The organism is Pseudomonas sp. ACN8, assembly GCF_002303925.1.
Classification (GTDB): domain Bacteria; phylum Pseudomonadota; class Gammaproteobacteria; order Pseudomonadales; family Pseudomonadaceae; genus Aquipseudomonas.
In genome coordinates this window covers 57,211-99,955 of record NZ_MRCS01000022.1, presented here as the reverse complement: position 1 = coordinate 99,955, position 42,745 = coordinate 57,211, and the positions used below count along the sequence as shown (strand labels likewise).

Below are 42,745 nucleotides of genomic sequence, written 5' to 3'. Positions count from 1 at the left end.
AGGTTACACCTTGAGCGCTATTTTTTTGCCCGAATTTTCACGAGGCGCCATGAGCGAGTTTTTTCAATCGAATGCCGACGTTATCCAGCGTCGCTGGCCTCTGGTGGCTGCCCGCCTGTTGGCGGAAGATCCGTCATCGCTGCAGGCAGATCTGGTGGAAGGGCTGGGTTCGACGTTGAGCATCAACGGCATTCAACTGACCAGCCGCCATGACCGGACGCGCGAGGCGCAAATCCAGGCGGCGAGCCTGGCGCAGAACAGTCGGGTGCTGCACGTCTATGGCACCGGGCTGGGCGATCTGCAACTGGAACTGTTGCAGCGTCCGCAGCTCAAGCAATTGCACGTGCATCTGCTCAACGGTGCGGTGTTTGCGTTGGTTCTGCAGTTGCTCGATCAACAGCCGTGGCTCAACGATCCGCGCATCGAATTGCATTACGCCGGCGATCTTGCGGAAATCTGCCTGCCGTTTTTCGCGTTGCCCTCGGAGTTGGTATTGGCCGACAACTACAACGCCAAGATCCGTGATCGGCTGATCAGCGAAACCCACCTGAGCTTCAACAATCGCGAGTTCGACCCGCAATCACCGGAATGCGTCGAGCGTCTGCAAGCCAGCAAGACGCTGCTGCAGGGTGATGGCGATGTAGCTGAGCTGTTTGGCTCGCAGACTGGACGCGATGTTTTCGTGATTGCCACGGGGCCGAGCCTGGAGCTGCACTTCGAGCGCCTGCGAGCCATTCGCGAGCAAGCCGAGCGGCCGTTGTTCATTTGTGTCGATACGGCGTATCGCCCGTTGCTGGAACACGGCATTCGTCCAGACTTTGTGGTCACCATCGATCAGCGCATTTCGGCCCGGCATCTGCCGCCGACGGATACTGCTTCAATAGCGCTGATCTATATGCCCATGGTTGATCCGCAGGTGCTCGAGGACTGGCAAGGCGTGCGCTACGCCGCTTACTCGGCCAGTCCGATCTATCAAGCGATTCGCCAGCAACTGCCTCGCGGCGAACTGTATGTCGGTGGCAGTGTGATTCATCCGGCGGTGGATCTGGCGGTGAAAATGGGTGCGGCGCAGATCACTCTGTTCGGCGCCGACTTTGCTTTTCCTGGCGACAAGACCCATGCCGGTTGGGGCGACGGTGATCTGGGGCCGCAACTGGTCGCAGCCAAACACTGGGTGCTCGATGGTCATGGACAGCGAATCAAGACCCAGCTCAACTTTCGCAGTTATCTGTGCGAACTGGAGCGCTACATCGCCAGGCATCCGCAGGTGCGTTTCCATAACACCAGCCGGGCAGGAGCGATGATTGCCGGAACGGCGTTTGATCCGGAGTGGGCGGTATGAGCATGAGCGATTCGTTTGTTGTCAGGGCGCGCGAGTGCGCCGTCCTGTTTCGCCTGGGGCGGGACGTGGAGGCCGAGGGCGTGATGATCGATCTTGTGACTGATATACAGCCGTCATTCGACAAGGCATCGCAGCAAAGTCAGCAGCAGTGGTTGCAGGTGCTTGCTCAGATGCTGCAATGCCAGGAAACCCAGAATTGGTTGGCGTTGGCCGACTATCTGGAATACGAGCTGGTACAGGTGGTGACTGACAATCTGTCCATTTGAACAATTTTGCTCTGTCGCGGCTGTCAGGAGGGCATTGTTCTGAGTGAGTGGCGAATTCCTGACGCCATTTATTCGCTGTCGAGCGGTCGCCAAGACCTTGATTTACGGGGGGGTGGCCACCTGATGGCAAAAATTTTCGAAATTCTGCTAAAGCAACCTGCGTTGGCGACGATAACTATTACGAAGGTTCTCTAGGCCATACCGGGCGGTTGCCAGGGCCGGAAGCCGTAGTACCCAACCAACGAGGAATTCGTCATGGCTTTAACAGTAAACACCAACACTACTTCCCTGGGTGTTCAGAAGAACCTGAACCGTGCGTCCGACGCACTGTCGACCTCGATGTCCCGTCTGTCCTCCGGCCTGAAAATCAACAGCGCTAAAGACGACGCCGCTGGCCTGCAGATCGCTACCCGCATGACTTCGCAAATCCGTGGTCAGACCATGGCTATCAAAAACGCCAACGACGGTGTTTCGATCGCTCAGACCGCTGAAGGCGCTCTGCAAGAGTCGAGCAACATTCTGCAACGTATGCGTGAAATCTCGCTGCAATCGCGAAACGACTCGAACGGTACTGCTGACCGTACCGCTCTGGACAAAGAATTCCAACAGTCCGTTGCTGAATTGACCCGTATCGCTCAATCGACCAACCTGAACGGTAAGGCTCTGATCGACGGTACTGCTGGTGCGATGGAGTTCCAGGTAGGTTCGAACACAACTTCCGACAACCAGATCACTCTGACCCTGTCGACCAGCTTCGACGCCAGCGCCCTGGGCATGACCGGTCTGGTCATCTCTGGTGTGGACAACGCTACCAACCACACCAACGTTGATGCTTCGATCTCGGCAATCGATGCTGCCCTGGCAAACATCAACGCCACTCGCGCTGACCTGGGTGCTGCTCAGAACCGTTTCTCGACCACCATCTCCAACCTGCAGAACATCAACGAAAACGCCAGCGCTGCACTGAGCCGCGTACAAGATACCGACTTCGCTGCTGAAACTGCACAGCTGACCAAGCAGCAGACTCTGCAACAAGCTTCCACCGCAGTTCTGGCCCAGGCCAACCAACTGCCATCCGCTGTACTGAAACTGCTTCAGTAATAGCCGATGAGTTTTGGCGGGGGAGTGCGCTTGCGTGCTCTCTCGCTTTTTCACTTTGAGAGGTGATGGACATGGATATGAGCGTCAAGCTGAACTTGTCTTATCCTGCGGCACAGCAGGCGACGACTGTTGCCGACAAGCCTGCGCAGAAGCCTCGAGCGGAAACTGCGCAAGTGGTAGCCGTCAAGGAAGAAAGTAAAAGCGCAAAAACCGAACAGGAAAAACTGAAGATGGCCGTTGAGGAAATCGAAAAGTTCGTACAATCGGTCAAGCGTAACCTGGAGTTTTCGATTGATGAGCCTTCAGGCAAAGTAGTGGTCAAGGTAATTGCCGGCGACTCCGGTGAGGTGGTCCGCCAGATCCCCAACGAAGAAGTCCTGAAACTGGCAAACAGTTTGAATGATGCAAGCAGCCTGTTGTTCAGCGCAAAAGTCTGACAGCTGGCACGAATTTTGTTGCTATGTTCTTTTGGGCGTTGTAGTGGTCAAAAGGCCGGCGACACACTGAAGGGAGCTCAACATGGCAAGTCCAATTCTACCGGGTCTGGGTTTAGGCTCTGGCCTCGATACCACCGCCATCGTCAAAGCATTGGTGGATGCCGATAAGGCCGCCAAACAGAATCAGATCACTCGTCAGACGGCTACCAACACTTCGCAGATCTCCGCGATTGGTAGCCTCAAAAGTGTCCTGGCGAACTTTCAGGCGGCGATCAAGAATCTGGGCGATACCAAAAATCCGCAATTCCTGGGTTTCACTGCGACGTCCGCCGATCCAAAAGTGCTGACAGCGGTAGCCAGCAATACGGCCGTCAACGGTACGTATTCGATCAAGGTCACCAACCTTGCGACCTCCTCCAAAGTGGCGACTGCCGCTTTTGTTGGTGGCGTCACCAGCTCTATTCCTGAAGGTACGCTGAATATCACGCAAAATGGCGTCAGCCGTCCCGTGACCATTCCGGCGGGCGCAACGTTGCAATCGGTGCGTGATGCGATCAACACCCAGCAGGGCGCCAACGGCTTCAGCGCCAACATCGTGACCGACCAGTACGGTTCGCGTCTGGTGATGGGTTCGACGACGACCGGTGCCGGTTCCGATATCACCCTCAGTGGTATTGCAGGCCTGGAAATCACCGCTGGCCAGAAAATGGACACGCCGCCGACGGCGACCTCGGCCGGTGCCATCGGTGAGTTCGCGATGGATGCGAGCTTCAGCGTGGATGGCCTCGCGCTGACCAGCAAGAGCAACACGGTCGATAAGGCGATCTCCGGCTTGACCCTTAATCTGGTCGCCGGTGGTAATGCAACCACAACGGTAACAGTGGGCCCGAACAGCGATGGCTTGAAAAAATCCATTCAGACGTTCGTGGATGCTTACAACCAGGTCGTGACCAGCGTGAATGCCTTGACCAAGCCAACTCTGGATGACGACGGCAAACCGACCGTTGCGGCAGCGTTGACCGGTGACCCTCTGGCGCGCGGTATTCTGGCGTCGATTCGTGAGCCTCTGGCCACGACGGGTGCGGGTGACAAACTCACGGTTCTGTCGCAGTTGGGTATTACCACCAACCAGAAGACCGGTGCGCTGGATTTTGACAGTGCCAAGTTTACAACCGCCATGGGTGCGCAGCAGCTCGGTGGTGAGGTTCAGAAGCTGTTCCTGGGCGACCCGGCAGCAACCGGTGCCGCCTCCAAAGGCTTGCTGGATCGTATGAACGATGCCATCACGCCTTATACCGTCACCGGCAAGGACGGCATCCTGGATGCGCGCTCGACCAACCTGGCCAAGGCCAAGACCAATCTGTCCAACCAACAGGTCGCGCTGGATCGTCGGGTTGAAACGCTAACTGCCGTGTTGACCAAAAAGTACAACGACATGGACACCCTGGTCGGAAAGCTGAAGGCCACTGCCAGCAACATTACTTCGATGTTCGAAGCGATCTCGGCGCAGCAGAAGAACAGCTGATAACGCGGTAAACGCCAAAAGCCCGGCGACGTTTTCGGCGTTCCGGGCTTTTTGCATTTGCATCTAAAGTTTTTTGACGCGTCGTCGATATGCTGGTTATACGAACCAAAGAATTCAGATGAGGTACAACATGAATCCAATGTTAGCCCTTCGCCAATATCAGAAGATTGGCGCTCAGGCCCAGACTTCCGAAGCCAGCCCTCATCGTCTGGTGCAAATGCTGATGGAGGGAGGCCTGGATCGAATTGCCCAGGCCAAAGGTGCGATCGAACGCAAAGACATCCCGAACAAGGGTGTGTTCATCAGCAAGGCCATCGGCATTATCGGTGGTCTGCGTGAAGGTCTGGATCTGGATAACAAGGCTGAGTCGGTGGGCGAGCTGGACAGTCTCTACGCTTACATGATGAAACGTCTGGCGCAAGCCAACGTCAATACCGATTCAAAGATCCTCGACGAAGTCGCTGACCTGCTGAACACGGTCAAGGACGGCTGGGATGCCATCGGCACGCCAGGTCCTCAGTTTTAAGGAGATCACCATGAGTCTTGTATTGCAGCGAATCGAACAAACCCGGGAAGGTCTTGTAGGCGCTCTGGCCGAGCGTAACTGGGAAGCTATCGGGGAGTTGGACCAGGCTTGCCGTTCCTGCATGGAAGACGTCTTGAGTGAACCTTCGGTGGACGAGGCGGCGTTGCGCGATAATCTTGAGGAGTTGCTGGGGGTCTACAAGCAGCTACTTGAGGCGGCAACGGGAGCGAGGCAGGCGATAGTCGATGAGATGTCGCAGATCCACCAAGCACAAAACGCGGCAAAGGTTTACCATCTGTTTGGTTAATTAAACCCAGGTTAATCCAGACATGTGCGCCATAAATTTGACTGTGCACGGTTTTTTGACTTAACTAGTGGCTGGTTCCAGATTTCAGTCGTCTTCAGGCATATCAGGCCTGCAAGCGTTTAGCTTGCCCCAGCATTTTGGGCATTGAGTTGACTAGGGAAGTTGCTATTGCATGTGGCGTGAAACCAAAATTCTGCTGATCGATGACGATAGCGTCCGCCGCCGCGACCTGGCGGTGATTTTAAATTTTCTCGGCGAAGAAAATTTACCCTGCGGTAGCCATGACTGGCAGCAGGCTGTCGGCTCTTTGTCGTCAAGTCGTGAAGTGATCTGCGTCCTCATCGGGACGGTCAACGCTCCTGGTGCACTTCTGGGTTTGCTTAAGACACTCTCGACATGGGATGAGTTCCTTCCGGTTTTGTTAATGGGCGATAATTCTTCCATTGACCTGCCCGAAGACCAGCGTCGGCGAGTGCTTTCGACCCTCGAAATGCCGCCCAGCTACAGCAAATTGCTCGATTCGCTGCACCGTGCCCAGGTCTATCGCGAGATGTACGACCAGGCCCGCGAGCGCGGTCGCCATCGCGAACCCAATCTTTTCCGCAGCCTTGTCGGTACCAGCCGGGCGATTCAACACGTCCGCCAGATGATGCAGCAAGTCGCCGACACCGATGCCAGTGTGCTGATCCTCGGTGAGTCCGGCACCGGCAAGGAAGTGGTTGCGCGCAACCTGCATTACCATTCCAAGCGCCGCGAAGCGCCGTTCGTGCCGGTCAACTGCGGTGCGATCCCGGCCGAGTTGCTGGAAAGCGAATTGTTCGGCCATGAGAAGGGCGCCTTCACCGGGGCGATCACCAGCCGCGCCGGTCGATTCGAACTGGCCAACGGCGGCACCCTGTTCCTCGATGAAATCGGCGACATGCCGCTGCCGATGCAGGTCAAGTTGCTGCGCGTGTTGCAGGAGCGCACCTTCGAGCGCGTGGGCAGCAACAAGACCCAGAGCGTCGACGTGCGCATCATTGCGGCGACCCACAAGAATCTCGAAAGCATGATCGAGATCGGCACCTTCCGCGAAGACCTGTACTACCGCCTGAATGTGTTCCCGATCGAGATGGCGCCGCTGCGTGAGCGCGTCGAAGACATTCCGCTGCTGATGAACGAACTGATCTCGCGCATGGAGCACGAGAAGCGCGGTTCGATCCGTTTCAACTCGGCGGCGATCATGTCGCTGTGCCGCCATGCCTGGCCGGGCAACGTCCGCGAACTGGCCAACCTGGTGGAGCGCATGGCGATCATGCACCCATACGGCGTGATCGGCGTGGTCGAGTTGCCGAAGAAATTCCGCTACGTCGACGATGAAGACGAGCAAATGGTCGACAGCCTGCGCAGCGATCTGGAAGAGCGCGTGGCCATCAACGGCCATACCCAGGACTTCACCGCCAATGCCATGCTGCCGCCGGAAGGCCTGGACCTGAAGGACTACCTCGGTGGTCTGGAGCAGGGGCTGATCCAGCAGGCGCTGGATGATGCCAACGGCATTGTGGCCCGCGCTGCCGAGCGCCTGCGCATCCGTCGTACCACGCTGGTGGAAAAGATGCGCAAGTACGGCATGAGCCGTCGTGATGGAGACGAACAGGCGGATGATTGACGCCTGTTTTCCAATCCATTCATTTATAAGCAGTTTTTTTTAGGCACGGGTATTGCTAAGTCCCTCGCAACGTTCCGTTTAACTGACGGTCAGCCAAGCGAGAGAGCACGATGCCCCAAGCCGCCCAGATGTCTCCTGTCCCTGATGCTTCGCGGCAACCGTCGTCCGTAGAGCAGGCGAGCCGGCTTGGCCTTGAGCAGGCATTCGCGCTGTTCAATCAGATGTCCAGTCAGTTGACCGATTCCTACAGCATGCTTGAAGCCCGGGTCACCGAGCTCAAGGGTGAATTGGCGGTGGTCAGCGCCCAGCGCATGCAGGAACTGGCGGAAAAAGAACGCCTGGCCAACCGCCTGCAAAACCTCCTCGATCTGTTACCCGGCGGTGTCATCGTCATTGACGCCCAGGGCATCGTGCGCGAAGCCAATCCGGCGGCGTGCGAGTTGCTGGGACTGCCGCTGGAAGGTGAATTGTGGCGCCACGTCATTGCCCGCTGTTTTGCGCCGCGCGAAGACGATGGCCATGAAGTCTCCCTCAAGGATGGTCGGCGCCTGTCGATCGCCACGCGCTCGCTGGACGCCGAGCCAGGCCAGTTGGTGTTGCTCAACGACCTGACCGAAACCCGCCACCTGCAGGATCAACTGGCTCGTCATGAGCGGCTGTCGTCACTGGGGCGCATGGTTGCTTCGTTGGCTCATCAGATACGCACGCCGTTGTCCGCCGCGTTGCTGTATGCCAGTCATTTGACCGAGCAAGAGCTGCCGGTCGCCACCCAGCAGCGCTTTGCCGGGCGCCTCAAGGAGCGCCTGCACGAACTGGAACATCAGGTGCGCGACATGTTGGTCTTCGCCCGTGGTGAGTTGCCGCTGACCGATCGCGTAACCCCCGGTCAATTGATGCAATCGTTGCAAGCGGCGGCGCTGACCCATGTACAGGATCTGCCGATCCGCTGGCAGTGCGATAGTCACTCGGGTGCGTTGCTGTGCAATCGCGACACCCTGGTCGGCGCGATCCTCAATCTGATCGAGAACGCCATTCAGGCCAGTGCCGGTCAATTGCGTCTCAAGATTCACCTCTATACCCGCGGCAGCAACCTGCGCCTGTGCGTGAGCGACAGTGGCTGCGGTATCGATGCCGCCGTTCTGGCGCGATTGGGTGAGCCATTTTTTACCACCAAGACTACCGGAACAGGTCTTGGCCTGACCGTGGTCAAGGCAGTGGCTCGTGCTCATCAGGGAGAATTGCAGTTGCGTTCGCGGCTTGGTCGCGGCACCTGCGCGCAGGTGATCCTGCCGTTGTTCAGCAGCGCTCAAGGAGCGGAGTGACACAGATGGGTATCAAGGTTCTGTTGGTCGAGGACGACCGCGCGCTGCGCGAGGCATTGGCCGATACGCTGTTGCTCGCGGGGCACGATTACAAGGCGGTGGGTTCGGCAGAGGAGGCGTTGCTTGCCGTCGGCGAAGAGGCCTTCAACCTGGTAATCAGCGACGTCAACATGCCGGGCATGGACGGCCACCAGTTGCTGGGCCTGCTGCGAGCGCGGCAGCCGCAGTTGCCGGTGTTGCTGATGACCGCCCACGGTGCGGTCGAGCGTGCGGTCGATGCGATGCGCCAGGGGGCGGCGGACTATCTGGTCAAGCCATTCGAGCCCAAGGCATTGCTCGATCTGGTGGGGCGTCATGCCCTGGGCAATCTCGGCCTGGCCGAGGGCGAAGGGCCGATAGCATTCGAGCCGGCGAGCGCGCAGCTGCTCGAATTGGCAGCGCGGGTCGCGCGCAGCGATTCCACGGTGTTGATCTCGGGTGAGTCGGGCACGGGCAAGGAAGTGCTGGCGCGCTACATCCACCAGCATTCTCATCGCGCCAATCAGCCGTTCATTGCGATCAACTGCGCGGCGATTCCGGACAACATGCTCGAAGCGACCTTGTTCGGGCACGAGAAGGGTTCCTTCACCGGCGCCATTGCCGCGCAAGCCGGCAAGTTCGAGCAGGCCGACGGCGGCACCATTCTGCTCGACGAAATTTCCGAAATGCCCCTGGGGCTCCAGGCCAAATTGCTGCGCGTGCTGCAAGAGCGCGAGGTCGAAAGGGTTGGGGCGCGCAAACCGATCACATTGGACATTCGTGTGGTCGCCACCACCAATCGCGACCTCGCGGGTGAAGTGGCGGCGGGGCGCTTCCGCGAGGATCTTTACTATCGTCTGTCGGTGTTTCCCCTGGCCTGGCGCCCGTTGCGCGAGCGCACCGCCGACATCCTGCCGCTGGCCGAGCGCCTGCTGGCCAGGCACGTCAATAAAATGAAGCATGCGGCTGCCAGATTGTCCCCCGAGGCCCAAGCGTGCCTGATCGGTTATCCGTGGCCCGGCAACGTGCGTGAACTGGACAACGCGATTCAGCGTGCGCTGATCCTGCAGCAGGGTGGCTTGATCCAGCCGCAGGATTTCTGCCTGACCGGGCCGGTGGCTTGCGCACCACTGCCGACGTTGGCGCGTCCCGTGGAAGTCGAGTCCGAGTCGGCCGGTGCGCTGGGCGATGATCTGCGTCGCCGTGAATTTCAGATGATCATCGATACCCTGCGCGCCGAGCGCGGTCGTCGCAAAGAGGCGGCCGAGCGCCTGGGCATCAGCCCGCGAACCCTGCGTTACAAGCTGGCGCAGATGCGCGATGCCGGCATGGATGTGGAAGCCTTTTTGTTCGCCACCTGATGCCTTCCCCCCTGTAGGAGCGAGCCTGCTCGCGATGGTCGCCAACGATAACGCTGGGAACCTGACACCCCGCGGTGTTCTCGGGTTCATCGCGAGCAGGCTCGCTCCTACAGGAGGGGGGCGTAAGGAAGGGCTTTTGTGAAACAAGCCATGGAGCTGGCACCCTTGTTGCTAACACCTCACTACCCGTCGAGTGAGTGTCAAAAAAATGCGGGTCGTCAAAGAGAGAGACCATGAGCCAAGGTATTGAATTCAATCGGTTGATGCTGGATATGCGCGCCATGCAAATGGATGCCATGTCTGCGCCGAAATCCACTGCCGTCCCTGAAATGACGGGCAGCAGCTTTTCCGACATGTTCGGTCAGGCCATCAATAAAGTGAACGACACCCAGCAGGCTTCCACGCAGTTGGCCAGTGCGTTCGAAATCGGCAAAAGCGGCGTCGATCTCACGGACGTGATGATTTCCTCGCAGAAGGCCAGCGTGTCGTTCCAGGCGTTGACCCAGGTGCGCAACAAAGTGGTTCAGGCCTACCAAGACATCATGCAGATGCCGGTTTAAAGGACGAGATTGAGTCATGGCAGATGCAGTCGCCGATAACGTTCCGGCCAAGGCCACTTCAATAGACGGCAAACCGCCGCTGTTCGGGTTGTCCTTCCTGGAAAACCTCTCCGAGATGACCATGTTGCGTCAGGTGGGCCTGTTGGTCGGCCTGGCAGCGAGCGTGGCGATTGGTTTTGCCGTGGTGTTGTGGTCCCAGCAACCGGACTACCGGCCTCTGTACGGCAGCCTTGCCGGCATGGACGCCAAGCAGGTCATGGATACCCTGGCCTCCGCCGATATCCCGTACACCGTCGAACCCAATTCAGGTGCCTTGCTGGTCAAGGCCGATGACCTGTCCCGTGCCCGGCTCAAGCTCGCGGGCGCTGGTGTCACTCCCAGCGACGGCAACATCGGCTTTGAAATCCTCGATAAGGAACAGGGGTTGGGCACCAGCCAGTTCATGGAGGCGACCCGTTATCGTCGCGGCCTCGAAGGCGAACTGGCACGCACCATTTCCAGCCTGAACAACGTCAAGGGTGCCCGCGTGCACCTGGCAATCCCGAAAAGCTCGGTGTTCGTGCGCGACGAGCGCAAGCCGAGCGCTTCGGTTCTGGTTGAGCTCTATTCCGGTCGTTCCCTGGAACCCGGCCAGGTCGTGGCCATCATCAACCTGGTGGCGACCAGCGTTCCCGAACTCAGCAAGTCGCAGATCACCGTGGTCGACCAGAAGGGCAACCTGCTCTCCGATCAGGCGGAAAACTCCGAGCTGACCATGGCCGGCAAGCAGTTCGACTACAGCCGCCGGATGGAAAGCATGCTCACCCAGCGCGTGCACAACATCTTGCAGCCGGTGTTGGGCAACGACCGTTACAAGGCCGAAGTCTCGGCCGACGTGGATTTCAGTGCGGTCGAATCGACTTCCGAGCAATTCAACCCGGATCAACCGGCGTTGCGCAGCGAACAGTCGGTCAACGAACAGCGTACCGCCAGCAATGGCCCGCAAGGCGTACCGGGTGCCCTGAGCAACCAGCCGCCAGCACCGGCCTCCGCGCCGCAAACCACCGGCGGCACTCCGGGGGCAGCCGGCATGGTGCAGCCGGGTCAGCCACTGGTTGATGCCAACGGCCAGCAAATCATGGACCCGGCCACCGGTCAGCCGATGCTCGCACCGTACCCGGCGGACAAGCGTCAACAATCGACCAAGAACTTCGAACTCGACCGCTCCATCAGCCACACCAGGCAGCAACAGGGCCGGTTGAATCGCCTGTCGGTGTCGGTGGTGGTCGATGATCAGGTCAAGATCAACCCGGCCAACGGTGAAACCAGCCGTGCGCCGTGGACCGCCGATGAATTGGCGCGCTTCACGCGTCTGGTGCAGGACGCAGTCGGCTTCGATGCCAGCCGTGGCGACAGTGTCAGCGTGATCAACATGCCGTTCTCCGCCGAGCGCGGTGAAGCGATTGCCGAAATTCCGTTCTACTCCCAGCCCTGGTTCTGGGACATCGTCAAGCAAGTGCTGGGCGTGCTGTTCATCCTGGTGCTGGTGTTCGGTGTACTGCGTCCGGTGCTCAACAACATCACCGGCGGTGGCAAGGGCAAGCAGCTTGTTGGCTTGGGTAGCGATGTCGAGTTGGGTGGCATGGGCGGTCTGGACGGCGAACTGGCCAACGACCGTGTCAGCCTCGGTGGCCCGACCAGCATCCTGTTGCCGAGCCCGAGCGAAGGCTATGACGCTCAGTTGAACGCAATCAAGAGTCTGGTGGCAGAAGATCCGGGTCGTGTGGCCCAGGTCGTGAAAGAGTGGATTAACGCAGATGAGTGATAACCGAGCCGTTGCCGCCAAACTGTCCAAGGTCGACAAAGCCGCAATCCTGTTGCTGTCCCTGGGTTCCACCGATGCTGCCCAGGTGCTGCGCCACATGGGCCCCAAAGAGGTTCAGCGCGTGGGCGTGGCCATGGCCCAGATGGGTAATGTGCACCGCGAGCAGGTCGAGCAGGTGATGAGCGAGTTCGTCGATATCGTCGGCGACCAGACCAGCCTGGGCGTCGGCTCCGACGACTATGTGCGCAAGATGCTCACCCAGGCCCTGGGCGAAGACAAGGCCAACGGCCTGATCGACCGCATCCTGCTCGGTGGCAACACCAGTGGCCTCGACAGCCTGAAGTGGATGGAGCCGCGCGCCGTCGCCGACGTGATCCGTTACGAGCACCCGCAGATCCAGGCGATCGTGGTGGCGTATCTCGATCCGGACCAGGCCGGTGAAGTGCTCGGCAACTTCGACCACAAGGTGCGGCTCGACATCATCCTGCGGGTGTCCTCGCTGAACACCGTGCAGCCCGCGGCCTTGAAAGAGCTCAATCAGATTCTCGAGAAGCAGTTCTCGGGCAACTCCAATGCCTCGCGCACCACTCTGGGTGGCATCAAGCGCGCGGCGGACATCATGAACTTCCTCGACAGCTCGATCGAAGGCCAGCTCATGGACTCGATCCGCGAAGTCGACGAAGACCTGTCGGGTCAGATCGAAGACCTCATGTTCGTGTTCAACAACCTGGCCGATGTCGACGACCGCGGGATCCAGGCGCTGTTGCGCGAAGTCTCCTCCGATGTGCTGGTACTGGCCCTCAAGGGGTCGGACGAAGGCGTCAAGGAGAAGATTTTCAAGAACATGTCCAAGCGTGCGGCCGAACTGTTGCGCGACGACCTGGAAGCCAAGGGCCCGGTGCGCGTCAGCGATGTGGAAACCGCGCAGAAGGAAATCCTCACCATCGCCCGCCGTATGGCCGAAGCCGGAGAAATCGTTCTCGGCGGCAAAGGCGGCGAGGAAATGATCTAACACCATGGTCAAGAATGATGATGCACCCACTGACCTGATCCGGGCCAGGGATGTCGGTGGCTTCGAGTCCTGGGCACTGCCCAGCTTCGACCCGCCGGAACCCGAGCCGGAACCAACACCGGAACCCGAGCCGCCGGAAATGGAGGACGTGCCGCTGGAGGAAGTCCAGCCACTGACCCTCGAAGAACTCGAAAGCATTCGCCAGGAAGCTTACAACGAAGGTTTCGCGGTGGGTGAGAAGGAAGGTTTCCACAGCACCACGCTCAAGGTCCGTCAGGAAGCCGAACAGGCACTGACGCCGAAGCTTGCCGGGTTGGAGCAGTTGATGGCGCACCTGTTCGAGCCCATCGCCGAGCAGGACACCCAGATTGAAAAGTCCCTGGTCGACCTCGTGCAGCACATCACCAGACAAGTGATTCAGCGTGAACTGGCCATCGACTCGACGCAGATCGAACACGTCATGCGCGAAGCCCTCAAGCTCTTGCCGTTGGGCGTGGGCAATGTGCGGCTGTATATCAATCCGCAGGACTTCGCACAGGTCAAAGCCCTGCGCGAACGCCATGAGGAAACGTGGCGCATCGTCGAGGACGAATCGTTGTTGCCTGGCGGTTGCCGGGTCGAGACAGAACACAGCCGCATCGACGCCACGGTCGAAACCCGTATCGCGCGGGTAATGGACAAGCTGTTCGATCAGTTGCACGAGCAGGCCTTGCACCCGGCCGCGCCGGACCTGAGCCTGGAACTGCCGATCCACAGCCAACCTGCGGCCGCGCCAGAGCCGGATGCACCTGATGCGCCTTGAGCGCACCAGCTTCGCCAAGCGCCTGGGCAGTTACGCCGAGGCGACTACGCTTGCCGGTGCGCCGATCCTTGAGGGCCGCCTGCTGCGCATGGTCGGCCTGACCCTCGAAGCCGAAGGCCTGCGCGCCGCCATGGGCAGCCGCTGCATGGTTATCAACGACGACAGTTATCACCCGGTGCAGGTCGAAGCCGAAGTGATGGGCTTCTCCGGCAGCAAGGTCTTTCTGATGCCGGTTGGCAGCGTCGCTGGTATTGCCCCTGGCGCCCGCGTTGTTCCCTTGTCCGATACCGGGCGTTTGCCGATGGGCATGAGCATGCTCGGGCGGGTGCTCGATGGCGCCGGTCGCGCGCTGGACGGCAAGGGCGGGATGAAGGCCGAAGACTGGGTGCCGATGGATGGCCCGACCATCAACCCGCTCAAGCGCGAACCGATCAGCGAACCGCTGGACGTGGGCATCCGGTGCATTAACGGCATGTTGACGGTCGGGCGCGGTCAGCGGCTTGGGCTGTTCGCCGGTACCGGTGTCGGTAAATCCGTGCTGTTGGGCATGATGACCCGCTTCACCGAGGCCGACATCATCGTCGTCGGGTTGATCGGTGAGCGGGGTCGCGAAGTTAAAGAATTCATCGAGCACATCCTCGGTGAAGAAGGGCTCAAGCGTTCAGTGGTGGTGGCGTCCCCGGCGGACGATGCGCCGCTGATGCGCCTGCGCGCGGCGATGTATTGCACGCGCATCGCCGAATATTTCCGCGACAAGGGCAAGAACGTTCTGTTGCTCATGGATTCGCTGACCCGTTTCGCCCAGGCCCAGCGGGAAATCGCCCTGGCCATCGGCGAGCCGCCGGCGACCAAGGGTTATCCGCCGTCGGTGTTCGCCAAGCTGCCGAAACTGGTGGAGCGGGCCGGCAACGCGGAGAAGGGCGGTGGTTCGATCACCGCGTTCTACACCGTGCTGTCCGAAGGCGATGACCAGCAGGATCCGATTGCCGACTCGGCGCGGGGCGTGCTCGACGGGCACATCGTGCTGTCCCGGCGCCTGGCCGAGGAAGGGCATTACCCGGCCATTGATATCGAGGCGTCCATCAGCCGGGTAATGCCGGCGGTGGTGTCGCCGGAACACATGACCCGTGCGCAGTATTTCAAGCAACTGTGGTCACGCTATCAGCAGAGCCGCGACCTGATCAGTGTCGGCGCCTATGTCGCCGGAGGAGATCGCGAGACCGATCTGGCGATTTCCCTGCAACCGCAATTGGTCAAATACCTGCGCCAGGGCCTCAACGACAGCATCAGCCTGGGCGAAAGCGAGGCGTATCTGGCCTCGATCTTCGCGCCCGCGGCAGGCGGTTAAGCGGTCATGGCCCTGAGTCGGGCAGGAAGGCTGGCGCCGGTGGTGGAAATGGCCGAAAAGGCCGAGAAAACCGCGGTCCAGCGTCTGGGGCACTTTCAAGGGCAGGTTCGCCTGGCACAAAGCAAACTCGCCGACCTCGAAGCCTTCCGTCTCGACTATCAGGAACAATGGATCGTACGCGGCAGCAGCGGTGTCTCGGGCCAGTGGTTGCTGGGCTATCAGGGCTTTCTCGCGCAACTGGGCACGGCCATCGACCAGCAGCGGCAAAGCCTGGCCTGGCATCAGAACAACTTGAACAAGGCCCGGGAAACCTGGCAGCAGGCGTTTGCCCGGGTTGAAGGCTTGCGCAAGCTGGTTCAGCGCTACGCCGATGAAGCGCGGGCGCTTGAAGACCGGCGCGAACAGAAGCTGCTGGATGAATTGTCCCAGCGCTTGCCGCGCGAGAACCCCTATTGAGCGTGCTTTCAAAAAACGCGCAGGCTTGCCCCTATCGACACCTGATGCTAAACCTTCTAAACGTTTTATAAAGACAAGGAAGCCATGAAATGTCGGTGATTACAGAAGTGTCCGAGGATGGACAAAGACTGACGATCTCGATCAGGGGACGATTCGATTTCGCCAAGCATCAGGAATTTCGTAAGTCCTACGAAGATAGAGAGCTATCAGCGGTCGTGGTCGACCTGAAAGACGCCACTTACCTCGACAGTTCGGCCCTGGGGATGCTGCTGCTGTTGCGCGATCACGCCGGTGGCGACGACTCCGATGTGCGCGTCGTCAACAGCAGCACCGATGTGCGCAAAATCCTCGCCATCTCCAACTTCGACAAACTGTTCGACATCAGTTGATTGCCATGCAGCCACTGGAGCCGCTGACGATCCTGATTGCCGAGGACAGCGCCGCTGATCGCCTGCTGTTGTCGAGTATCCTGCGCCGCCAGGGGCACGAGGTACTGACAGCGGCCAACGGCGTCGAAGCGGTCGAGGTGTTTGGCCAGCAACACCCGCACCTGGTGTTGATGGATGCGATGATGCCGGTCATGGACGGCTTCGAGGCGGCCCGGCAAATCAAGGCCATGGCCGGTGAAACCCTGGTGCCGATCATCTTCCTCACGTCGTTGTCCGAAAACGAAGCCTTGGCCCGCTGCCTGGAAGTCGGCGGTGACGACTTTCTGGCAAAGCCCTACAACCAAGTGATTCTCGCCGCCAAGATCAAGGCGATGGATCGCTTGCGGCGCTTGCAGGACACCGTGCTGCAACAGCGTGACCAGATCGCCCGGCACCACGACTATTTGCTCAACGAGCAGCGCGTGGCCAAGGCCGTTTTCGACAAGGTGGCGCACTCCGGCTGTCTGAATGGCGCACCGAATATCCGTTATCTGCAATCGCCCTATGCGCTGTTCAACGGCGACCTGTTGCTGGCCGCGTTCACTCCGGCCGGAGACATGCACGTGCTGCTGGGCGACTTCACCGGCCACGGTTTGCCAGCGGCGGTAGGCGCCATGCCCCTGGCCGAAGTTTTCTACGGCATGACCGCCAAGGGCTATGGCCTGGCGGAAACCCTGCGCGAGATGAATGCCAAGCTCAAGCGCATCCTGCCGGTGGACATGTTCTGCTGTGCCACGTTGCTGTGCCTGAGTTTTCAGCGCCGTTCGGTGGAGGTCTGGAACGGCGGCATGCCCGACGGTTACCTGCATCGCATTGCCAGTGGCGAGCGCACGCCTCTGCCGGCGCGGCACCTGCCTTTAGGGGTGCTGAGCCCGGAATCCTTCGATGAGCGTACCGACATGTATCCCATGGCCCTCGGGGATCGGGTGTTTCTCCTGTCCGATGGGGTGATCGATACCTGCGACGCCAATGATCAGTTGTTTGGCGTACAGCGATTGCAGCAGGTATTTGCCACCAATCGACATCCGGATGCGCTGTTCGAAGAGATCGAGCAGGCGTTGCGTCATTTCGGCGGAGAAACGCGTGACGATGTCAGCATGGTCGAAGTCAGCCTGCTGGAGTCGGCGCAGATCAGCCCGCCGGCGTTGGTCTACTCCGACAGCGGCCAGTCCTGCCCGCTGGACTGGTCGGTAAGTTTCGAGTTTCGCGCCGCCACGCTCAAGCGCTTCAACCCGTTGCCCTACCTGTTGCAGTTGTTGCTTGAGGTCCATGGTCTTCGGGCTCAGAGCGGTGCGCTCTACAGTGTGCTGGCGGAGCTCTATTCCAATGCGCTGGAGCATGGCGTGCTGGGGCTGGATTCGGGCCTCAAGCGCGATGCCTCGGGGTTTGCGCGGTATTATCAGGAGCGCAATACCCGGCTGGACGAGCTGCGCGAAGGCTATGTACGGTTAAGTTTGCAGGTGACGCCAACGGACGATGGCGGTTGCCTGACCATTCACGTTGAAGACAGTGGCAAGGGTTTCGATGTCGAGCGGGTGATGGCAAGACCTTTGGAAGACATCCGCCTGTCGGGACGCGGGGTCAGTCTGATCCGCCAGTTGGGGCGTAATGCCCGCTGGACCGACGATGGTCGAAGTGCACGCGTGGAGTTTATCTGGGAGGCTCTGGCATAATCCGCGCATTCTTGATCAAGGAGTGAGCAAGTGGACGACACACATGTGGATCGCGACGTGCTGAGTGCATTGCAGGAAGTGATGGAGGAGGGCTATCCGGATCTGCTGGATATCTTTCTTGCTGACTCCGAAGAGCGCCTGAAAGTCTTGAGAGCGGCAGACAGCGCCGCATTGCTCGTTGCAACCGCCCATAGCTTCAAGGGCAGCAGCAGCAATATGGGCGCCCTCAGGCTGACCGAGCTATGCCACCAGCTTGAGCAGCAGGCCAGAAGCTTGCCACGCCCCGCCGTTCAGGAACTGGTCGGCGAAATCGATCGCGAGTTCGCCGGTATCCGGCCTCTGTACGAAGCTGAACGACAGCGTTGCCCGGCGAAAATCTGAGCACACGCTGCATTTGGTCTTCTTCGAGTGAAACTGGCTCGACCTTTGCAGTCAACTTATCTAACTGTACTTACGAGCCCCGTGCAGCGGAGACCGTTTCATGCCCGTTACCCCCGATATTCTGCTTCAGGCCTTCAGGCAGGCCAAGACTCAGGCCGGCTCCGCCAGTCCTGTGGCACTGACCGCTGAGCCCGGGGGCAAGGCCGCAAGCTTCGCTCATGTCTACGCCAGCGAGGCCCAGAGCAAGTCCAAGGCGTTGGCGGATGCCTCGGTCAGGCCGGGTAGCGACAAAGCCCGCGATGTTTCCGGAAAAAAAGATGCTGGTGACGACAAGTCTGCCGCCGAGGAACCGGTGGTTGCCGATGGCGGCAAATCCTTGCCTGCCGACCCTTCAGTGCAGGTTGACGACAAGGCCGCCGACGATGAAGCGTCAGATGCCGGCCAGGTTCAGGTCGTCGATGCCCTGCCGCTCGATCCGGCGCTTGATCCTTCAACGCAGCAAGTCCTTCAGCCAGTCGATCCGACACCGGCACCGGTAGCGCCCGTCGTGGCCGACACCGTGCAACCTGCCGTTGAAGTGTCGGTTGGCGCCGCAGTTACCGCTACGGCTGCAATCGCTCCGGCGCCGGCCACTGCCGACGGCGATTTCGATCCCTCGACCGATCCGCTCGACGCATTGCCGGCGGTACGCCTGGCGATGGAGCAGGGCGGTCACGTATCGGCTTCCAGCCAGGCGCAGCCCAAGGCTGCACCGGCACAGGCGCAAGCCCAGGCTGACGGGGAGCTGACGTCGGCGCAAAACTTTGCCGCGGGCATGGCAACCATGCTGGATGTTCAGGGCGACAAGAACGGCACCAGCCAGGGCGACGCCAAGGCTTTCAGCGGCCTGATCGATGACGGCCTGAAGGATCTCAAGTCCGCCAGCAGCGACACCCGTGTCGATGATTTCGCCAACCGTCTGGCAGCGCTGACCCAGGCGGCCACACCGAAGACCGCCAATGCCTTGCCGGTGAACCAACCGATCGCCATGCATCAGAGCGGCTGGACCGAAGAGGTGGTGAACCGGGTCATGTACCTGTCGAGCGCCAATCTCAAGGCGGCGGACATCCAGTTGCAGCCCGCTGAACTCGGGCGTCTGGATATTCGGGTGAACATGGTTCCCGATCAACAGACCCAAGTCACGTTCATGAGTGCGCATCCGGGTGTCCGAGAGGCGCTGGATGGGCAGGTCCATCGCTTGCGCGACATGTTCGCGCAGCAGGGCATGGGGCAGGTCGATGTCAATGTTTCGGACCAGTCCCGTGGTTCGCAGCAAGGGCAGGAACAAGCCGGGCAAAGCCACAGCGGTCGGGCCAGTACCAGCGGCGGTCGCCTTGATTCAATGGATGACGACATGACCCCGGGCATCGCTGAAGCGGCGGCCAATACCACCCGCGTGATCGGCTCCAGCGCGGTCGATTACTACGCCTGATCAAACGCCCCCCTCTGTAGGAGCGAGCTTGCTCGCGATGATCATTAACGATAACGCGTGCTTGCTGGCTAAACGCGCCGTTCTTGAATTCTTCGCGAGCAGGCTCGCTCCTACATGGCATAACACTTGCTCTTGCCTTGCCGTGCGACTGTGAAAACCCGATTAGTGACGGATTATTGGCATGGCGAAGAGCGACGCAGCAGTAAAAGACCCCGCAACCAAAGGCAAACTCAAGCTGATTATCTTGATCGTGGTGGCCCTGCTGCTGGCGATCGGTGTGTCCGTGGGCGCGACCTGGTACTTCATGCACAGCGCTCAGAGCAAACCTGCCGCCGCCGTGGCTGAAACCGCTCCGATCGGCAAGCAGCCAGCGATTTTCGAGTCGATGGCGCCGGCTTTCGTGGCCAACTTCAACCAGAACGGTCGCCAGCGCTACATGCAAGTGAGCATCACCATGCTCGCGCGCAATCAGGCGGATCTGGAGGCGCTCAAGGTCCACATGCCGGTGATCCGCAATAACCTGGTCATGCTGTTCTCCGGGCAGGATTTTGCGACCCTCGCCTCGCCGGTCGGCCAGGAAATGCTGCGGCAGAAAGCCACCGCCAGCGTCCAGGAAGTGGCGCAGAAAGAGCTCGGCAAAGTGGTGATCGAACAGTTGCTTTTCACTAATTTCGTACTGCAGTAGGAACACGACATGGCCGTGCAGGACCTGCTGTCCCAGGATGAGATCGACGCGCTGTTGCATGGCGTCGACGATGGTCTGGTACAGACCGAGAACGCTGCCGAACCCGGCGCCGTCAAAAGCTATGACCTGACCAGCCAGGATCGCATCGTCCGTGGACGCATGCCGACCCTGGAAATGATCAACGAGCGTTTCGCCCGCTATACCCGCATCAGCATGTTCAACATGCTGCGTCGCTCGGCGGACGTGGCGGTTGGTGGTGTGCAGGTGATGAAGTTCGGCGAATACGTGCACTCGCTGTACGTGCCGACCAGCCTCAACCTGGTCAAGATCAAACCCCTGCGTGGCACCGCGCTGTTCATCCTCGACGCCAAACTGGTGTTCAAGCTGGTGGACAACTTCTTCGGTGGCGACGGCCGGCACGCCAAGATCGAAGGGCGTGAATTCACCCCCACTGAACTGCGTGTGGTGCGCATGGTGCTGGAGCAGGCCTTCGTCGACTTGAAGGAAGCCTGGCAGGCGATCATGGAAGTCAATTTCGAGTACATCAACTCGGAAGTGAACCCGGCCATGGCCAACATCGTCGGCCCGAGCGAAGCCATCGTGGTGTCGACCTTCCACATCGAACTCGATGGCGGTGGCGGTGACCTGCACGTGACCATGCCGTACTCGATGATCGAGCCGGTGCGCGAAATGCTCGACGCCGGCTTCCAGTCGGACCTCGACGACCAGGACGAGCGCTGGGTCAATGCCCTGCGCCAGGACGTGCTGGACGTCGACGTGCCGATCGGTGCGACGGTGGCTCGTCGTCAGTTGCGCCTGCGCGACATCCTGCACATGCAGCCGGGGGATGTGATCCCGGTCGACATGCCGGAAGAAATGATCATGCGCGCCAATGGCGTGCCGGCCTTCAAGGTCAAGATGGGTTCGCACAAGGGCAACCTGGCGTTGCAAGTGATCGAGCCGATCGAGCGCCGTTGAACGGCGCTCGTACCCATTCGCGATTAACCGAATTCTGAATTTTTGCTCGCCGAGGACACTGACACTATGAGTACGCAAGACGATCAGGCTCTGGCCGATGAGTGGGCAGCAGCCCTGGAAGAAACCGGTGATGCCGGGCAGGCCGATATCGACGCCTTGCTGGCCGCCGATTCCGGCAACTCCGCGTCCAACCGCCTGCCGATGGAAGAGTTCGGCAGCGTGCCGAAAAACAACGATCCGGTGAGCCTGGAAGGCCCGAACCTGGACGTGATCCTCGATATCCCGGTGTCGATCTCCATGGAAGTGGGTAGCACCGACATCAACATTCGCAACCTGCTGCAACTGAACCAGGGTTCGGTGATCGAGCTCGATCGCCTGGCCGGCGAACCGCTGGACGTGCTGGTCAACGGCACGCTCATCGCCCATGGCGAAGTGGTGGTGGTCAACGAGAAGTTCGGCATCCGCCTGACGGACGTGATCAGCCCAAGCGAACGCATCAAGAAGCTGCGCTGAGTGAAAAGTGTTCTCGGATTTGTGTTGGCGATGCCGTTCAGCGTGCTGGCGGCCGAGCCTGTCGCAACGGCCACCACGGCCGCTGCGCCTGCGGTGAGCAGCGGTGTGGCGGGCCAGTTGACGCAGTTGGTGTTCGGCTTGCTGTTGGTGCTGGGGTTGATCTTCTTCCTCGCCTGGTTGCTGCGTCGGGTCCAGCAGGCCGGTCCGGCGGGCAAAGGGCAGGTGATCGAGATTGTCGGCTCCCGCGCGCTGGGGCCTCGCGATCGCCTGATGCTGGTGCAGGTCGGCAACGAGCAGATTCTGTTGGGCCTGAGCCCCGGCAACATCACTGCACTGCACGTCCTCAAGGAGCCGGTGCAAGTGCCGAGTACCGAGAAACCCACGCCGGAATTTGCCCAGCGCCTGTTGGAGATGCTGGGTAAAGATCAGAAGGATAAGAAGTAATGGGTGCGCTGCGCATCGTCTTGACGCTGACCCTGATGCTGGCCGCGCCGCTGGCATTCGCCGCCGATCCGCTGTCGATTCCGGCCATCACCCTGGGCACCAATGCGCAGGGTGCGCAGGAATACTCGGTCAGCCTGCAAATCCTGCTGATCATGACCGCGCTGAGCTTTATCCCGGCGTTTGTCATGCTGATGACCAGTTTCACCCGGATCATCATCGTCTTCTCGATCCTGCGCCAGGCCCTGGGCCTGCAGCAGACGCCGTCGAACCAGATCCTCACCGGCATGGCGCTGTTCCTGACCCTGTTCATCATGGCGCCGGTGTTCGACCGGGTGAACCAGGACGCCTTGCAGCCGTATCTGGCGGAAAAGATGACGGCCCAGGATGCGGTCGCCAAGGCTCAGGTGCCGATCAAGAACTTCATGCTCGCCCAGACCCGCACCAGCGATCTGGAGCTGTTCATGCGCCTGTCCAAGCGCACTGACATCGCGACGCCGGATCAGGCGCCGCTGACCATCCTGGTGCCGGCCTTCGTGACCTCCGAGCTGAAAACCGCCTTCCAGATCGGCTTCATGATCTTCATTCCGTTCCTGATCATCGATCTGGTCGTGGCCAGTGTGTTGATGGCCATGGGTATGATGATGCTCTCGCCGCTGATCATTTCCCTGCCGTTCAAGATCATGTTGTTCGTGCTGGTCGATGGCTGGGCGCTGATCATCGGCACGCTGGCCAGCAGCTTTGGTGGTGTCTCGCCATGACCCCGGAAGTTGCGGTCGATATTTTCCGCGAAGCGCTGTGGCTGACCACCATGATGGTGGCGGTGCTGGTGATTCCGAGTCTGCTGGTCGGCCTGCTGGTGGCGATGTTCCAGGCTGCGACGCAAATCAACGAACAGACCCTGAGCTTTCTGCCGCGCCTGCTGGTGATGCTGGTAACCCTGATCGTTGCCGGCCCGTGGCTGGTGCAGACCTTCATGGAATACATCCTGCAGTTGTACGGCAGTATTCCTCAGGTCATCGGCTAGACCATGTCACTGCTAGCGCTGACCGATACCCAGATCAGCACCTGGGTGGCGACGTTCATGTTGCCGCTGTTTCGCGTCGGCGCCTTGCTGATGGTCATGCCGGTGTTTGGCACGACCCTGCTGCCCCGGCGCATCCGCCTGTATTTCGCGTTGGCCATTACCGTGGTCATCGTGCCGGGCCTGCCGCCGATGCCGCCGGTCAATCCCCTGGATTTGAGCGGGCTGTTGCTGATTGCCGAGCAGATTCTCATCGGTGCGGTGATGGGTTTTTCCTTGCAACTGTTCTTCCAGGCCTTTGTGGTGGCCGGGCAAATCGTCGCCATCCAGATGGGCATGGGCTTCGCCTCCATGGTCGACCCGACCAACGGTGTGTCGACGGCGGTGATCGGGCAGTTTTTCACCATGCTGGTGACGCTGCTGTTCCTGTCCATGAACGGTCATCTGGTGGTGTTCGAGATCCTCACCGAGAGTTTCACCACGTTGCCGGTGGGGGGCGGCCTGATGGTCAATCACTACTGGGAACTGGCCGGCAAGCTCGGCTGGGTGCTAGGTTCGGCGTTGTTGCTGGTACTGCCGGCGATCACCGCATTGCTGGTGGTCAACATCGCCTTTGGCGTCATGACCCGGGCAGCGCCGCAACTGAACATTTTTTCCATCGGCTTCCCGCTGACCCTGGTGCTTGGGCTGTTCATCATCTGGGTCGGATTGGCGGACATTCTCAACCAGTATCAACCGCTGGCCACCGAGGCCTTGCAGTTGTTACGCGAAATGGCACGGGCGAGCTGAGCCATGGCCGAGAGCGAAAGCGGTCAGGACAAAACAGAAGACCCCACGGAGAAGCGCAAGCGGGACTCCCGTGAAAAGGGTGAGATCGCGCGTTCCAAGGAACTCAACACCCTGGCGATCATGCTGGTCGGTGCCTCGGCGTTGCTGATTTTTGGCGGCGCCATGGCGCAGGACATGATGGAGCTGATGCGCATCAACTTCTCGCTGCCGCGGGAAGTGATCCTGGATCAGCACTCCATGGCCGCCTACCTGATGCGCTCGGGGCAAATTGCCCTGTGGTCGATCCAGCCGGTGATGATTGCGCTGGTGCTGGCCGCCATCATCGGCCCGATTTCCCTGGGCGGCTGGCTGTTCGCGGCGGGTTCCATGGCGCCCAAGTTCAGCCGCTTGAACCCCGGTCTCGGCCTCAAACGCATGTTCTCCACCAAGTCGCTGGTCGAACTGCTCAAGGCCCTGGCCAAGTTCATCATCATCCTGTTCGTGGCGCTGGCGGTATTGTCGTCGGACATCGATGACCTGCTGCGCATCGCCCATGAGCCCCTGGACATGGCGATCATTCACAGCCTGCAAGTGGTGGGCTGGAGCACCTTGTGGATGGCGTGCGGGCTGATCATCATCGCCGCGGTGGATGTGCCGATACAGATTTGGGAAAGCGTTAAAAAGCTGAAGATGACCAAGCAGGAAGTGCGCGACGAGCATAAGGACCAGGAGGGGCGACCTGAGGTCAAGCAGCGCATTCGTCAACTGCAGCGCGAGATGTCCCAGCGGCGGATGATGGCCGCCATTCCCGAGGCCGACGTGGTCATCACCAACCCGACGCACTACGCCGTGGCACTCAAATACGACCCGGAAAAGGGTAATGCGCCGGTATTGCTGGCCAAGGGCAGCGACTTCCTGGCCCTGAAGATCCGCGAGATCGCGGCGGCCAACGAGATTTTGCTGCTGGAGTCGCCGGCGTTGGCGCGGTCGATCTACTACTCCACCGAGCTTGAACAGGAAATTCCCGGCGGACTCTACCTGGCGGTTGCGCAGGTGCTGGCTTACGTCTACCAGATTCGACAGTATCGGGCGGGCAAGGGCAAGCGTCCGGATCCGCTCAAGGATGATTTGCCGATCCCGCCGGATTTGCGGCGCGATCGCTGATCCAACCGTTGATCTGAAAGTTTCGCAGACCTGTCAGTTATGACAGTAGACCCCGAGTGCTGTCTTGATATTCCATGGCCCTCGACAGGTTGCTGTCAGGCGCAGGGCCTGCCAGCTGTTACCTGTCTTACTGATGATGGGTAGGGAGAAGGTCATGACGGTGGTTTATCGGCGGCTCGAAGGGATGGCGTTGACGTTTGTTTCCGGCACCCTTGAGCAGAATGACGAGCGAATGCTCAGTTATGCGGTTACTTTCAGAATGTCGCTGGACTTCGTGCATTTCTTGCACATGAGCAATCAGTTTCTTTCGGGGTACCTGGATGATCCGGTCAATGCGATCAGGCCGGAATTGGGTGGGCTGGCTTATCACTACTCCTACAATTACTTCTTCTCTGCCGCTGGTGATATCAGCAGTAGCGCAGATCTGTTCAAGGTCTTCGCCAGTCCCTATTACTACATGGATGCTTGGTCGACCGGAGGGCTGGAGCGCCGATACGGCAAGCCAGCTTTTCGGCATGTCGGTGAACAGTTGGAAGTGACTGTTCGTCGGGATTTTCGTTGGGAGGACGGTGCGCCGATTTACGTGAAGGATTTGCCGCTCATTACATTTGATTGGTCGCTCAATGTAATGCAGGGGCATTCATCTCAGAAACCGAAGCCGAAGCTGAAGCCGAAGCTTGCTCCTGGTTCGATCGTCATTTTTGGCTATACGGAAGCTGAAACAGTGGAGATCGGTGGAGTGCCGGTGCGCAAGCGCATGCGTTACATGGTGGGCAGTGAGTTGCAACTCGGCGCCATTCTCCCTGAGCAGATTCTGACCGCCGAGTGATTGTTTTCCGCCCCGGATTCCTGCATTCCGTTCCTTGGCAAAAAGTTGGAAAGCTTCTTGCAGTAGCCGCTCTGCGTCTGCTTCAGGCGTCAAAAGTTTGCTTTAAAGGAACGGGGAAAACCGGTGGATCGCTCTCAGTTAATCAACAGTGCCCGCACAAACGTTGCCGACCTCAGTCGAGGCAATCTGGGCGTGCCGCTGTTGCTGCTGGTCATGCTGGCGATGATGATGTTGCCGGTGCCGCCGTTCCTGCTGGACGTGTTCTTCACCTTCAACATCGCGCTGTCCATCGTCGTGCTGCTGGTGTGCGTCTACGCTTTGCGGCCGCTGGATTTCGCGGTGTTTCCGACCATCCTGCTGGTGGCGACGCTGTTGCGCCTGGCGTTGAACGTGGCCTCCACGCGGGTGGTGATGCTCCACGGTCAGGACGGCCATGCGGCGGCCGGCAAGGTGATCCAGGCCTTTGGTGAGGTGGTGATCGGCGGTAACTACGTGGTTGGTATCGTGGTGTTCGCGATCTTGATGATCATCAACTTCGTCGTGGTGACCAAGGGCGCCGGGCGGATTTCCGAGGTGAGCGCGCGTTTCACCCTTGATGCGATGCCCGGCAAGCAAATGGCGATCGACGCCGACCTCAACGCCGGCCTGATCGATCAGGCCCAGGCCAAGGCCCGTCGCTCGGAGGTGGCCCAGGAAGCCGAGTTCTACGGTTCCATGGACGGTGCCAGCAAATTCGTTCGCGGTGACGCCATCGCCGGCCTGTTGATCCTGTTCATCAACCTGATCGGCGGCATGGCGGTCGGTATCTTCCAGCACGGCATGACCTTCGGCGACGCCGGCAAGGTGTATGCGCTGCTGACCATCGGTGACGGTTTGGTGGCGCAATTGCCATCACTGTTGTTATCGACAGCAGCGGCAATCATGGTGACCCGTGCGTCCGGTTCGGAAGACATGGGCAAGCAAATCAATCGCCAGATGTTCGCCTCGCCCAAGGCGCTGGCGGTAGCAGCCGGTTTGATGGCGGTCATGGGCCTGGTGCCCGGCATGCCGCACTTCTCGTTCCTGAGCATGGCGGCCCTGGCGGCCGGTGGTGCTTATCTGTTCTGGAAAAAGCAGAACGTCGCCAAGGTGCAGGCCCTGCAAGAGGTCAAGCGCCAGCAGGAGTTGCTGCCGTCGCCGGCCCGTGCCCAGGAAACCAAGGAGCTTGGCTGGGATGACGTGACGCCGATCGACATGATCGGCCTGGAAGTGGGTTATCGCCTGATTCCATTGGTGGACCGCAACCAGGGCGGCCAGTTGCTGGCGCGGATCAAGGGCGTTCGCAAGAAGCTGTCCCAGGATCTGGGCTTCCTGATGCCCACGGTGCATATCCGCGACAACCTCGACCTGGCGCCAAGTGCCTATCGCCTGACCCTCATGGGGGTGATCCTGGCCGAGGCGGAGATCTACCCGGATCGCGAGCTGGCGATCAACCCGGGGCAGGTCTACGGCACGCTCAATGGTATTACCGCCAAAGATCCGGCTTTCGGCCTGGAGGCGGTCTGGATCGAAATCAGCCAGCGCGCCCAGGCGCAATCCCTCGGCTATACCGTGGTCGATGCCAGTACAGTAGTGGCTACCCACTTGAACCAGATACTCTACAAGCATTCCAGTGAACTGATCGGTCACGAAGAAGTGCAGCAACTCATGCAATTGCTGGCCAAAAGCTCGCCGAAACTGGCCGAGGAGCTGGTGCCGGGCGTGGTTTCGCTGTCGCAGTTGCTCAAGGTGCTGCAAGCGCTGCTGGCCGAACAAGTACCTGTACGCGATATCCGCAGCATTGCCGAGGCGATCGCCAACAATGCCGCCAAGAGTCAAGATACCGCCGCGCTGGTGGCTGCCGTGCGGGTTGGCGTATCCCGTGCAATCGTCCAAAGCATTGTAGGCACTGAGTCGCAGCTGCCAGTCATCACGCTGGAGCCAAGGTTGGAACAGATATTGCTCAATAGTCTGCAGAAGGCAGGACAAGGCTCGGAAGAGGGTGTTCTGCTGGAGCCAAGCATGGCTGAGAAGCTGCAACGTTCGTTGATCGACGCGGCGCAGCGTCAGGAGATGCAAGGTCAGCCGGTGATTCTGCTGGTGGCCGGTCCGGTTCGCGCGATGCTCTCGCGATTCGGCCGGCTCGCAGTCCCGGGTTTGCACGTGTTGGCTTACCAGGAAATCCCTGACAACAAGCAAGTGACCATCGTTGCGACAGTAGGGCCCAACGGCTGAGGTAGTGGTTTATGCAAGTTAAGCGTTTTTTCGCCGCCGATATGCGTCAGGCCATGAAGCTGGTTCGCGATGAGCTGGGCGCTGATGCCGCCATCATTGGCAACCGCCGGATCGCCGGGGGTGTCGAATTGACGGCTGCGCTGGATTACAAGCTGTCGGCCCTGGCGCCGCGGGTCCCGAACATGGAGCTCGAAGACGAGCTGCGCAAGACTCAGTCGCGGATCGTCACTGCCCAGGCCGAATTGAGCCTGCGTGGCGATGGCGAGAGCGACAACGCAACCAATCGCCAGTTGTTCGCCGGCTTGCCGTTGACCGCCGCCGAGCCGCTGATGGAACCGACCTACGCCGAACCTCGTCGCCCCGCGCCGGCCGCTGCGCCAGCGTCCGGTGGCGTGGATCCGCGGGCGTTTGACTCGATGCGTTTCGAGCTCAACAGCCTGCGCGAACTCATGGAAGTCCAACTCGGCTCCCTGGCCTGGAATCAGCTGCAAGGCAGCCGTCCGGACCAGGCCAACCTCTGGCGTCGCCTGCAACGCATTGGCCTGTCCGGCCCGCTGTCGCGCGACCTGCTGGCGATGATCAGCGAAATCGAAGAGCCTCGTCAGGCCTGGCGCATGTTGCTGGCGCACCTGGCGCGCATGATCGTTACCCCGGAAGTCGAGCCGCTGGAAGAGGGCGGTGTGATTGCCATGGTCGGCCCTGCCGGCATGGGCAAGACCACCACCCTGGCCAAGCTGGCCGCCCGCTACGTGCTCAAGTACGGCGCGCAGAACATCGCGCTGGTGAGCATGGACAGCTTCCGCATCGGTGCCCAGGAGCAGCTCAAGACCCTGGGGCGCATTCTCAATGTGTCGGTGACCCACGTCGATCCGGGCCAGTCCCTGGTGCAGGCCCTGGAACCACTGTTGCGCAAGCGCGTGGTGCTGATCGATACCGCCGGCCTGCAGGCCAGCGATCCGGCCCTGCGCATGCAGCTCGAAAGCCTGGCCGGTCGTGGCATCCGCTCGAAAAATTATCTGGTCCTGGCAACCACCAGCCAGAAACAGGTTCTAACGGCCGCTTATCACAGTTACAAGCGTTGCGGGCTCGCCGGCTGCATCCTGACTAAACTGGATGAAACGGCAAGTCTGGGCGAGGTGTTGAGCCTGGCCATCAGTCATGAACTGCCAGTGGCCTACCTGACCGATGGCCCGCGGATCCCGGATGATTTGCATCTGCCGCGTCGTCATCAGTTGGTCAGCCGCGCCGTGAGCGTGCAAATGCAGGAAGAACCCAGCGAAGAAGCCATGGCTGACATGTTCGCTGACATCTACCACAGCCCGACCAAGCAGGTTGGCTGAGGTATTAATGAACAGTTTTTGTACCTACATCGATGGTCTGCCATGCATTGTTCCGTTTGTGAACGCGCAGCCAGTAATGTGGCCTCCGTCTATGCAAGACAAGGTAAAGAAATAACATGGGCAGCATGCATCCCGTACAGGTGATCGCGGTGACCGGCGGCAAAGGTGGCGTCGGGAAAACTAATGTGTCAGTGAACTTGTCCCTGGCTTTGGCCGAGCTTGGCCGGCGCGTCATGCTGTTGGACGCGGACCTTGGACTGGCGAACGTCGACGTTCTGCTGGGCCTGACACCCAAACGTACCCTGGCCGACGTGATCGAAGGCCGCTGCGAACTGCGCGATGTATTGCTGCAGGGACCCGGCGGCATCCGTATCGTTCCGGCCGCATCCGGCACTCAGAGCATGGTGCATCTGAGCCCCGCGCAACACGCCGGCCTGATCCAGGCCTTCAGTGATATCGGCGACAACCTCGACGTACTGGTGATCGACACCGCTGCGGGCATTGGGGACTCGGTAGTCAGTTTCGTTCGCGCCGCCCAGGAAGTGCTGCTGGTGGTGTGCGACGAGCCGACTTCGATTACCGATGCCTATGCCTTGATCAAGTTGCTGAACCGCGACTACGGCATGAACCGCTTCCGCGTCCTGGCCAACATGGCCCAGAGCCCGCAGGAAGGACGCAACCTGTTCGCCAAGTTGACCAAGGTCACGGATCGCTTCCTCGATGTCGCCTTACAATACGTCGGCGCGGTGCCCTACGACGAAAGCGTGCGCAAGGCCGTGCAGAAGCAGCGCGCCGTCTACGAGGCCTTCCCGCGTTCCAAGTGCTCGCTGGCGTTCAAGGCCATCGCGCAGAAGGTCGATACCTGGCCGCTGCCTGCCAACCCGCGCGGGCACCTGGAGTTTTTCGTCGAGCGGCTTGTGCAGCAGACAGCAGGACCTGTTCTATGACAGCCAGCGGCTACAACCTCTACAAAAAGTCGGCACGCGATGCGCAGTACGAGCTGATCGAGCGTTACGCGCCGCTGGTTAAACGCATTGCCTACCACTTGCTGGCGCGATTGCCGGCCAGTGTCCAGGTTGAAGACCTGATCCAGGCCGGGATGATCGGCCTGCTTGAAGTATCGACCAAATATGACGCCAGCAAAGGCGCCAGTTTCGAAACGTACGCGGGCATACGAATCCGCGGCGCCATGCTCGATGAGGTGCGCAAGGGGGACTGGGCACCACGTTCGGTTCATCGCAACACGCGGATGGTCAGCGATGCCATTCGCTCGATTGAAGCTAAAACCGGCCGAGACGCTAAAGATCACGAAGTTGCGGCCGAACTCCAATTGAGTCTCGATGATTACTACGGGATTTTGAACGACACCCTGGGCAGCCGGCTGTTCAGTTTCGACGACCTTTTGCAGGACGGCGAACACGAGGGGCTGCACGAGGATGGCGCGAGTGCTCATCTCGAGCCGTCACGCGACCTGGAGGATGAACGCTTCCAGGCTGCGCTGGCGGATGCGATTGCCAATTTGCCGGAGCGTGAGCGGCTGGTGTTGGCGCTGTACTACGACGAAGAGTTGAACCTCAAGGAAATCGGTGAGGTCCTGGGGGTCAGCGAATCGCGGGTCAGCCAGTTACACAGCCAGTGCGCGGCCCGTTTGCGGGGGCGTTTGGGGGAGTGGCGAGCGCGCTGAAGGCAGTGTGGGGACACTGCGAACGAGGCTGGTGTGGTGTTGAACTGCGCCGGTCGCGATCTGTTGTGCTCCAGACAGTCATTGAGTGCTTTGCCGGATTGATTGAAATGGCGCGTCCAGGTGCTGGGCGCGTTTAAGACTGCTTGGAGGTCGAATTGGACAAGAACATGAAAATCCTCATCGTTGATGACTTCTCAACGATGCGGCGGATCATCAAGAACCTGCTGCGTGACCTTGGGTTCACCAACACCGTCGAGGCCGACGATGGCACTACCGCCATTCCGGTGCTCAACAGCGGAAGCATCGACTTTCTGGTAACGGACTGGAACATGCCTGGCATGACCGGTATCGATCTGCTGCGCCACGTGCGTGCCGATGAAAAGCTCAAGCACCTGCCGGTGCTGATGGTGACCGCTGAAGCCAAGCGCGAGCAGATCATCGAAGCCGCCCAGGCCGGTGTTAACGGCTATGTGGTCAAACCCTTCACGGCCCAGGCGTTGAAAGAAAAAATCGAGAAGATTTTCGAACGCATCGGTTGATGAATGCGCCACGGGGGAGCTATGGGCAATAACGAAACTTCATTGGGCGACTTTGAATCGACCCTGAAAAAACACGCCGTCGAATTGGTCGAGAGCCTTGAAAAAGGCAAGTTCGGCGACGCGGTGCAATTGATCCATGAGCTCAACCAGACCCGTGACCGTGGCCTGTATCAGGAAGTGGGCAAGCTCACCCGCGAACTGCATAGCGCGATCGTCAATTTCCAGATTGACCCGCACATGCCGCAAGCCGAAGAAGTGTCGCAGATCACCGACGCCACCGAGCGCCTGGGGTACGTGGTCAAGCTGACCGAGGCCGCGGCCAATCGCACCATGGATCTGGTGGAAAGTGCCACGCCGCTGGTCAATGGCCTGGCCGATGAAGCCAAGGTGTTGAGCGCGGACTGGGGGCGCTTCATGCGTCGCGAAGTCGGCGCCGAAGAGTTTCGTGAACTGGCCCGGCGGGTCGACGGGTTCCTGACGCGCAGCGGCACGGACAATCGCGCGGTGTCGGGCAACCTCAACGACATCCTGCTCGCCCAGGATTACCAGGACCTCACAGGCCAGGTGATCAAGCGTGTGACCCAGTTGGTCACCGAAGTTGAAAGCAACCTGCTCAAGCTCGTGCTGATGGCCAGTCAGGTGGACCGCTTTGCGGGCATCGAACATGACCGTGAAGCGATGCTTGCTGAAAAAGATCCACAAAAACATCTCTCTCAGGGTGAAGGTCCGCAGATTCATGCCGATAAAAGAGAAGACGTTGTGTCCGGTCAGGACGATGTGGACGATTTGTTATCCAGCCTGGGATTTTAGAGTTTTAGAATTTTAGGTTTTTTGGGTTTTTAGACCTGTAGGAGCACCCCCTTAATGAGCTTCGGCGCCGATGAAGAGATCCTTCAGGATTTCCTGGTTGAGGCCGGCGAGATTCTAGAGCAACTGTCCGAGCAACTGGTCGAGCTGGAAAGCCGTCCGGATGATGCGGATCTGCTCAATGCAATTTTTCGCGGTTTTCACACTGTAAAAGGGGGCGCCGGCTTCCTCCAGCTCAACGAACTGGTGGAGTGCTGCCACATCGCCGAGAACGTGTTCGACATCCTGCGCAAGGGTGAACGTCGCGTCGACTCGGAACTGATGGACGTGGTTCTCGAAGCGCTGGACGCGGTGAACGGCATGTTCAGCGAAGTCCGCGAACGCGGCCCGATCACGGCCGCGACACCGGAACTGCTCGCGGCGCTGGCCCGTCTGGCCGAGCCGCAATCGGCTGACGAGGTGGCTGCCGCGCCTGTCGCCGCCGTGGTCGAAGCACCTGTGGCTGAAGCCGAGTCGGGCGATATCACCGACAATGAATTCGAACAACTGCTGGACTCGCTGAATGCCGTCAAGGCCCAGGCCGAGGCCCCGAAGGCTGCTCCAGCGCCTGCCGGCAATGCCGCCGGCAGCGATGAAATCACCGATGCCGAGTTCGAGTCGTTGCTCGATCAGCTGCACGGTAAAGGCCAGTTCGCCGTTGACGCGGTGGTCCCGGCGACCGCTGTGCCAGAAGCGCCGAAAGCGGCCGGCGACAGTTCCGATATTACTGACGACGAATTCGAAGCACTGCTCGACCAACTGCACGGCAAGGGTAACTTTGCTGTCGAGGCGCTGGAGTCGGCCATTGCTTCTGTGCCCGCGCCCGCGGCACCCAGCGCGGTGGCGGCCGGCAGCGATCTGATTTCCGATCACGAGTTCGAAGCGCTGCTCGACGAGTTGCACGGCAAAGGCAAGTTCACTGAAGTGGGCGCAACGGCTGGAACGGCAACCGGCGCCAACGCCTCGGTTGCGGCACCTGCCGCCAAGGCAGCCGCGCCGAAACCCGTGGCCAAGGCTCCCGAGCCAATAGCCGAAACACGGGCCCCTGTGGCCGCTGCTGCACCGGCTGCTGCCCGTGCCCCGGCCGTGCCACCGGCGGAAAAGCCGGCGAGTGAAGCCGAGACCACCGTGCGCGTCGATACCGCGCGTCTCGACGAGATCATGAACATGGTCGGCGAGTTGGTGCTGGTGCGTAACCGCCTGGTCCGCCTGGGCCTCAACAGCGGCGACGAAGCCATGTCCAAGGCCGTGTCGAACCTCGACGTGGTCACCGCCGACCTGCAGACCGCGGTCATGAAGACCCGGATGCAGCCGATCAAGAAAGTCTTCGGGCGCTTCCCGCGCCTGGTTCGCGACCTGGCCCGCCAGCTCAAGAAAGAGATCAACCTGGAACTGGTCGGCGAAGAAACCGACCTCGACAAGAACCTCGTCGAGGCTCTGGCCGACCCGCTGGTCCACTTGGTGCGCAACGCGGTCGACCATGGCATCGAATCGCCGGAAGAACGCGAAGCTTCGGGCAAGGCCCGGGGTGGCAAAGTGATCCTGGCGGCCGAGCAGGAGGGCGACCACATCCTGCTGTCGATCTCCGACGACGGCAAAGGCATGGACCCGAACGTCCTGCGTTCCATCGCGGTTAAACGCGGCGTGATGGACAAGGATGCCGCCGATCGTCTGAGCGACACCGAATGCTACAACCTGATCTTCGCCCCGGGTTTCTCGACCAAGACCGAGATCTCCGACGTATCGGGTCGCGGCGTGGGCATGGACGTGGTGAAAACCAAGATTTCCCAGCTCAACGGTTCGATCAACATCTACTCGGCCAAGGGCCAGGGTTCGAAGATCGTCATCAAGGTGCCGCTGACCCTGGCGATCATGCCGACGCTGATGGTCATGCTCGGCAACCAGGCGTTCGCGTTCCCGCTGGTGAACGTCAACGAGATCTTCCACCTCGACCTGTCGACCACCAACGTCGTGGACGGCCAGGAAGTGGTGATCGTGCGGGACAAGGCGCTGCCATTGTTCTATCTCAAACGCTGGCTGGTCAGCTCCGCCGCTCACGAAGAGCAGCGCGAGGGCCATGTGGTGATCCTTTCGGTGGGCACCCAGCGGATCGGCTTTGTCGTCGATCAACTGGTGGGCCAGGAAGAAGTGGTCATCAAGCCATTGGGCAAAATGCTCCAGGGAACTCCGGGCATGTCCGGCGCCACCATCACCGGTGACGGCCGCATCGCGCTGATTCTCGATGTTCCGAGCATGCTCAAGCGTTACGCCACACGGCGTATTTGATTCTGGTGGAGCGGGGCGCCTGGCCTCGCTCCATCTAATGGAGTGTTTATGGCAGTCAAAGTCCTGGTGGTGGACGATTCGGGGTTTTTCCGCCGCCGCGTCTCGGAAATTCTTTCAGCGGATTCCAATATCCAGGTCGTCGGCACGGCGACCAATGGCAAAGAGGCGATCGATCAGGCGCTGGCCCTCAAGCCCGACGTGATCACCATGGACTACGAGATGCCGATGATGGACGGCATCACCGCCGTGCGGCACATCATGCAACGCTGCCCGACCCCGGTCCTGATGTTCTCCTCGCTGACCCACGAAGGCGCCCGGGTCACCCTCGATGCGCTGGATGCCGGCGCGGTGGACTTCCTGCCGAAGAACTTCGAAGACATCTCGCGCAACCCCGAGAAGGTCAAGCAACTGCTGTGCGAAAAGATCCTGAGCATTTCGCGCAGCAATCGTCGCGTCAGCACTTACAGCGCTCCGGCCCCTGTGGCCGCACCTGCGCCAACACCTGCGCCTTCCAGTATCGGAAGTTACGGCAGCAGCGCGCCCGTGCGTCCGGCACCGGCACCGATTCCTGTGCGTACACATGGGGCCTGCGCGTCGTCGCCCGCGCCGAAACGCAAAGCCTACAAACTGGTGGCCATCGGTACGTCCACCGGTGGCCCGGTCGCCCTGCAGCGGGTCTTGACCCAATTGCCGGCCAACTTCCCGGCCCCGATCGTGCTGGTCCAGCACATGCCGGCCGCCTTCACAAAGGCCTTTGCCGAGCGCCTGGACAAGCTCTGCCGCATCAGCGTCAAGGAAGCCGAGGATGGCGACATCCTGCGTCCGGGCCTGGCGCTGCTGGCGCCGGGTGGCAAGCAGATGATGATCGACGGTCGCGGCGCGGTGAAAATCCTCCCGGGTGACGAACGTCTCAACTACAAACCGTGCGTGGACATCACCTTCGGTTCGGCGGCCAAGACCTACGGTGACAAAGTTCTGGCGGTGGTCCTGACCGGCATGGGCGCCGACGGCCGCGAAGGCGCGCGCCTGCTCAAGCAGGGTGGCAGTTCGATCTGGGCACAGGACGAAGCCAGTTGCGTGATCTACGGCATGCCGATGGCCATCGTCAAAGCCGAACTCGCCGACGCGGTGTACAGCCTCGACGACATTGGCAAGCACTTGGTCGAGGCCTGTATCTGATGGATGTTCTCAGCCTGATTGGCATCATCATGGCCTTTGTCGCGATCATCGGCGGCAACTACCTTGAAGGCGGTCATCTCGGCGCCCTGGCCAACGGCCCGGCAGCACTGATCGTACTCGGCGGCACCATTGGCGCCGCGCTGCTGCAATCGCCGATGAGTGCCTTCAAGCGCGCCATGCAGATCCTCGCCTGGATCCTGTTCCCGCCCCGTGTCGACCTGGCCGGTGGCATCGACCGCGTGGTGAACTGGAGCCTGACCGCCCGCAAGGAAGGCCTGCTGGGCCTTGAAGGCATCGCCGACGCCGAGCCCGACAACTACGCGCGCAAAGGTCTGCAACTGCTGGTTGACGGCGCCGAGCCGGAAGCGATCCGCAGCATTCTGGAAGTGGATTTCTACACCCAGGAAAGCCGCGACATCGAAGCGGCCAAGGTCTTCGAAAGCATGGGCGGTTACGCGCCGACCATCGGCATCATCGGTGCGGTCATGGGCCTGATTCATGTCATGGGCAACCTCGCTGATCCATCGCAACTGGGCAGCGGTATTGCCGTGGCGTTCGTCGCCACCATCTACGGCGTGGCCAGTGCCAACCTGGTGCTGCTGCCGATCGCCGCCAAACTCAAATCCATTGCGTTGCGCCAGTCGCGTTATCGCGAAATGCTACTTGAAGGGCTCCTGTCGATCGCCGAAGGTGAAAACCCACGCTCCATTGAGTTGAAGCTTCAGGGCTTCATGGATTGATGGGGGGTAATGGACTATGGCTCGTCGTCGACATCAGGAAGAACATGTAAACCATGAACGTTGGCTGGTTTCCTACGCCGACTTCATCACCTTACTGTTCGCCTTTTTCGTGGTGATGTACTCCATCTCGTCGATCAACGAAGGCAAGTACAAGGTCATTTCCGAGGCGCTGATCGGGGTCTTTACCGATTCCGATCGTTCGCTCAAGCCAATCCCCATCGGTGACGAGCGGCCGAAGACCGTGACCCCGGCCAAGCCGCTGGTCCATGACAGTGATCAGGTCGATGCCGGTGTCTCCGGCGCCAGCGATCCGCTCAAAAGCATCGCCGACGACATCAGTGCGGCGTTCGGTGACTTGATCAGCTCCAACCAGATGACCGTGCGCGGCAATGAGTTGTGGGTTGAGATCGAACTCAATTCCAGCCTGTTGTTCGGCAGTGGCGACGCCATGCCCAGCGACATCGCGTTCAACATCATCGACAAGGTCGCGGCGATCCTGAAGCCGTTCGACAACCCGATCCATGTCGAAGGTTTCACCGACGATCAGCCGATCCGCACCGCGCAGTACCCGACCAACTGGGAGCTGTCCTCGGCCCGCTCGGCCAGCATCGTGCGCATGCTGGCGATGCAGGGGGTGAACCCCGGTCGCCTGGCTTCGGTGGGCTACGGCGAGTTTCAGCCGGTGGCCAACAACGCCACCGCCGAAGGCCGCGCCCGCAACCGTCGCGTGGTGCTGGTGGTGTCGCGCAACCTCGATGTTCGCCGCAGTCTGACCGGCACCGGAACCGCCCATGCGCAACCGGATGCCGCATTGAAGCGTGCTGGCACACAAACTGCACCGACCCCGGTCAAGTCGCCGGTACGAGAGAGCGCCGTCAATTCTCCGTCACCGGCATTAACACGTTGAGCTATTTCTCGGTCGATCCGTTCGGCCGGGAGGAACAATCCGAATGAGAGTCTGGGCAGTCGCCAATCAAAAGGGTGGTGTCGGTAAAACCACTTCCTCCATCGCTTTAGCCGGTTTACTGGCGGAGGCGGGCAAGCGCGTGGTCGTGGTCGATCTCGACCCCCACGGCTCGATGACCAGCTACTTCGGCTACGATCCAGACACCCTGGAACACAGCAACTACGACCTGTTCCTGAACAAGGGCAACGTGCCCCAAGGCCTGCCAGGTCAATTGCTGCTGTCGACCAGCGACGAACGCATTTCCCTGTTGCCCTCCAGCACCGCACTGGCCACCCTTGAGCGCCAGTCGCCGGGACAGAGCGGTTTGGGCCTGGTGATTGCCAAGAGCCTGGCGCAACTGTGGCAGGACTTCGATTACGCCGTGATCGACAGCCCGCCCTTGCTCGGCGTGCTGATGGTCAATGCCTTGGCGGCGAGCCAGCAACTGGTGATCCCGGTGCAGACCGAACACCTGGCGGTCAAAGGCCTGGAGCGCATGGTCAACACCCTGGCGATGATCAACCGCTCGCGCAAACAGGCGTTGCCCTTCACCATCGTGCCGACCCTGTTTGACCGACGCACCCAGGCGTCCCTTGGAACCTTGCGCGTGCTGCGCGACAAATTCCCCGAGGAAATCTGGCAAGGCTACATCCCGGTGGACACCCGCCTGCGCGATGCCAGCCGCGCCGGTCTGACGCCTTCGCAATTCGACGGCAAGAGCCGTGGCGTTCTCGCTTACCGCGCGTTGCTCAAGCATCTGTTGGCGGCACAACTCGTTCCGCAGGTGGCCTGACATGAGCCCGATCCCTGTAGGAGCGAGCGTGCTCGCGATGGTCGTCAACGCTGACGCGGAAAACCTGACATGATCCCGATCCCTGTAGGAGCGAGCCTGCTCGCGATGGTCGTCAACGATGACGCGGGAAACCTGACACCCCGTGGCGCGCTCAGGTTCATCGCGAGCAGGCTCGCTCCTACAGGTGTGCGCGCATGAACCGCCCATTGAAGACCACCTCGCGCCCACAACTGGCCTTGCAGTCGTATCTGGACAGCCTGCTGCAGGACGTGACAGAGCAGCTGACACCGCCAGTAGAGGCGGTGGCCGAGGAGATCGCGGCCGAAGCCGTGCTGGACGAATTTCAGGCAGCGGTGCTCGAAGAACAGGCCCGGGATGCACAGAAAACCGCGCCTGTGGTCGCGCCAGTAGCTCCGGCGGCCAAGGCGCCGGTTGCTGTGGTCGAAGCGCCGGAGCCCGTTCTGGCACCGGTATCGACCCTTGCGCCGCTGTTGCAAACCCTGAACGCTCCGGTGATCGAGGAACCTCAGGCACGGGTTCCGCCCGTCGTCGAAGTGCACCTGCCGCCAAGCAATACGCCGCCACCGGTGGAAACCGATGGTCGTCCGTCCTGGGCTGCCGAACCCTTCGAATGCCTGCTGTTCGATGTCGCCGGCTTGACCCTGGCGGTGCCGCTGGTATGCCTGGGGTCGATTTATTCCCTGGCCGGTCACGAGTTGACGCCGTTGTTCGGTCAGCCGGAGTGGTTCCTGGGCATTCTGCCGAGCCAGGCCGGCAACCTGAAGGTGCTCGATACCGCGCGTTGGGTCATGCCCGACCGTTATCGCGACGATTTCAAGCAGGGCCTGCAATATGTGATTTCGGTGCAAGGCTACGAGTGGGGCCTGGCGGTGCATCAAGTCAGCCGTTCGTTGCGCCTGGACCCGAACGAAATCAAATGGAGAAGTCACCGAGGTCAGCGGCCATGGCTCGCCGGCACGGTGATTGAACACATGTGCGCCTTGCTCGATGTCGCCTCGTTGGCCGAGTTGATCGCCAGCGGCGGAGCCCGGCACATGTCCGGCAGCAAGCCGGGCCACAAACCGACATCAGTCAAATAAACAAAACAGGCGACGTCACTCTGATGATGTTGCACGGAACACACACCGCCAGGGCGGTTTCTTGAGGGGTCAGGGTATGAATGACAAGGCAACGGCGGCAAAGGGTTCCGAAGATCCGATCCTGCAATGGGTCACCTTCAAGCTGGACAACGAGACCTACGGCATCAACGTGATGCGCGTCCAGGAAGTCCTGCGTTACACCGAAATCGCCCCGGTCCCGGGTGCCCCGAGCTACGTGCTGGGCATCATCAACCTGCGCGGCAACGTCGTCACCGTGATCGACACCCGCCAGCGCTTCGGCCTGATGAATGCCGAGATCAGCGACAACACCCGTATCGTCATCATCGAAGCCGACAAGCAGGTGGTCGGGATCATGGTCGACAGCGTGGCCGAAGTGGTTTACCTGCGTCAGTCGGAAATCGAAACCGCGCCGAACGTGGGTAACGAAGAGTCCGCCAAGTTCATTCAAGGCGTGTGCAACAAGAACAACGAATTGCTCATCCTGGTCGAGCTCGACAAGATGATGAGCGAAGAAGAATGGTCGGAACTGGAGAGTATCTGATTGATTCTCGAGGTGGCGGTCATTGTCCTGTTCCTGTTCTGGGCAGGTACGCTGGCAATGTTCCTGGCGTACATACGCGCTCAAAAGCAGATCGCCGCGCAACAGGCCAAGGGTGATGCGCTGCGCGATCAGCGCATCAAGGACCTGGCCAGGCACGTCGACGACTACCAGAACGGCAATGTGCGCATGGGCGAAGACCTGCATGAACTGCGGGCGATCGTCGCGCCCCTGCCGGACAAGCTCGCTCAGCTGGAACAACGGGACCCCTCAAGTCTGTCATTCGCCCAGGCGGCGCGACTGGTCGGGATGGGCGCCAGCGTCAACGAACTGACTCAGTCCTGCGGCTTGACCCAGGCGGAGGCGGAGTTGATGAGCAAGCTGCACAAGAACTGACAGCCTGTAGGAGCGAGCCTGCTCGCGATGGACGTTAACGATGACGCGGGCCTCCCGGAGAAACGCGGCGCTCATACGTGCATCGCGAGCAGGCTCGCTCCTACAATGGTTCTATGTCGGACACAGAACAAGTGTTCACCGCATATCAACTGTGGGAACGAGCTCGCTCGCGATGGCGTCTTCGAGTGCGCAGCAATCTTCCCCGCGATCCGACGCATTCCTCTCTATCCTCAGACCGGGATGACGCTTTCGTAGTCTCCTGCCTATAGCACTCTCAGATTCCACCGTCTTGTGATCGCAACCAGCGATCAGTAGTTTGACCTGCCCAAACATACACAGTGCCAGGAAGGCCTATGCTCGATATCTTGCGCGGTACACCGCTGTGGGTTTATGCGGTGTTTTTTATTCTGAGTTACTACGGCGTCAGCGCCTGTTTCAGAAGCCACGTATCGAAAAGGTCATTGCAGATATCACCTGTGATATTCGTGGCTTTGTCCCTCGCATCGCTCAATCCCTCCCAGGAAATTGCAATCCAGCTTTCAGCCTATTCGTTGGGATTACTGGCGGGGTGGTGGGTGGCACTGCGTTTTTTCTCCTACAGCAATGTGCAGCGCGAAGGGAACCATCTGGTACTGCCGGGCACGATCAAGGTGCTGATTGTGTATTGGGGCTTTTTTGCCTGGCGCTACTACGGCGGTTACCAGGCGGCCATGTACCCGGAGCTGGCCAATGAAATGTCGGCGGTCGCAGGGGCGGCACTGGGGGCTGGCCTTATCAACGGTTTGATTGTCGGTCGCAGTCTCAGGCTTTTGCGGTTTTTCAGGTTTGAAGGCGACATGCAGGCGAGGAATGACGGATGACCACCATTGGAGTATTCGCAGCGATCTTTAACGAGCAGCACGAGATCTTGTGTGTGCAGCGTAACTACCCGCCCTACGGCTGGACGACTCCCGGCGGACGCCTTGAAAATGGGGAGTCACCGGAGGCGGCCGTCGTTCGTGAAGTGCTTGAGGAAACCGGTTACCACGTCACGGTTGAAAAATTGATCGGCCTGTACTCGGCGCCATTCAAAGATGATCTGGTCATTTCCTTCGCATGCTGCATTACCGGCCGTGAGCAGTGGCTGCCTGGTGAAGAGATCTCTGCGATGGGTTTTTTTCCTTGAGTGATCTTCCCGGACCTATGAAAAACAATACCCGCATTCGTGTGCTGGACGCCTTTGAAGGCAAGTCAGGTACCTGGAGAAGCTTTACCGCGGCGGAACATGCATGAACATGTTGTGACGCAGGCTCGCTTGGCCTGCTGTCGGCAATGTTCTGCTCAGCCGGGACCCTCTACGCAATACCTCCAAGGCGAATGGAGATGGGTGCCAGGTCATCACCCCCACGTTCAGTGACATCCTCCTCCGCGATCCAATATCCACGCACACCCCCGTCTGCAACCTCAATGCATCCACTTTCATGAACAGGCGCTTCGTGATCGCGGGCAGGTTCGCACTCGGGATACGGCCTACGTGGTCCTGGGAATCGGACTACTTGATTTGAGGAATGCGCCGACTTGAGACGGCCGGCTTCGGTCAGTACCGTGCAGTTCCTTTATTTGCTCTCGTTTTTGGACTGATGTCCTGCCCATGTTCAAACACGGAAGTTCACCATGCGCCCCATCATCGTAATCGACGACCCGACCTCTGATGGAGGGTGGGTGTGTGAAGGATCGCCCTGGACGGATATCAACGGTCTCGCGGTTGCGAGAGTCGGAGATCGAGTCTTGTGCCCGCATGGGGAATGCATGATCGAAAGTGGTGATGAAACACTGCTGGTCGATGACAGGGCGGTTGCTCGTGACGGGGATCTGACTTCCTGCGGTGCAAGGCTGATAGCTACGCAAAAGGACA

General features: G+C 60.2%; 46 protein-coding genes and 1 pseudogene (1 of these 47 cut by a window edge). All 47 read left to right on the top strand.

Annotation, left to right across the window (positions count from 1 at the left end):
* Nucleotides 1-49 precede the first annotated feature (49 nt).
* Entirely contained in the window at nt 50-1,342 is a 1,293-nt protein-coding gene (locus tag BSF44_RS14625) for a motility associated factor glycosyltransferase family protein (protein WP_095944087.1), read from the top strand.
* Nucleotides 1,339-1,608: a hypothetical protein gene (locus BSF44_RS14620; RefSeq protein WP_095944086.1), complete on the top strand. Its 270-nt coding sequence runs from the start codon at nt 1,339-1,341 to the stop codon at nt 1,606-1,608. The genes BSF44_RS14625 and BSF44_RS14620 overlap by 4 nt, the downstream gene beginning before the upstream one ends.
* A 255-nt stretch (nt 1,609-1,863) precedes the next feature.
* Nucleotides 1,864-2,709 carry a flagellin domain-containing protein gene (locus BSF44_RS14615; RefSeq protein WP_008052859.1) on the top strand — a complete coding sequence of 282 codons (846 nt, stop codon included), beginning with the start codon at nt 1,864-1,866 and terminating at the stop codon, nt 2,707-2,709.
* Between the two features lie 71 nt (nt 2,710-2,780).
* Complete coding sequence (locus BSF44_RS14610) at nt 2,781-3,146, top strand: flagellar protein FlaG (protein WP_095944091.1); 366 nt, start codon at nt 2,781-2,783, stop codon at nt 3,144-3,146.
* A gap of 82 nt (nt 3,147-3,228) precedes the next feature.
* Nucleotides 3,229-4,671, top strand: coding sequence for a flagellar filament capping protein FliD (gene fliD, locus BSF44_RS14605; protein ID WP_095944085.1), 1,443 nt, complete (start codon nt 3,229-3,231; stop codon nt 4,669-4,671).
* A gap of 130 nt (nt 4,672-4,801) precedes the next feature.
* Nucleotides 4,802-5,197: a flagellar export chaperone FliS gene (gene fliS, locus BSF44_RS14600; protein WP_095944084.1), complete on the top strand. Its 396-nt coding sequence runs from the start codon at nt 4,802-4,804 to the stop codon at nt 5,195-5,197.
* Between the two features lie 10 nt (nt 5,198-5,207).
* Nucleotides 5,208-5,504: a flagellar protein FliT gene (gene fliT / locus BSF44_RS14595; protein ID WP_095944083.1), complete on the top strand. Its 297-nt coding sequence runs from the start codon at nt 5,208-5,210 to the stop codon at nt 5,502-5,504.
* Nucleotides 5,505-5,676: 172 nt separating this feature from the next.
* The gene (locus BSF44_RS14590) at nt 5,677-7,152 is read left to right on the top strand and encodes a sigma-54 dependent transcriptional regulator (protein WP_095944082.1); all 1,476 of its coding nucleotides are present in this window, start codon (nt 5,677-5,679) and stop codon (nt 7,150-7,152) included.
* Nucleotides 7,153-7,280: 128 nt separating this feature from the next.
* Nucleotides 7,281-8,474, top strand: a complete 1,194-nt coding sequence (locus tag BSF44_RS14585; protein ID WP_172435352.1) for a PAS domain-containing sensor histidine kinase — start codon at nt 7,281-7,283, stop codon at nt 8,472-8,474.
* A gap of 5 nt (nt 8,475-8,479) precedes the next feature.
* Nucleotides 8,480-9,853, top strand: coding sequence for a sigma-54 dependent transcriptional regulator (locus tag BSF44_RS14580; RefSeq protein WP_095944080.1), 1,374 nt, complete (start codon nt 8,480-8,482; stop codon nt 9,851-9,853).
* Between the two features lie 233 nt (nt 9,854-10,086).
* Entirely contained in the window at nt 10,087-10,413 is a 327-nt protein-coding gene (fliE, locus tag BSF44_RS14575; protein WP_008052868.1) for a flagellar hook-basal body complex protein FliE, read from the top strand.
* Nucleotides 10,414-10,429: 16 nt separating this feature from the next.
* Entirely contained in the window at nt 10,430-12,217 is a 1,788-nt protein-coding gene (gene fliF, locus BSF44_RS14570; protein ID WP_095944079.1) for a flagellar basal-body MS-ring/collar protein FliF, read from the top strand.
* Complete coding sequence (fliG, locus tag BSF44_RS14565) at nt 12,210-13,229, top strand: flagellar motor switch protein FliG (RefSeq protein ID WP_007983391.1); 1,020 nt, start codon at nt 12,210-12,212, stop codon at nt 13,227-13,229. Before fliF ends, fliG begins: the two co-directional genes overlap by 8 nt.
* Before the next feature lie 4 nt (nt 13,230-13,233).
* Nucleotides 13,234-14,031, top strand: a complete 798-nt coding sequence (gene fliH / locus BSF44_RS14560; protein ID WP_095944078.1) for a flagellar assembly protein FliH — start codon at nt 13,234-13,236, stop codon at nt 14,029-14,031.
* On the top strand, nt 14,021-15,379 hold the full coding sequence (fliI, locus tag BSF44_RS14555; RefSeq protein ID WP_095944090.1) for a flagellar protein export ATPase FliI: 1,359 nt from the start codon (nt 14,021-14,023) through the stop codon (nt 15,377-15,379). Before fliH ends, fliI begins: the two co-directional genes overlap by 11 nt.
* Before the next feature lie 6 nt (nt 15,380-15,385).
* A complete protein-coding gene (gene fliJ, locus BSF44_RS14550; RefSeq protein WP_095944077.1) occupies nt 15,386-15,835 on the top strand; it encodes a flagellar export protein FliJ in 450 nt (149 codons plus the stop codon).
* 89 nt (nt 15,836-15,924) lie between these two features.
* Nucleotides 15,925-16,224 carry an STAS domain-containing protein gene (locus tag BSF44_RS14545; protein ID WP_095944076.1) on the top strand — a complete coding sequence of 100 codons (300 nt, stop codon included), beginning with the start codon at nt 15,925-15,927 and terminating at the stop codon, nt 16,222-16,224.
* 5 nt (nt 16,225-16,229) lie between these two features.
* Nucleotides 16,230-17,936 carry a fused response regulator/phosphatase gene (locus tag BSF44_RS14540; protein WP_095944075.1) on the top strand — a complete coding sequence of 569 codons (1,707 nt, stop codon included), beginning with the start codon at nt 16,230-16,232 and terminating at the stop codon, nt 17,934-17,936.
* A 30-nt stretch (nt 17,937-17,966) separates the two neighbouring features.
* Nucleotides 17,967-18,317 (top strand): Hpt domain-containing protein, encoded by a 351-nt coding sequence (locus BSF44_RS14535; RefSeq protein WP_095944074.1) that lies wholly within the window; start codon nt 17,967-17,969, stop codon nt 18,315-18,317.
* A gap of 100 nt (nt 18,318-18,417) precedes the next feature.
* Nucleotides 18,418-19,788: a flagellar hook-length control protein FliK gene (locus BSF44_RS14530; RefSeq protein ID WP_095944073.1), complete on the top strand. Its 1,371-nt coding sequence runs from the start codon at nt 18,418-18,420 to the stop codon at nt 19,786-19,788.
* Between the two features lie 181 nt (nt 19,789-19,969).
* Complete coding sequence (gene fliL, locus BSF44_RS14525; RefSeq protein ID WP_095944072.1) at nt 19,970-20,473, top strand: flagellar basal body-associated protein FliL; 504 nt, start codon at nt 19,970-19,972, stop codon at nt 20,471-20,473.
* A 9-nt stretch (nt 20,474-20,482) separates the two neighbouring features.
* Complete coding sequence (gene fliM, locus BSF44_RS14520) at nt 20,483-21,451, top strand: flagellar motor switch protein FliM (protein ID WP_008052878.1); 969 nt, start codon at nt 20,483-20,485, stop codon at nt 21,449-21,451.
* A gap of 66 nt (nt 21,452-21,517) precedes the next feature.
* Nucleotides 21,518-21,964: a flagellar motor switch protein FliN gene (gene fliN, locus BSF44_RS14515; RefSeq protein WP_095944071.1), complete on the top strand. Its 447-nt coding sequence runs from the start codon at nt 21,518-21,520 to the stop codon at nt 21,962-21,964.
* A gap of 30 nt (nt 21,965-21,994) precedes the next feature.
* Nucleotides 21,995-22,408 (top strand): flagellar biosynthetic protein FliO, encoded by a 414-nt coding sequence (gene fliO, locus BSF44_RS14510; RefSeq protein WP_095944089.1) that lies wholly within the window; start codon nt 21,995-21,997, stop codon nt 22,406-22,408.
* On the top strand, nt 22,408-23,166 hold the full coding sequence (fliP, locus tag BSF44_RS14505) for a flagellar type III secretion system pore protein FliP (RefSeq protein ID WP_095944070.1): 759 nt from the start codon (nt 22,408-22,410) through the stop codon (nt 23,164-23,166). Before fliO ends, fliP begins: the two co-directional genes overlap by 1 nt.
* On the top strand, nt 23,163-23,432 hold the full coding sequence (gene fliQ, locus BSF44_RS14500) for a flagellar biosynthesis protein FliQ (protein ID WP_007948918.1): 270 nt from the start codon (nt 23,163-23,165) through the stop codon (nt 23,430-23,432). Before fliP ends, fliQ begins: the two co-directional genes overlap by 4 nt.
* A gap of 3 nt (nt 23,433-23,435) precedes the next feature.
* On the top strand, nt 23,436-24,218 hold the full coding sequence (gene fliR, locus BSF44_RS14495; protein ID WP_095944069.1) for a flagellar biosynthetic protein FliR: 783 nt from the start codon (nt 23,436-23,438) through the stop codon (nt 24,216-24,218).
* 3 nt (nt 24,219-24,221) lie between these two features.
* Nucleotides 24,222-25,361 (top strand): flagellar biosynthesis protein FlhB, encoded by a 1,140-nt coding sequence (gene flhB, locus BSF44_RS14490; protein WP_095944068.1) that lies wholly within the window; start codon nt 24,222-24,224, stop codon nt 25,359-25,361.
* 154 nt (nt 25,362-25,515) lie between these two features.
* On the top strand, nt 25,516-26,190 hold the full coding sequence (locus BSF44_RS14485; RefSeq protein WP_095944088.1) for a hypothetical protein: 675 nt from the start codon (nt 25,516-25,518) through the stop codon (nt 26,188-26,190).
* Between the two features lie 123 nt (nt 26,191-26,313).
* Nucleotides 26,314-28,443, top strand: a complete 2,130-nt coding sequence (gene flhA, locus BSF44_RS14480) for a flagellar biosynthesis protein FlhA (RefSeq protein WP_095944067.1) — start codon at nt 26,314-26,316, stop codon at nt 28,441-28,443.
* 11 nt (nt 28,444-28,454) lie between these two features.
* Nucleotides 28,455-29,783, top strand: a complete 1,329-nt coding sequence (gene flhF, locus BSF44_RS14475) for a flagellar biosynthesis protein FlhF (RefSeq protein WP_095944066.1) — start codon at nt 28,455-28,457, stop codon at nt 29,781-29,783.
* A gap of 116 nt (nt 29,784-29,899) precedes the next feature.
* Nucleotides 29,900-30,730, top strand: a complete 831-nt coding sequence (gene fleN, locus BSF44_RS14470) for a flagellar synthesis regulator FleN (RefSeq protein WP_008001746.1) — start codon at nt 29,900-29,902, stop codon at nt 30,728-30,730.
* Nucleotides 30,727-31,467 (top strand): RNA polymerase sigma factor FliA, encoded by a 741-nt coding sequence (fliA, locus tag BSF44_RS14465; RefSeq protein ID WP_007894214.1) that lies wholly within the window; start codon nt 30,727-30,729, stop codon nt 31,465-31,467. The genes fleN and fliA overlap by 4 nt, the downstream gene beginning before the upstream one ends.
* 167 nt (nt 31,468-31,634) lie before the next feature.
* Nucleotides 31,635-32,006 (top strand): chemotaxis response regulator CheY, encoded by a 372-nt coding sequence (locus BSF44_RS14460; RefSeq protein ID WP_003183998.1) that lies wholly within the window; start codon nt 31,635-31,637, stop codon nt 32,004-32,006.
* Between the two features lie 21 nt (nt 32,007-32,027).
* Nucleotides 32,028-32,816 carry a protein phosphatase CheZ gene (locus BSF44_RS14455; RefSeq protein ID WP_008052267.1) on the top strand — a complete coding sequence of 263 codons (789 nt, stop codon included), beginning with the start codon at nt 32,028-32,030 and terminating at the stop codon, nt 32,814-32,816.
* Nucleotides 32,817-32,870: 54 nt separating this feature from the next.
* Complete coding sequence (locus BSF44_RS14450; RefSeq protein ID WP_095944065.1) at nt 32,871-35,138, top strand: chemotaxis protein CheA; 2,268 nt, start codon at nt 32,871-32,873, stop codon at nt 35,136-35,138.
* Nucleotides 35,139-35,186: 48 nt separating this feature from the next.
* Nucleotides 35,187-36,317: a chemotaxis response regulator protein-glutamate methylesterase gene (locus BSF44_RS14445; RefSeq protein WP_095944064.1), complete on the top strand. Its 1,131-nt coding sequence runs from the start codon at nt 35,187-35,189 to the stop codon at nt 36,315-36,317.
* A complete protein-coding gene (locus tag BSF44_RS14440; protein ID WP_057715870.1) occupies nt 36,317-37,057 on the top strand; it encodes a flagellar motor protein in 741 nt (246 codons plus the stop codon). The genes BSF44_RS14445 and BSF44_RS14440 overlap by 1 nt, the downstream gene beginning before the upstream one ends.
* 16 nt (nt 37,058-37,073) lie before the next feature.
* Nucleotides 37,074-37,964 (top strand): flagellar motor protein MotD, encoded by an 891-nt coding sequence (gene motD, locus BSF44_RS14435; protein ID WP_095944063.1) that lies wholly within the window; start codon nt 37,074-37,076, stop codon nt 37,962-37,964.
* A 43-nt stretch (nt 37,965-38,007) separates the two neighbouring features.
* Nucleotides 38,008-38,796 carry a ParA family protein gene (locus tag BSF44_RS14430; protein WP_095944062.1) on the top strand — a complete coding sequence of 263 codons (789 nt, stop codon included), beginning with the start codon at nt 38,008-38,010 and terminating at the stop codon, nt 38,794-38,796.
* Nucleotides 38,797-38,865: 69 nt separating this feature from the next.
* A pseudogene (locus BSF44_RS31115) lies at nt 38,866-38,979 on the top strand (outer membrane lipoprotein carrier protein LolA); the annotation flags it as partial.
* 11 nt (nt 38,980-38,990) lie between these two features.
* Entirely contained in the window at nt 38,991-39,896 is a 906-nt protein-coding gene (locus BSF44_RS14425) for a CheW domain-containing protein (RefSeq protein WP_095944061.1), read from the top strand.
* A 76-nt stretch (nt 39,897-39,972) separates the two neighbouring features.
* Nucleotides 39,973-40,458: a chemotaxis protein CheW gene (locus tag BSF44_RS14420; protein ID WP_007980742.1), complete on the top strand. Its 486-nt coding sequence runs from the start codon at nt 39,973-39,975 to the stop codon at nt 40,456-40,458.
* Nucleotides 40,459-40,851 (top strand): DUF2802 domain-containing protein, encoded by a 393-nt coding sequence (locus tag BSF44_RS14415; RefSeq protein ID WP_095944060.1) that lies wholly within the window; start codon nt 40,459-40,461, stop codon nt 40,849-40,851.
* A gap of 353 nt (nt 40,852-41,204) precedes the next feature.
* On the top strand, nt 41,205-41,711 hold the full coding sequence (locus BSF44_RS14410; RefSeq protein ID WP_095944059.1) for a hypothetical protein: 507 nt from the start codon (nt 41,205-41,207) through the stop codon (nt 41,709-41,711).
* Entirely contained in the window at nt 41,708-42,016 is a 309-nt protein-coding gene (locus tag BSF44_RS14405) for an NUDIX hydrolase (protein WP_095944058.1), read from the top strand. The genes BSF44_RS14410 and BSF44_RS14405 overlap by 4 nt, the downstream gene beginning before the upstream one ends.
* Nucleotides 42,017-42,504: 488 nt before the next feature.
* On the top strand, nt 42,505-42,745 hold the 5' portion of the coding sequence (locus BSF44_RS14400; protein WP_095944057.1) for a PAAR domain-containing protein. It continues 14 nt past the right edge of the window; only the first 241 of its 255 coding nucleotides appear in the window; it begins with the start codon at nt 42,505-42,507; its stop codon lies off the right edge, out of view.

Excerpts from the sequence above, each read along its gene's own strand:
- BSF44_RS14460 (WP_003183998.1), top strand. The coding sequence starts at position 31,635 with ATGAAAATCCTCATCGTTGATGACTTCTCAACGATGCGGCGGATCATC.
- BSF44_RS14590 (WP_095944082.1), top strand. The coding sequence starts at position 5,677 with ATGTGGCGTGAAACCAAAATTCTGCTGATCGATGACGATAGCGTCCGC.
- BSF44_RS14580 (WP_095944080.1), top strand. The coding sequence starts at position 8,480 with ATGGGTATCAAGGTTCTGTTGGTCGAGGACGACCGCGCGCTGCGCGAG.
- fleN (WP_008001746.1), top strand. The coding sequence starts at position 29,900 with ATGGGCAGCATGCATCCCGTACAGGTGATCGCGGTGACCGGCGGCAAA.
- BSF44_RS14405 (WP_095944058.1), top strand. The coding sequence starts at position 41,708 with ATGACCACCATTGGAGTATTCGCAGCGATCTTTAACGAGCAGCACGAG.
- BSF44_RS14450 (WP_095944065.1), top strand. The coding sequence starts at position 32,871 with ATGAGCTTCGGCGCCGATGAAGAGATCCTTCAGGATTTCCTGGTTGAG.
- fliD (WP_095944085.1), top strand. The coding sequence starts at position 3,229 with ATGGCAAGTCCAATTCTACCGGGTCTGGGTTTAGGCTCTGGCCTCGAT.
- fliS (WP_095944084.1), top strand. The coding sequence starts at position 4,802 with ATGAATCCAATGTTAGCCCTTCGCCAATATCAGAAGATTGGCGCTCAG.
- BSF44_RS14445 (WP_095944064.1), top strand. The coding sequence starts at position 35,187 with ATGGCAGTCAAAGTCCTGGTGGTGGACGATTCGGGGTTTTTCCGCCGC.
- BSF44_RS14585 (WP_172435352.1), top strand. The coding sequence starts at position 7,281 with ATGTCTCCTGTCCCTGATGCTTCGCGGCAACCGTCGTCCGTAGAGCAG.
- BSF44_RS14425 (WP_095944061.1), top strand. The coding sequence starts at position 38,991 with ATGAACCGCCCATTGAAGACCACCTCGCGCCCACAACTGGCCTTGCAG.
- fliL (WP_095944072.1), top strand. The coding sequence starts at position 19,970 with ATGGCGAAGAGCGACGCAGCAGTAAAAGACCCCGCAACCAAAGGCAAA.
- BSF44_RS14440 (WP_057715870.1), top strand. The coding sequence starts at position 36,317 with ATGGATGTTCTCAGCCTGATTGGCATCATCATGGCCTTTGTCGCGATC.
- fliH (WP_095944078.1), top strand. The coding sequence starts at position 13,234 with ATGGTCAAGAATGATGATGCACCCACTGACCTGATCCGGGCCAGGGAT.
- flhB (WP_095944068.1), top strand. The coding sequence starts at position 24,222 with ATGGCCGAGAGCGAAAGCGGTCAGGACAAAACAGAAGACCCCACGGAG.
- BSF44_RS14540 (WP_095944075.1), top strand. The coding sequence starts at position 16,230 with ATGCAGCCACTGGAGCCGCTGACGATCCTGATTGCCGAGGACAGCGCC.
- BSF44_RS14410 (WP_095944059.1), top strand. The coding sequence starts at position 41,205 with ATGCTCGATATCTTGCGCGGTACACCGCTGTGGGTTTATGCGGTGTTT.
- BSF44_RS14625 (WP_095944087.1), top strand. The coding sequence starts at position 50 with ATGAGCGAGTTTTTTCAATCGAATGCCGACGTTATCCAGCGTCGCTGG.
- fliT (WP_095944083.1), top strand. The coding sequence starts at position 5,208 with ATGAGTCTTGTATTGCAGCGAATCGAACAAACCCGGGAAGGTCTTGTA.
- BSF44_RS14485 (WP_095944088.1), top strand. The coding sequence starts at position 25,516 with ATGACGGTGGTTTATCGGCGGCTCGAAGGGATGGCGTTGACGTTTGTT.
- fliA (WP_007894214.1), top strand. The coding sequence starts at position 30,727 with ATGACAGCCAGCGGCTACAACCTCTACAAAAAGTCGGCACGCGATGCG.
- BSF44_RS14430 (WP_095944062.1), top strand. The coding sequence starts at position 38,008 with ATGAGAGTCTGGGCAGTCGCCAATCAAAAGGGTGGTGTCGGTAAAACC.
- BSF44_RS14545 (WP_095944076.1), top strand. The coding sequence starts at position 15,925 with ATGTCGGTGATTACAGAAGTGTCCGAGGATGGACAAAGACTGACGATC.
- fliJ (WP_095944077.1), top strand. The coding sequence starts at position 15,386 with ATGGCCCTGAGTCGGGCAGGAAGGCTGGCGCCGGTGGTGGAAATGGCC.
- fliE (WP_008052868.1), top strand. The coding sequence starts at position 10,087 with ATGAGCCAAGGTATTGAATTCAATCGGTTGATGCTGGATATGCGCGCC.
- fliF (WP_095944079.1), top strand. The coding sequence starts at position 10,430 with ATGGCAGATGCAGTCGCCGATAACGTTCCGGCCAAGGCCACTTCAATA.
- fliM (WP_008052878.1), top strand. The coding sequence starts at position 20,483 with ATGGCCGTGCAGGACCTGCTGTCCCAGGATGAGATCGACGCGCTGTTG.
- fliO (WP_095944089.1), top strand. The coding sequence starts at position 21,995 with ATGCCGTTCAGCGTGCTGGCGGCCGAGCCTGTCGCAACGGCCACCACG.
- fliI (WP_095944090.1), top strand. The coding sequence starts at position 14,021 with ATGCGCCTTGAGCGCACCAGCTTCGCCAAGCGCCTGGGCAGTTACGCC.
- BSF44_RS14615 (WP_008052859.1), top strand. The coding sequence starts at position 1,864 with ATGGCTTTAACAGTAAACACCAACACTACTTCCCTGGGTGTTCAGAAG.
- fliQ (WP_007948918.1), top strand. The coding sequence starts at position 23,163 with ATGACCCCGGAAGTTGCGGTCGATATTTTCCGCGAAGCGCTGTGGCTG.
- fliR (WP_095944069.1), top strand. The coding sequence starts at position 23,436 with ATGTCACTGCTAGCGCTGACCGATACCCAGATCAGCACCTGGGTGGCG.
- motD (WP_095944063.1), top strand. The coding sequence starts at position 37,074 with ATGGCTCGTCGTCGACATCAGGAAGAACATGTAAACCATGAACGTTGG.
- BSF44_RS14420 (WP_007980742.1), top strand. The coding sequence starts at position 39,973 with ATGAATGACAAGGCAACGGCGGCAAAGGGTTCCGAAGATCCGATCCTG.
- BSF44_RS14620 (WP_095944086.1), top strand. The coding sequence starts at position 1,339 with ATGAGCATGAGCGATTCGTTTGTTGTCAGGGCGCGCGAGTGCGCCGTC.
- fliG (WP_007983391.1), top strand. The coding sequence starts at position 12,210 with ATGAGTGATAACCGAGCCGTTGCCGCCAAACTGTCCAAGGTCGACAAA.
- BSF44_RS14455 (WP_008052267.1), top strand. The coding sequence starts at position 32,028 with ATGGGCAATAACGAAACTTCATTGGGCGACTTTGAATCGACCCTGAAA.
- flhF (WP_095944066.1), top strand. The coding sequence starts at position 28,455 with ATGCAAGTTAAGCGTTTTTTCGCCGCCGATATGCGTCAGGCCATGAAG.
- fliP (WP_095944070.1), top strand. The coding sequence starts at position 22,408 with ATGGGTGCGCTGCGCATCGTCTTGACGCTGACCCTGATGCTGGCCGCG.
- BSF44_RS14610 (WP_095944091.1), top strand. The coding sequence starts at position 2,781 with ATGGATATGAGCGTCAAGCTGAACTTGTCTTATCCTGCGGCACAGCAG.
- fliN (WP_095944071.1), top strand. The coding sequence starts at position 21,518 with ATGAGTACGCAAGACGATCAGGCTCTGGCCGATGAGTGGGCAGCAGCC.
- BSF44_RS14530 (WP_095944073.1), top strand. The coding sequence starts at position 18,418 with ATGCCCGTTACCCCCGATATTCTGCTTCAGGCCTTCAGGCAGGCCAAG.